This is a genomic window from Agrobacterium sp. NPDC090283, from assembly GCF_044769685.1.
In the GTDB taxonomy this organism is placed as follows: Bacteria; Pseudomonadota; Alphaproteobacteria; order Rhizobiales; family Rhizobiaceae; genus Agrobacterium.
The window spans coordinates 229,666-285,158 of the sequence record NZ_JBIVYG010000004.1 but is presented as its reverse complement, the minus strand read 5'-3'; the positions used below and the strand labels follow the sequence as shown (position 1 = coordinate 285,158).

At 58.9% G+C, this 55,493-nt stretch carries 55 protein-coding genes and 1 other RNA gene (2 of these 56 only partly in view); 29 read left to right on the top strand and 27 right to left on the bottom strand.

Features of this window, described 5'->3' with window-relative positions; all coding sequences use genetic code 11:
• The 7 genes from ACIQUH_RS08675 to ACIQUH_RS08645 form a co-directional block, all read right to left on the bottom strand.
• A protein-coding gene (locus tag ACIQUH_RS08675) for an MBL fold metallo-hydrolase (protein ID WP_400813738.1) crosses the window boundary here: on the bottom strand, window positions 1-731 show its 5' portion. The gene continues 112 nt to the left of window position 1, outside the view; 731 of the gene's 843 nt are visible here — the first part of the coding sequence; it begins with the start codon at window positions 729-731; the stop codon falls past the left edge of the window.
• Window positions 732-847: 116 nt separating this feature from the next.
• Entirely contained in the window at window positions 848-1,672 is an 825-nt protein-coding gene (locus tag ACIQUH_RS08670) for a TIGR00282 family metallophosphoesterase (RefSeq protein ID WP_400813736.1), read from the bottom strand.
• Between the two features lie 73 nt (window positions 1,673-1,745).
• Window positions 1,746-2,363: a 5-formyltetrahydrofolate cyclo-ligase gene (locus ACIQUH_RS08665; RefSeq protein ID WP_400813733.1), complete on the bottom strand. Its 618-nt coding sequence runs from the start codon at window positions 2,361-2,363 to the stop codon at window positions 1,746-1,748.
• Window positions 2,363-3,625: a hemolysin family protein gene (locus ACIQUH_RS08660; protein ID WP_400814023.1), complete on the bottom strand. Its 1,263-nt coding sequence runs from the start codon at window positions 3,623-3,625 to the stop codon at window positions 2,363-2,365. The genes ACIQUH_RS08665 and ACIQUH_RS08660 overlap by 1 nt, the downstream gene beginning before the upstream one ends.
• Window positions 3,626-3,855: 230 nt before the next feature.
• A non-coding RNA gene (gene ssrS, locus ACIQUH_RS08655) (6S RNA) lies at window positions 3,856-4,014 on the bottom strand.
• 79 nt (window positions 4,015-4,093) lie between these two features.
• Entirely contained in the window at window positions 4,094-4,471 is a 378-nt protein-coding gene (locus ACIQUH_RS08650; protein WP_400813731.1) for a cell division protein ZapA, read from the bottom strand.
• 10 nt (window positions 4,472-4,481) lie between these two features.
• A complete protein-coding gene (locus ACIQUH_RS08645) occupies window positions 4,482-4,754 on the bottom strand; it encodes a DUF4164 domain-containing protein (protein WP_003506205.1) in 273 nt (90 codons plus the stop codon).
• A 325-nt stretch (window positions 4,755-5,079) separates the two neighbouring features.
• On the opposite strand from ACIQUH_RS08645, the gene tkt reads away from it, so the two are divergent.
• Window positions 5,080-7,062, top strand: a complete 1,983-nt coding sequence (gene tkt / locus ACIQUH_RS08640) for a transketolase (protein ID WP_400813728.1) — start codon at window positions 5,080-5,082, stop codon at window positions 7,060-7,062.
• A gap of 62 nt (window positions 7,063-7,124) precedes the next feature.
• Window positions 7,125-8,135, top strand: a complete 1,011-nt coding sequence (gap, locus tag ACIQUH_RS08635; RefSeq protein WP_400813726.1) for a type I glyceraldehyde-3-phosphate dehydrogenase — start codon at window positions 7,125-7,127, stop codon at window positions 8,133-8,135.
• A gap of 186 nt (window positions 8,136-8,321) precedes the next feature.
• Here the strand turns inward: gap and ACIQUH_RS08630 are convergent, their stop codons facing one another.
• The gene (locus tag ACIQUH_RS08630; protein WP_400813724.1) at window positions 8,322-8,579 is read right to left on the bottom strand and encodes a hypothetical protein; all 258 of its coding nucleotides are present in this window, start codon (window positions 8,577-8,579) and stop codon (window positions 8,322-8,324) included.
• Between the two features lie 402 nt (window positions 8,580-8,981).
• On the opposite strand from ACIQUH_RS08630, the gene ACIQUH_RS08625 reads away from it, so the two are divergent.
• From ACIQUH_RS08625 to ACIQUH_RS08615, 3 genes are all read left to right on the top strand, one after another.
• Window positions 8,982-10,847, top strand: coding sequence for a potassium/proton antiporter (locus tag ACIQUH_RS08625; RefSeq protein ID WP_400813721.1), 1,866 nt, complete (start codon window positions 8,982-8,984; stop codon window positions 10,845-10,847).
• 68 nt (window positions 10,848-10,915) lie between these two features.
• The gene (locus tag ACIQUH_RS08620; RefSeq protein ID WP_400813719.1) at window positions 10,916-12,118 is read left to right on the top strand and encodes a phosphoglycerate kinase; all 1,203 of its coding nucleotides are present in this window, start codon (window positions 10,916-10,918) and stop codon (window positions 12,116-12,118) included.
• Between the two features lie 191 nt (window positions 12,119-12,309).
• A complete protein-coding gene (locus tag ACIQUH_RS08615) occupies window positions 12,310-13,335 on the top strand; it encodes a class I fructose-bisphosphate aldolase (RefSeq protein ID WP_400813717.1) in 1,026 nt (341 codons plus the stop codon).
• Between the two features lie 58 nt (window positions 13,336-13,393).
• Here the strand turns inward: ACIQUH_RS08615 and ACIQUH_RS08610 are convergent, their stop codons facing one another.
• Window positions 13,394-13,549, bottom strand: coding sequence for a hypothetical protein (locus ACIQUH_RS08610; RefSeq protein ID WP_003506189.1), 156 nt, complete (start codon window positions 13,547-13,549; stop codon window positions 13,394-13,396).
• Between the two features lie 137 nt (window positions 13,550-13,686).
• Between ACIQUH_RS08610 and ACIQUH_RS08605 the strand changes: the two genes are divergently transcribed.
• The 3 genes from ACIQUH_RS08605 (at window position 13,687) to ACIQUH_RS08595 (ending at window position 16,084) form a co-directional block, all read left to right on the top strand.
• On the top strand, window positions 13,687-14,976 hold the full coding sequence (locus ACIQUH_RS08605; protein WP_400813714.1) for an MFS transporter: 1,290 nt from the start codon (window positions 13,687-13,689) through the stop codon (window positions 14,974-14,976).
• Window positions 14,973-15,164 carry a DUF1192 domain-containing protein gene (locus tag ACIQUH_RS08600; protein ID WP_400813712.1) on the top strand — a complete coding sequence of 64 codons (192 nt, stop codon included), beginning with the start codon at window positions 14,973-14,975 and terminating at the stop codon, window positions 15,162-15,164. Before ACIQUH_RS08605 ends, ACIQUH_RS08600 begins: the two co-directional genes overlap by 4 nt.
• 404 nt (window positions 15,165-15,568) lie before the next feature.
• Window positions 15,569-16,084: a DUF1465 family protein gene (locus ACIQUH_RS08595; RefSeq protein ID WP_400813710.1), complete on the top strand. Its 516-nt coding sequence runs from the start codon at window positions 15,569-15,571 to the stop codon at window positions 16,082-16,084.
• A gap of 155 nt (window positions 16,085-16,239) precedes the next feature.
• On the opposite strand, the gene rpmE is transcribed toward ACIQUH_RS08595, so the two are convergent.
• The gene (gene rpmE / locus ACIQUH_RS08590; protein ID WP_003497640.1) at window positions 16,240-16,461 is read right to left on the bottom strand and encodes a 50S ribosomal protein L31; all 222 of its coding nucleotides are present in this window, start codon (window positions 16,459-16,461) and stop codon (window positions 16,240-16,242) included.
• A gap of 261 nt (window positions 16,462-16,722) precedes the next feature.
• Here rpmE and ACIQUH_RS08585 point away from each other — a divergent pair, with 261 nt between their 5' ends.
• On the top strand, window positions 16,723-18,522 hold the full coding sequence (locus ACIQUH_RS08585; protein WP_400813707.1) for an ABC transporter transmembrane domain-containing protein: 1,800 nt from the start codon (window positions 16,723-16,725) through the stop codon (window positions 18,520-18,522).
• Window positions 18,523-18,587: 65 nt separating this feature from the next.
• Here the strand turns inward: ACIQUH_RS08585 and ACIQUH_RS08580 are convergent, their stop codons facing one another.
• From ACIQUH_RS08580 to ACIQUH_RS08550, 7 genes are all read right to left on the bottom strand, one after another.
• A complete protein-coding gene (locus ACIQUH_RS08580; RefSeq protein ID WP_400813705.1) occupies window positions 18,588-20,060 on the bottom strand; it encodes a M48 family metalloprotease in 1,473 nt (490 codons plus the stop codon).
• 98 nt (window positions 20,061-20,158) lie between these two features.
• On the bottom strand, window positions 20,159-20,806 hold the full coding sequence (locus tag ACIQUH_RS08575; RefSeq protein ID WP_400813702.1) for a LemA family protein: 648 nt from the start codon (window positions 20,804-20,806) through the stop codon (window positions 20,159-20,161).
• A 250-nt stretch (window positions 20,807-21,056) separates the two neighbouring features.
• The gene (locus ACIQUH_RS08570; RefSeq protein WP_400813700.1) at window positions 21,057-22,088 is read right to left on the bottom strand and encodes a peptidoglycan -binding protein; all 1,032 of its coding nucleotides are present in this window, start codon (window positions 22,086-22,088) and stop codon (window positions 21,057-21,059) included.
• A gap of 2 nt (window positions 22,089-22,090) precedes the next feature.
• Complete coding sequence (locus tag ACIQUH_RS08565) at window positions 22,091-23,110, bottom strand: flagellar motor protein MotA (RefSeq protein ID WP_400813697.1); 1,020 nt, start codon at window positions 23,108-23,110, stop codon at window positions 22,091-22,093.
• Between the two features lie 201 nt (window positions 23,111-23,311).
• The gene (locus ACIQUH_RS08560; protein ID WP_035262908.1) at window positions 23,312-24,112 is read right to left on the bottom strand and encodes an inositol monophosphatase family protein; all 801 of its coding nucleotides are present in this window, start codon (window positions 24,110-24,112) and stop codon (window positions 23,312-23,314) included.
• Window positions 24,113-24,276: 164 nt separating this feature from the next.
• Window positions 24,277-25,377: a tetratricopeptide repeat protein gene (locus ACIQUH_RS08555; RefSeq protein WP_400813694.1), complete on the bottom strand. Its 1,101-nt coding sequence runs from the start codon at window positions 25,375-25,377 to the stop codon at window positions 24,277-24,279.
• 8 nt (window positions 25,378-25,385) lie between these two features.
• Window positions 25,386-26,039, bottom strand: a complete 654-nt coding sequence (locus ACIQUH_RS08550) for a thiamine phosphate synthase (protein WP_400813692.1) — start codon at window positions 26,037-26,039, stop codon at window positions 25,386-25,388.
• Window positions 26,040-26,143: 104 nt separating this feature from the next.
• On the opposite strand from ACIQUH_RS08550, the gene ACIQUH_RS08545 reads away from it, so the two are divergent.
• A complete protein-coding gene (locus tag ACIQUH_RS08545) occupies window positions 26,144-26,908 on the top strand; it encodes a sulfite exporter TauE/SafE family protein (protein ID WP_400813690.1) in 765 nt (254 codons plus the stop codon).
• Between the two features lie 103 nt (window positions 26,909-27,011).
• Here the strand turns inward: ACIQUH_RS08545 and ACIQUH_RS08540 are convergent, their stop codons facing one another.
• Window positions 27,012-27,188, bottom strand: a complete 177-nt coding sequence (locus tag ACIQUH_RS08540) for a YdcH family protein (protein WP_003506164.1) — start codon at window positions 27,186-27,188, stop codon at window positions 27,012-27,014.
• A gap of 234 nt (window positions 27,189-27,422) precedes the next feature.
• Here ACIQUH_RS08540 and ACIQUH_RS08535 point away from each other — a divergent pair, with 234 nt between their 5' ends.
• From ACIQUH_RS08535 to ACIQUH_RS08510, 6 genes are all read left to right on the top strand, one after another.
• Window positions 27,423-27,626: a YdcH family protein gene (locus ACIQUH_RS08535; RefSeq protein WP_003497661.1), complete on the top strand. Its 204-nt coding sequence runs from the start codon at window positions 27,423-27,425 to the stop codon at window positions 27,624-27,626.
• 47 nt (window positions 27,627-27,673) lie between these two features.
• Window positions 27,674-28,141, top strand: coding sequence for a 5-(carboxyamino)imidazole ribonucleotide mutase (gene purE / locus ACIQUH_RS08530; protein WP_400814021.1), 468 nt, complete (start codon window positions 27,674-27,676; stop codon window positions 28,139-28,141).
• Window positions 28,142-28,152: 11 nt separating this feature from the next.
• The gene (locus ACIQUH_RS08525) at window positions 28,153-29,229 is read left to right on the top strand and encodes a 5-(carboxyamino)imidazole ribonucleotide synthase (protein WP_400813686.1); all 1,077 of its coding nucleotides are present in this window, start codon (window positions 28,153-28,155) and stop codon (window positions 29,227-29,229) included.
• Window positions 29,230-29,376: 147 nt separating this feature from the next.
• Window positions 29,377-29,502 carry a type B 50S ribosomal protein L36 gene (gene ykgO / locus ACIQUH_RS08520; protein WP_003497670.1) on the top strand — a complete coding sequence of 42 codons (126 nt, stop codon included), beginning with the start codon at window positions 29,377-29,379 and terminating at the stop codon, window positions 29,500-29,502.
• A gap of 101 nt (window positions 29,503-29,603) precedes the next feature.
• Complete coding sequence (locus ACIQUH_RS08515; RefSeq protein ID WP_400813679.1) at window positions 29,604-30,224, top strand: tetratricopeptide repeat protein; 621 nt, start codon at window positions 29,604-29,606, stop codon at window positions 30,222-30,224.
• Window positions 30,225-30,271: 47 nt separating this feature from the next.
• Window positions 30,272-30,847: a hypothetical protein gene (locus ACIQUH_RS08510; RefSeq protein WP_400813677.1), complete on the top strand. Its 576-nt coding sequence runs from the start codon at window positions 30,272-30,274 to the stop codon at window positions 30,845-30,847.
• A gap of 34 nt (window positions 30,848-30,881) precedes the next feature.
• Here ACIQUH_RS08510 and ACIQUH_RS08505 read toward each other — a convergent pair whose 3' ends face one another.
• The 3 genes from ACIQUH_RS08505 to ACIQUH_RS08495 form a co-directional block, all read right to left on the bottom strand.
• The gene (locus ACIQUH_RS08505) at window positions 30,882-31,139 is read right to left on the bottom strand and encodes a DUF2312 domain-containing protein (RefSeq protein ID WP_080723112.1); all 258 of its coding nucleotides are present in this window, start codon (window positions 31,137-31,139) and stop codon (window positions 30,882-30,884) included.
• Between the two features lie 148 nt (window positions 31,140-31,287).
• Entirely contained in the window at window positions 31,288-31,593 is a 306-nt protein-coding gene (locus tag ACIQUH_RS08500) for a DUF1244 domain-containing protein (RefSeq protein ID WP_400813675.1), read from the bottom strand.
• 15 nt (window positions 31,594-31,608) lie between these two features.
• Window positions 31,609-32,397, bottom strand: a complete 789-nt coding sequence (locus ACIQUH_RS08495) for an N-formylglutamate amidohydrolase (protein WP_400813670.1) — start codon at window positions 32,395-32,397, stop codon at window positions 31,609-31,611.
• Window positions 32,398-32,688: 291 nt separating this feature from the next.
• Here ACIQUH_RS08495 and ACIQUH_RS08490 point away from each other — a divergent pair, with 291 nt between their 5' ends.
• Together ACIQUH_RS08490 and pyk are read left to right on the top strand one after the other, a co-directional pair.
• Window positions 32,689-33,075, top strand: a complete 387-nt coding sequence (locus tag ACIQUH_RS08490) for a DUF1036 domain-containing protein (RefSeq protein ID WP_400814018.1) — start codon at window positions 32,689-32,691, stop codon at window positions 33,073-33,075.
• Window positions 33,075-34,514, top strand: coding sequence for a pyruvate kinase (gene pyk / locus ACIQUH_RS08485; protein WP_400813668.1), 1,440 nt, complete (start codon window positions 33,075-33,077; stop codon window positions 34,512-34,514). The genes ACIQUH_RS08490 and pyk overlap by 1 nt, the downstream gene beginning before the upstream one ends.
• Window positions 34,515-34,594: 80 nt before the next feature.
• On the opposite strand, the gene ACIQUH_RS08480 is transcribed toward pyk, so the two are convergent.
• Window positions 34,595-36,502 (bottom strand): DUF882 domain-containing protein, encoded by a 1,908-nt coding sequence (locus tag ACIQUH_RS08480; RefSeq protein ID WP_400813665.1) that lies wholly within the window; start codon window positions 36,500-36,502, stop codon window positions 34,595-34,597.
• A 176-nt stretch (window positions 36,503-36,678) separates the two neighbouring features.
• Window positions 36,679-38,226 carry a sigma-54-dependent transcriptional regulator gene (locus tag ACIQUH_RS08475; protein WP_400813663.1) on the bottom strand — a complete coding sequence of 516 codons (1,548 nt, stop codon included), beginning with the start codon at window positions 38,224-38,226 and terminating at the stop codon, window positions 36,679-36,681.
• A gap of 169 nt (window positions 38,227-38,395) precedes the next feature.
• Between ACIQUH_RS08475 and ACIQUH_RS08470 the strand changes: the two genes are divergently transcribed.
• Window positions 38,396-40,246, top strand: a complete 1,851-nt coding sequence (locus tag ACIQUH_RS08470) for a M3 family oligoendopeptidase (protein ID WP_400813660.1) — start codon at window positions 38,396-38,398, stop codon at window positions 40,244-40,246.
• Window positions 40,247-40,346: 100 nt separating this feature from the next.
• Window positions 40,347-40,982 (top strand): aminotransferase class IV family protein, encoded by a 636-nt coding sequence (locus ACIQUH_RS08465; protein WP_400813657.1) that lies wholly within the window; start codon window positions 40,347-40,349, stop codon window positions 40,980-40,982.
• Here ACIQUH_RS08465 and ACIQUH_RS08460 read toward each other — a convergent pair.
• Window positions 40,979-41,887, bottom strand: a complete 909-nt coding sequence (locus ACIQUH_RS08460) for a diguanylate cyclase (RefSeq protein WP_400813655.1) — start codon at window positions 41,885-41,887, stop codon at window positions 40,979-40,981. The genes ACIQUH_RS08465 and ACIQUH_RS08460 overlap by 4 nt on opposite strands.
• Before the next feature lie 259 nt (window positions 41,888-42,146).
• Here ACIQUH_RS08460 and ACIQUH_RS08455 point away from each other — a divergent pair, with 259 nt between their 5' ends.
• The 6 genes from ACIQUH_RS08455 to ACIQUH_RS08430 all read left to right on the top strand — a co-directional run bounded on the left by ACIQUH_RS08455 (window position 42,147) and on the right by ACIQUH_RS08430 (window position 49,188).
• The gene (locus ACIQUH_RS08455) at window positions 42,147-43,592 is read left to right on the top strand and encodes a homospermidine synthase (RefSeq protein WP_400813653.1); all 1,446 of its coding nucleotides are present in this window, start codon (window positions 42,147-42,149) and stop codon (window positions 43,590-43,592) included.
• A gap of 149 nt (window positions 43,593-43,741) precedes the next feature.
• Window positions 43,742-44,116 (top strand): outer membrane lipoprotein Omp10, encoded by a 375-nt coding sequence (omp10, locus tag ACIQUH_RS08450; protein WP_003497694.1) that lies wholly within the window; start codon window positions 43,742-43,744, stop codon window positions 44,114-44,116.
• 216 nt (window positions 44,117-44,332) lie between these two features.
• Window positions 44,333-46,225, top strand: coding sequence for a 5'-nucleotidase C-terminal domain-containing protein (locus ACIQUH_RS08445; protein WP_400813649.1), 1,893 nt, complete (start codon window positions 44,333-44,335; stop codon window positions 46,223-46,225).
• 354 nt (window positions 46,226-46,579) lie between these two features.
• On the top strand, window positions 46,580-47,614 hold the full coding sequence (gene hemH / locus ACIQUH_RS08440; protein WP_400813647.1) for a ferrochelatase: 1,035 nt from the start codon (window positions 46,580-46,582) through the stop codon (window positions 47,612-47,614).
• A 57-nt stretch (window positions 47,615-47,671) separates the two neighbouring features.
• A complete protein-coding gene (locus ACIQUH_RS08435) occupies window positions 47,672-48,721 on the top strand; it encodes an SPFH domain-containing protein (RefSeq protein ID WP_400814015.1) in 1,050 nt (349 codons plus the stop codon).
• A 2-nt stretch (window positions 48,722-48,723) separates the two neighbouring features.
• Complete coding sequence (locus ACIQUH_RS08430) at window positions 48,724-49,188, top strand: NfeD family protein (protein ID WP_400814013.1); 465 nt, start codon at window positions 48,724-48,726, stop codon at window positions 49,186-49,188.
• Between the two features lie 32 nt (window positions 49,189-49,220).
• On the opposite strand, the gene ACIQUH_RS08425 is transcribed toward ACIQUH_RS08430, so the two are convergent.
• Window positions 49,221-50,216, bottom strand: a complete 996-nt coding sequence (locus ACIQUH_RS08425; RefSeq protein ID WP_174058066.1) for an SIS domain-containing protein — start codon at window positions 50,214-50,216, stop codon at window positions 49,221-49,223.
• A 112-nt stretch (window positions 50,217-50,328) separates the two neighbouring features.
• Complete coding sequence (locus tag ACIQUH_RS08420; RefSeq protein ID WP_400813645.1) at window positions 50,329-50,694, bottom strand: PAS domain-containing protein; 366 nt, start codon at window positions 50,692-50,694, stop codon at window positions 50,329-50,331.
• Between the two features lie 420 nt (window positions 50,695-51,114).
• On the opposite strand from ACIQUH_RS08420, the gene uppP reads away from it, so the two are divergent.
• Window positions 51,115-52,614 carry a polysaccharide biosynthesis protein UppP gene (gene uppP, locus ACIQUH_RS08415; RefSeq protein ID WP_400813642.1) on the top strand — a complete coding sequence of 500 codons (1,500 nt, stop codon included), beginning with the start codon at window positions 51,115-51,117 and terminating at the stop codon, window positions 52,612-52,614.
• A 70-nt stretch (window positions 52,615-52,684) separates the two neighbouring features.
• Here the strand turns inward: uppP and galU are convergent, their stop codons facing one another.
• A complete protein-coding gene (galU, locus tag ACIQUH_RS08410) occupies window positions 52,685-53,572 on the bottom strand; it encodes a UTP--glucose-1-phosphate uridylyltransferase GalU (protein WP_003519549.1) in 888 nt (295 codons plus the stop codon).
• 195 nt (window positions 53,573-53,767) lie between these two features.
• On the opposite strand from galU, the gene ACIQUH_RS08405 reads away from it, so the two are divergent.
• Complete coding sequence (locus ACIQUH_RS08405) at window positions 53,768-54,991, top strand: lytic murein transglycosylase (protein ID WP_003519550.1); 1,224 nt, start codon at window positions 53,768-53,770, stop codon at window positions 54,989-54,991.
• Between the two features lie 63 nt (window positions 54,992-55,054).
• Window positions 55,055-55,493 carry the 5' end (the start) of an SGNH family hydrolase gene (locus ACIQUH_RS08400; protein ID WP_400813640.1) on the top strand. It continues 797 nt past the right edge of the window, so 439 of the gene's 1,236 nt are visible here — the first part of the coding sequence; the start codon lies at window positions 55,055-55,057; its stop codon lies beyond the right edge, outside the window.

Genomic DNA, 55,493 nt, shown 5'->3' with positions numbered 1-55,493 from the left:
AGAAACTGTTCCAGCGGCGGGCCGGTTCGGTGCATCGGCAGGATCAATGCGGAGCGCAGGCGCTTGACCACCCGGCTCATGCTGTCGGCGCCCATGGTCAGACCGCCATCCACCGGCACCATCAGCACATCCAGACGGCCGATCTCGGCATAATGTGTATCCGTCAGTTCGTGATGCAGATGGCCGAGATGACCGATGCATAGTCCGGCAACCTCGAAGATGAAGATGGAATTGCCATTTTCCTGAAACGACTCGTAATCACCCCAGCGGTTGCGGATATCGGTTGCGACATTACGGATATAGACATCGCCCACCAGAACCTTGTGCTCGGCCTTTTCTCCTGGCGTATCGCTCCAGCCATGCAGCACATATTGAATGGCCGGGTCCGGGTTGAGGGTGAAATGCGTCGAATGCGCCCGGTTCATCGTCACGACAGTTGGCGTGACGGGAGGTCGATAGACGCCGTTATAGTCCGTGGCGATGGTCACACCGCCGGGGCTTTCGATCAGATAGGTGGAATGGCCGATGAAGCTGATCTTCACCTCTTCCTTTGCCGCGGCCTGGGCCAGCTGAACACCTGGCGGATTGAAGCTCGCGAACATGACGCCGGGAATGTTGCTGGCGATCGCCTGGCACTGGCTGACGGGAGGCCGGCTCGCCGTCTGGGAAAAGGCGGCTCCCGCACAGGCGATCAGCCCGGTCATTGCAAGCATTAGCACGCGCAGCATCATGCCACTCCCCTGAACTTGCGAAGGTGGAGAGGATGAGGCAGGTTTTGCGGGGCGTCCAGTTACAAGAACGGCGGAAAGCTTACACTCTCGTCATTGTGAACGCTTCCGGCAGAAGTTTAAGCCCAGAAGGAAGGCAGCGTTTCCGAAAGCCGCGGCCCGATGCGCAGCGGTGCGATTTTCTCGGCAAGCCCGGTACGGTCGGAGATTTCAACGCCGACGCCGCAGATCGTCGCCGGCCCGCTCGCCGCCTCGAAACGGCCTTTCGGCATTTTCGAAATGAAGCGGTTGATCGGCTCTTCCTTCTCCATGCCAAGCGAGCTGTCATAATCGCCGCACATGCCGGCGTCAGACATATAGGCCGTGCCGCCATTCAATATCTGCGCATCAGCCGTCGGAACATGGGTGTGGGTGCCGACGACGAAGCTTGCGCGCCCGTCGACAAAATGGCCGAAACACTGTTTTTCACTCGTCGCTTCCGCATGGAAATCGAAGATGATGGCGTCGGCCTGTTCCTTCAGCGGGCAGGCAGCAAGAATGTTTTCCGCCGACTTGAAGGGATCGTCCAGTTCCGGATGCATGAACACCCGGCCCATGATGTTTGCGACAAGCACGCGCGCGCCGTTGCGGGCATAAAAAATGCCCGAGCCCTTGCCCGGCGTACCGTCGGGATAATTGGCGGGCCGCAGGAACTGGTCGTGCCGCTCACAAAAGGAAACCGCTTCCTTCTGGTCCCAGACGTGGTTGCCGGTGGTGACGACATCGGCGCCCGCATTGATGGTCTCGAGATAGATATCTTCGGTGATACCGAAACCACCCGCGGCGTTTTCACCGTTGACGATAACGAAATCCAGCTTCAGATCGGAAATCAGCCCCGGCAATCGTTCCCAGACAGCCGTGCGTCCGGTCTTACCAACCATGTCTCCGAGAAAAAGAAGCCTCATTCACCCGCCCCGATCTTGCGCATGTTTTAAAAATTCCGTCCCCTCTAGCGGGTAATCCATCTTTTAAAAAGTGCTAAAGCGCCTTTTGCCCACTATCGGAGATCGACAGGGGGTCGGAAAACCAGCGCAGGCCGCTTTCCGTCAGAATGGCGTGAAGCGATACATCGTGCGGCTCCGCCGGCACATACGGCACTTCCTGACAATCGAATGCGACGCCAATGAGAACAGGTTGTTTTCCCCTGACGTGCAAACGTGCAATGGCGCGGTCATAATGGCCCGCGCCATAACCGACCCGTTGCCCATGCCCATCGAAGACGGAGAGAGGCACGAGCAGAATATCCGGATCGAGAACGTCCGCATCCTCACCCGGGCCAGTCGTGCCGAAGCCGGTCTTCACCAGCGGCGTATCCGTCTCAAAGGCCCGGAAGACAATGGTTTCACGATCCAGCACGACAGGAAGGACAAGGCGCCCGCCGCGTTCGCGCAACGCCTCCATCAGCGGCCGGGTATCGGCCTCGGAACGGATCGGCATGAAGCCGGAAATGACGGTTCCCGGCCCAAAGGGAATATCCGAGGCGCCATGAGCCGTTATGGACCGGCTTTTCTGCTCCCGCTCCGTCAGCGTCAAAGCATCGCGCGCGGCAAGCCTTTCGCCGCGCAGCCTCGCTTTTTCGGCAACGTCGCCCGGCATCAGGCAGCCCGGCTCACGAGAACCTTGTCGATACGGTGGCCATCGAGATCGATGACCTCGAAACGCCAGCCGTTGCGGGTAACGTGTTCGCCCAGCTCCGGCAGACGACGGAACTCGTCCAGAACCAGACCGGCAACGGTTTCGAATTCGGCATCCTCATCGATCTGGAAACCCATGCGATAAGCGAACTCATCGGCGGGCATCCAGCCGGCGACGAGGAACGAACCGTCCTCGCGTTCGACCATGGCCGGCTCTTCGTCATTGTCTTCCTGGAACGCGCCGGTAATGGCCTCCAGAACGTCGCCGGAGCTGACGATACCTTCGAAATGGCCGTATTCGTCATAGACCAGCACCATGTGCACGGTGGAGCGACGCAGCGACTGGATGACATCCACCGCGCTTGTCAGATCCGATACGACGGGAACCTCGCGCAGAAGCTCGCGAATGTTGAGTTCCTTGCCGGAGGCCAGCGCATCGAAGGCATCCTTGGCGAAAAGCACACCGAGAATTTCATCCGAGGCACCATTGCGCACCGGCAGGCGCGACCGCTGCGTCTGGCGGAGCTGCTCGCGGATTTCCTCAGCGCTGTCTTCGATATCGACCACTTCCACATCGCGACGCGGCGTCATCAGGCCGCGCGCATTGCGGTCGGCAAGGCGCATGACGCTGGTGATCATCGCCGATTCCTCGGTCTCGATCACGCCGGCGCTGTGGGCTTCGGCCAGAACCGTGCGGATTTCATCGTCAGTGACCGATGCGTTGGATTCACCGCTATGGCCGAGAAGGGCGAGAACGGCCTTACCCGATTTGTCGAGCAGCCATACCAGCGGCGCGCCGACCCGCGACAGCATCACCATGGTTGGCGCGACCCGGGCGGCAACCTTTTCGGGATCGCGCAGCGCGATCTGCTTGGGCACCAGCTCGCCGACGATCAGCGACAGATAGGTAATGGCGACCACCACCGAACCCACACCGATTGCATCGGCAGCACGGTCAGGAACGCCCTGCTCCAAAAGCCATGCGGTAAACCGGGCGCCGAGTGTGGCACCGGAAAACGCACCGGACAGAACGCCGACCAGCGTGATGCCGATCTGCACCGTGGAAAGGAAACGTCCGGGATTTTCGGAAAGGCCGAGCGCCATGGTGGCGCCTCTGCTGCCTTGCGCGGCAAGCACTTTGAGCCTCGCCGGTCTGGAGGAGACAACGGCAAGCTCGGACATGGCAAGCACACCGTTCAGTACGGTGAGCAGGACCACGATCATAATTTCAGTAAACAAGTTTAGCTCTTTGGGCTGTTGAACGGCACGTCGCGGTTTTGGCCGCAGCGCCCTTTTTTAAAGGGCATGACAGACATACCAATCCGGATAATAGGGAATTGTTCCGCCATTGCAATGACGGCAATATAAAAAAGCCGCGTCCGGCAGTTATGAAAAATGACTGTCGAATATATCCAGGGTACAGGGAAGCCCCGGGGGTTGACCCGAAACTTCAAGCGCGATCCACGGCGACCGATGGAGATTTACGATCCTGGGCGCCTACAAAAGTAGGTGGGCACCGTGTGTCCAGCCCCACGGGACTGGCCAGGGACAGCTCCCTTTGGATCGAGTATGGCCCCAGGGATTGTGGTTCCTGTCGGGAAGCGCAGAACGCATCCAAGATATAGGACGGATCGATGAAAATCGCCAGAGGGTGCGGCGCGAAATTTTGCCGCCTCAGAAACCTGCACCCGCTCAATGCGCGGCGGGCTTCGGCCGCGCCAGCAGTTTTTCGGTGATCCCGTTCAGGCGGTCGGCCAGATCGCCGATGGCAAGCGCCACTATCTCGTCCGATTTCGCCTTGTGCTCGGCCATGCCGTCACGATTACGGGACAGGGCCGCAACCTCCCCCTCCAGCTTGTCGATCTTGCGGTTGAGTTCGGAAAGCTCGTCCATCACCATAATACCGGCCATGACGGTGAGCCTCAGATCGCCGATCTCGCCGAACTGGCTCTTGAGGTGGCCGACATAGCGGTCGAAACGTGTGGCGAGATCGGTCAGGTGGTCTTCCTGTCCCGCCTCGCATGCCATGCGATAGGCCTTGCCGTCGATCATAACAGTGACTTGCGCCATGAAACCGCTCCTATCGATCCAGCACCGCGCGGATCGTCTCCATGGCCGTTACCAGCCGGCGGGAAACCTCGCGGTTGACTTCTTCAAGACGATTGGCGCGAAATTCGGCCTGGTCAAGCTCGTGAGCGAGCCTGGCGCGGTCCACATGGACCCGTTTGACCTCATTGTCGATCTCGCCCGTCTCCCTTTGCCGCTCGATACGCATATCGATGGCATTTTCGAGATTTGTGATGGCAGCATTCAGCTCCGTCAGCGCAGATTGTACGGTCTTCTCAGCCGACATCGTTTTTTCCAACTCGCACACCACCGGCCGAATCGTCCGGTTTCAGGCCTTCCCAACAATCACGAGGTTATTACCCGATTTACCATCCCGTCAATCAAACCAGTGCATTGAGCCCTTTTGCTCTGTGGATGAACGAAGAGACGCCAGTCCATATCGCACGAATTTTGTCAGGATGCCCGGTTTTCTAAACGATTTTTTCTCCCTGAGCGAACCGCAAACGCCCGTGGATTTATTGACTTGCCTGCCTCACCTGCTATGGATCAACCCGCTTTTTGGATAGTTGCGTAAAACTATCTCCTTTCACCCGGAAACAGACGGAAAAGCCATGATTTCTCGCGACAAACACAACCGGATGGCAAATGCGATCCGCTTTCTTGCCATGGATGCAGTGGAGAAGGCCAATTCAGGCCATCCCGGTCTGCCGATGGGCGCCGCCGATGTCGCCACCGTTCTCTTCACCCGTTACCTGAAATTCGACCCCAAGGCGCCGCTCTGGGCGGACCGTGACCGGTTCGTATTGTCGGCGGGCCATGGTTCGATGCTTCTTTACTCGCTGCTCTATTTGACGGGCTACGAGGACATGACGATCGACGAGATCAAGCGCTTCCGTCAGTTCGGCTCCAAGACGGCCGGCCATCCCGAATATGGTCATGCCACCGGCATCGAAACCACCACCGGTCCGCTCGGCCAGGGCATCGCCAACGCCGTCGGCATGGCGATCGCTGAGCGCAAGCTGGAAGAGGAATTCGGCTCCGACCTGCAGAGCCACTTCACCTACGTGCTGTGCGGCGACGGCTGCCTGATGGAAGGCATCAGCCACGAAGCCATCGCGCTTGCCGGCCACCTGAAGCTCAACAAGCTCGTTCTGTTCTGGGATGACAACAACATCACCATCGACGGCGAAGTCGGCCTTTCCGACAGCACCGACCAGATCGCCCGCTTCCAGGCCGTTCACTGGAACACCATCCGCGTCGACGGCCACGATCCGGACGCGATTGCCGCCGCCATCGAAGCCGCGCAGAAGTCCGACCGCCCGACCTTCATCGCCTGCAAGACCGTCATCGGTTTCGGCGCGCCGAACAAGCAGGGCACCCACAAGGTGCACGGCAACCCGCTCGGCGCCGAGGAAATCGCGGCCACCCGCAAGCACCTGAACTGGGAAGCCGAAGCCTTCGTGGTTCCGGAAGACGTGCTGGACGCCTGGCGTCTCGCCGGCCTGCGCTCCACCAAGACGCGCCAGGACTGGGAAGCCCGCCTCGAAGCCGCTGAGACGGCCAAGAAGGCCGAGTTCAAGCGTCGCTTTGCCGGCGACCTGCCCGGCAACTTCGACAGCTCCATCGATGCCTTCAAGAAGAAGATCATCGAAAACAACCCGACCGTCGCCACGCGTAAAGCCTCGGAAGATTCGCTTGAAGTCATCAACGGCATCCTGCCGGAAATGATTGGCGGTTCGGCTGACCTGACGCCGTCCAACAACACCAAGACCAGCCAGATGAAGTCCATCACGCCGACGGATTTCTCCGGCCGTTACCTGCATTACGGCATCCGCGAACACGGCATGGCCGCGGCCATGAACGGCATCGCATTGCATGGCGGTCTCATTCCGTATGCTGGCGGCTTCCTGATCTTCTCGGATTATTGCCGTCCGTCGATCCGCCTTGCTGCGCTGATGGGCATCCGCGTCGTCCACGTTCTGACGCATGATTCCATCGGCGTCGGCGAAGACGGCCCGACCCACCAGCCGGTCGAGCAGATCGCAGCTCTGCGCGCCATTCCGAACCTTCTCCTCTTCCGCCCGGCGGATGAAACCGAAACGGCGGAATGCTGGCAGCTGGCGCTGGAACAGAAGCACCGTCCCTCGGCGCTGGCGCTGACCCGCCAGAACCTGACGCCTTCGCGCAAGGAATATGAAGAGAAGAACCTCTCCGCTTACGGCGCTTACGAACTCGTCTCCGCAAGCGACGCCAAGGTTTCGATCTTCGCTTCCGGCTCGGAAGTGGAAGTGGCGCTGAAGGCCGCCGCAACGCTGAAGGACAAGGGCGTTTCCGCCCGCGTCGTCTCCGTTCCCTGCTTCGAGCTCTTCAAGGAACAGCCGGAAACCTACCGCAACGCCATCATCGGCAAGGCTCCGGTCAAGATCGCGGTGGAAGCCGCCATTCGCCAGGGCTGGGATTACTTCATCGGTAACGACGGCGCTTTCGTCGGCATGCACTCCTTTGGAGCCTCTGCGCCGGCGAAGGATCTCTTCAAGCACTTCGGTATCACGGCGGAAGCCGTCGTCGCCGCAGCCGAGGCAAAACTTGCGTGAGGGCTTTCCAGGCCCTCACCATTCAGCAAAGACCACGCCCATTCTTGTTCGGGAGACTGTAAATGACTGTAAAAGTTGCCATTAACGGCTTCGGCCGCATCGGCCGCAATGTTCTGCGTGCCATCGTCGAATCCGGCCGCACCGATATCGAAGTCGTTGCCATCAACGACCTCGGCCCGGTTGAAACCAACGCCCACCTGCTGCGTTACGACTCGATCCACGGCAGGTTCCCGGCCGATGTGAAGGTCGAAGGCGACACCATCATCGTTGGCGGTGGCAAGCCGATCAAGGTCACGGCCGTTCGCGATCCGGCAACCCTGCCGCACAAGGAACTCGGTGTCGACATCGCGCTCGAGTGCACCGGCATCTTCACCGCCCGCGACAAGGCCGCCGCACACCTGACGGCCGGCGCAAAGCGCGTCATCGTTTCGGCTCCGGCTGACGGCGCAGACCTCACGGTCGTCTTCGGCGTCAACCACGACCAGCTGACGAAGGACCATCTGGTCATTTCCAACGCGTCCTGCACCACCAACTGCCTCGTGCCGGTCGTGAAGGTTCTCGATGACGCCGTTGGCATCGATCATGGCTTCATGACCACGATCCACTCCTATACGGGCGACCAGCCGACGCTGGACACCATGCACAAGGATCTGTACCGCGCCCGCGCCGCAGCCCTTTCCATGATCCCGACCTCCACGGGCGCCGCCAAGGCTGTTGGTCTTGTTCTGCCGCACCTCAAGGGCAAGCTGGACGGCACGTCGATCCGCGTACCGACCCCGAACGTATCGGTCGTCGACTTCAAGTTCCTCGCCAAGCGCGACACGACGGTTGCGGAAATCAACGAAGCGATCAAGGCCGCAGCCGATGGCAAGCTGAAGGGCATTCTCGGCTACACCGACGAGCCGCTGGTTTCCCGCGACTTCAACCATGACAGCCATTCGTCGATCTTCGCGAACGACCAGACCAAGGTCATGGAAGGCAAGTTCGTGCGCATCCTGTCCTGGTACGACAACGAATGGGGCTTCTCCAACCGCATGTCGGATACGGCCGTCGCCTTCGCGAAGACCATCTAAGTAAGACCCCGCTTATCAAAAAGCCGGCAGGAGCAATCCTGCCGGCTTTTTATTTGTAAAAAATGCCGGCGGGAACGAGGAAACCCGCCGGCATCGATCCAGAAGCAAGGCGATGGGGCGCTTCGGATCGAAAACCATCACCGGCCGCAAGGCGTGCCTAGCCGGACGGATGACGCGTGCCATCCGTCACTTTTTATTGTTGATGATGATGTGATCCGAGCTGGCGCCTCGCCAGATCGTATCGAAAGTCTGCTGCCTCAGCTCGCTCTGCTGCATGGACAGTTTCATCATGCAGTCGGCAAAATCCCGTGAACCTTCGTAATAACCGAAGACCCGGCAGCGTTCGCGTTGCGCGGCCATATTCTCAGCTGTCTGCTCGGTGCTTGAGCAACCCGAAACAATCGAGGCCGCCGCCAATATTATGAAGGTAGATATTTGTTTCATCCGATTGCTCCGGTCGTGATGCAAGTAAATCCGGAAGCGACACCTAACCCGCCTGCATTGTCTCTATGTTACGTGTAGCCGGCATCGGCGAAATCTAATTTCGCCAAAGATATTTGCCGTCAGCTGTCCAGAATGTTTTCACCCGCAGGCCGAAAAAATTCCCCTTTCCTGCCTTTGTCTGGTCCATTTTGAGACGGACAAGAAACAGAGGGATAACGGTCGTGCGCAATGCACTTCGGCCCTGCCGTATCATTCGATACACCCCGCCTTGCGTCGCCTTTCAACGCCACCAGAAACAGCGCTGACAGACCGCAACCCGTGGCGCATTGACTGCAGACGCGCAGAGCATTCATTGCGCCACGGGTTGCGGTCCATCAACGCGGTTTGAATGAGGCGGTGGACGTGGAATCATTTTATCTTCTGTTGCTGGTGGCAACTGTTCTGGTTCTCGTCGCCGCTTTTTCCAGCCTCATCGCCTTCCGCTTCGGCGCGCCGCTGCTGCTGCTTTTCCTCGTTATCGGCCTTGTCGCGGGGGTGGACGGCCTCGGCATCGAATTCACCAATAACCCGCTTGCCTATATGCTCGGCTCGCTCGTCCTTGCCGTCATCCTTTTCGATTCCGGCTTCGGCACGTCCATACAATCCTTCCGGCTGTCTGCAGCGCCCGCGATGGCGCTCGCTACCGTGGGCGTCACTCTAACATCCGTCTTTTTCGCGGGCGCAGCCGCCCTGCTGCTCGGGCTCTCATGGCTGGAAGGCCTTCTGCTTGGCGCCATCGTCGCCTCCACCGATGCGGCGGCCGTGTTCTTTCTGCTGCGCATCGGCGGCATTCATATCCGCGATCAGGTGCGGTCGACACTGGAGGTTGAATCCGGCACCAATGATCCGATGGCGATCTTTCTTACCATCGCGCTTGTGGAAATCATCGCCAAGGGTCAGGGGCTGGCCGGCATAGACAGCGGTTTTCTGCTGCTTTTCATTGAGCAGATGGGCCTTGGCGTGATCTTCGGCCTGCTCGGCGGCCTCATGATCGCAACCGTCGTCAACCGGTTCGCCGCCGACCGCGGGCTTGCGCCGATCTTCGTGCTGGCCTTGGCCCTGCTCGTCTTCTCCTTCACTGGTACAATTGGCGGCAGCGGTTTTCTGGCGGTCTATGTGGCCGGCATCGTTGCCGGCAACCGCAGGATTTTCGCCAAGGAAACCATTCGCCGTTTCCATGAGGGGCTGACATGGCTTGCCCAGATCATCATGTTCCTCATGCTCGGTCTCCTCGCCACCCCGTCGCAATTTCCGGCGATCGCCATTCCGGCCGTGCTGCTGGCGCTTTTCCTGATCTTCGTCGCCCGCCCGCTCGCGGTCTGGCTCAGCCTCATGCCTTTCAATTATACCCAGCAGGAAACCTCCTTCGTCGCCTGGGTGGGCCTGCGCGGCGCGGTCTCCATCCTGCTCGCCATCATGCCCATTCTCGGCGGGCTCGATGATGCCCAGATATATTTCAACGCCGCCTTCATCATCGTGCTGGTGTCACTTCTGGTACAGGGCTGGACCATCAAGCCGGTGGCGACAAGGCTCGGGCTGATCGTGCCGCCACGCATGGGCGAGGTGGACAAGCTGGAAGTCGATCTGCCCGGCACCGCCAATCACGAACTGATTTCCTACCGGGTCGCCAAGGGCAGCGCCATCATGCAGGGCGAGCGCATTCCGCGCTGGGCCATGCCGTCGCTGGTGGTGCGCGACGGCAAATCGATCCGCTATCAATATGCCGGGCGACTGCGGGAGAACGATCTTGTCTATCTTTTCATCGCACCCGGCTATTCCCGCCTGATCGACCGGCTGTTTGCGAGCGCCCTGCCGGTCGCCGATGACGACGCCGATTTCTTTGGCACTTTCGCGATCTCGCCCGCCCGCCCGGCGAAGGAGCTGGATGCAGCCTATGGTCCCGGCCTGCTTTCGCCCGCCGAACAGGCAATGAGCGTTGCCGAACTCATCGAAGCGCGTCTTGCCGGGAAGGCCGATTATGCCGACCGCGTACGCCTCGGCTCCATCGTCCTGATCGTCCGCACGCTGGACGAACACGAGGCGATAACGGGTGTGGGCATCTCCCTCGAACCGGTGGAGCCGGCCACCAGCCTGCCGATCTTCATCAGCTTTTCGGAAATCCTCAACCGTGTGCGCAGCTATCTGGCAGAGAAGCGCCAGCCGAGCCTTCCCGGTGTGGAGGAAAGTGCCCCCGCGCCTGCGAATACAGTGAGAGAAAATGAGGCCTGACCGGCTTGCGTCGGCATTCAGGCATAGTATGGTCCGTGCCGAACTCGCAACAACATCAGGATCGACCTATGCCCGCTTTCAAGACCCTCGACGACCTTAACGACATTGCCGGAAAGCGCGTTCTCCTCCGCGTTGATCTCAACGTGCCGGTCGCGGATGGAAAAGTGACGGACAAGACCCGCATCGAACGCGTTGCGCCGACCATTCTGGAACTCTCCTCAAAGGGCGCGAAAGTCATTCTGCTTGCCCATTTCGGCCGTCCGAAGGGCGAACCGGTGGCCGACATGTCGCTTTCCCAGATCGTGCCTGCCGTCGAGGAAGTGCTGGATCACGCCGTTTCCTTCGCAACCGATTGCATCGGCGCACCGGCGGCGGATGCTATCGCGAAACTGAATGACGGCGATATCCTGCTTCTGGAAAACACCCGCTTCCACAAGGGCGAAGAAAAGAACGATCCGGCCTTCGTCGAGGTTCTGGCCGCCAATGGCGATATCTATGTGAACGACGCCTTCTCCGCCGCCCACCGCGCCCACGCCTCCACCGAAGGCCTTGCACGCCATCTGCCCGCCTATGCCGGCCGCACCATGCAGGCCGAGCTTGAGGCTCTGGAAAAGGGCCTCGGCCAGCCGGTTCGCCCGGTCGTCGCCATCGTCGGCGGCGCCAAGGTGTCGAGCAAGATCGATCTCCTGATGAACCTCGTCAAGAAGGTCGATGCGCTGGTCATCGGCGGCGGCATGGCCAACACCTTCCTCGCCGCCCGCGGCGCGCAGGTCGGCAAATCGCTTTGCGAGCATGATCTGGCCGAAACCGCTAAGCAGATCATGATCGAGGCTGCGACATCCGGCTGCGCCATCGTGCTGCCGGAAGACGGCGTCGTGGCCCGCGAATTCAAGGCCGGTGCGGCCAATGAAATCGTCGACATCAACGCCATTCCCGCCGACGCCATGGTTCTCGATGTCGGCCCGAAATCGGTTGAAAGCATCAAGGCCTGGATTTCCCGCGCGGAAACCCTGGTCTGGAACGGCCCGCTCGGCGCTTTCGAAATCGAACCCTTCGACGCGGCGACCGTCGCCGCTGCACAACACGCGGCGGAATGCACCAAGGCCGGCAAGCTCGTCTCCGTCGCCGGCGGCGGAGACACCGTTGCCGCACTCAACCATGCCGGCGTTTCCGACGATTTCTCCTATGTTTCGACAGCCGGCGGCGCCTTCCTCGAATGGATGGAAGGCAAGGAACTGCCGGGCGTTGCCATCCTGGCCGCCGCCAAGTAAACTTATCCTACTTGCCTGACACGAGGCCGGACAAGCCATGCTTGTCCGGCCTTGTTTTTTGGTAAGTGCACATGGGAGGAAAAGTTTCAAACGATTGAAATCATTTCAATCGTTTCAATGAGTTAGCGTGCCATTTCCCTGCCCTGGAACTTCTGTTATCGGGAATTTATTGTGCCTTGGGAGAATAGCAAATGACCGAACGTCTCGAAGACATTGCAATCAAAATGGTCGCCGACGGCAAGGGCCTGCTCGCCGCCGACGAATCCACAGGAACGATCAAGAAGCGTTTCGACAGCATCAATCTGGAATCCACCGAGACCGCCCGCCGCGACTATCGCGAGATGCTGTTCCGCTCCGACGACGCCATGAAGAAATATATCTCCGGCGTCATTCTTTATGAAGAAACCCTGTTCCAGAAGGCCGCCGACGGCACGCCTTTCGTGGATATCATCAGGGCGGCCGGCAGCCTGCCGGGCATCAAGGTGGATATCGGCGCCAAGCCGATGGCTTTCCACCCGCATGAATTCATCACCGAAGGCCTCGACGGTCTTTACGAGCGTCTGCGCAAATATCATGAAGCCGGTGCCCGTTTCGCCAAGTGGCGCGGCGTCATCACCATCGGTGATCAGCGTCCGAGCTGGGGTTCGATCAAGGCAAACTCCCAGTCGCTCGCCCGTTACGCCGCTCTCTGCCAGCAGGCGGATATCGTGCCGATCGTGGAGCCCGAGGTGCTGATGGACGGCGAGCCCGGCACGCACGACATCGACCGCTGTGCGGAAGTCACGCAATGGGTTCTGCAGACCGTTTTCGCCGATCTGTTCGACGCCCGCGTGAACCTTGAAGGCATGATCCTCAAGCCGAACATGATCATCGACGGCAAGAAGGCCCGCAAGGCTTCCGTCGAGGAAGTGGCGGAAAAGACCGTGAAGGTTCTGAAGGCGACCGTGCCTTCCGCCGTTCCGGGCATTGCCTTCCTTTCCGGCGGTCAGTCCTCCGAAGAAGCAACCGCCCATCTCTCCGCCATGAATGCCGGCTACGACCTGCCCTGGTCGCTGACCTATTCCTACGGCCGCGCCCTTCAGGATACGGCCCTCAAGACATGGGGCGGCAAGCAGGAAAACGTCGCCGCCGGCCAGCGCGCCTTCACACACCGCGCCGCGATGAACAGCCTTGCCGCCAAGGGCAACTGGAAACAGGAACTCGAAAAGGCAGCCTGAGGCCCCTCGTCACAGGCATCTGGTCAAACAAAAGCCGCCCTCTGGGGCGGCTTTTTCGTTATGGACGCAGAAGCAGCGTCGCCGACCAGATGACAAAGGCGGCAACCGCAATCTTCCAGCAATCGCCTCTTTTCTTAAGGCCCGGCAGACCGAGCGGCCGGATGATCTGGATCGCCATGGCCAGCAGTAAAAAAAGGCCAATTGCCTTCGTCATTTATTGAGCCTTTTCTTTATTTCTGCATCGTCACAGGCTGGACATTTTTACCGTTCACCAGAAGAGTGCAACTCATTCGGGTAACGCCCGTCCTATGGCCTGTCCGACCGTCCGTCCGAACGCATGAGAGTGTTTTCATGAGCAGAAATCTTCTACCCGTATTCGCTCTTTTATCCAGCACTCTGTTTCTTTTTCTCGGCAACGGCCTTCAAGGTCTCATTCTGCCGGTGCGTGGTTCGGCGGAAGGTTACTCCAATGAAATTCTGGGCTTTCTGGGCACCTCCTGGGCGGCGGGCTTCGTCGTCGGTTGCTTTGTCGCGCCTGCCATCGTGCGCCGCGCCGGCCATGTGCGGGCATTCGGCTCCTTCGTGGCACTGGTGTGCCTCACCGTGCTGATGACCGGACTCATCATCGATGATACCTCCTGGATCGCGCTGCGTGCGCTGACCGGTTTCTGCACTGCCGGCACCTCGATGATCATCGAAAGCTGGCTGAACGAGCGCGCCACCAATGAAAGCCGTGGCATGATCTTTTCGCTCTATATTGCCATCACGCTGCTCGGCGTCGTGGCGGGGCAGATGATCGTGCCGATGGGGGATATCAGCAATACCTCGCTGTTCATGATCTGTGGCATCATCTATTGCATCGCCATTCTGCCGGCCACACTTTCGAAAGCGGCCAGTCCGCAGCCTTTGCAGAAGGTGAAGCTGGATCTGCCGGCCCTTTACCGCAATTCACCGGTTTCCTTCATCGGCATTCTGATGATCGGCATTGCCAACGGCGCCTACGGCACGCTCGGCGCCGTCTTCGGCGCGCGGGCAGGTCTCGACCCGACCATGATCGCCATCATGGTTTCGGTTACGATTTTCGTCGGCGCTCTGGCGCAATTTCCGGCAGGCCGGCTGTCGGACCGGATAGACCGCCGCTACGTGCTGGCAGGTCTCGCCGGTCTTGGCGCGGTCGCGGGTCTGGCGGTCGCCGTGGTCCAGCCGCATGATGTCTATGTGCTGATTTTCATGATCGCCATTTATGGCGCCGCCGCCAACGCGCTTTATCCCATCGCCGTGGCCCATGCCAACGACTTTGCCGCCTCGGAAGACTTCGTCAAGGTCTCGGGTGGCCTGCTGCTGCTTTACGGCATCGGCACCATCATCGGTCCAACGCTCGGCGGCGCGATCATGACCCATTTCGGACCCTATGCGCTGTTTCTGGTGACGGCTGTAGCGCATCTGCTCATCACCGCTTATGCGATCATCAGAAGCCGTCAACGCGCTGCGCTCTCAACCGAGGAAAAAGACAATTTCTCGACCATGATGCCAACGACCCCCTCCCCGCTCGTCACACCGGAAAGTATTGCGCTCGACCCGCGCGCGCCGCAATATCCAGGCGACGATGGCGACTATGTGGAAAAAGGAGCAGGCATATGAGCCTCTTTGACGATGACCGCCCGAAAAAACCGGTGGCGCACGAGATCGGTGGCGATCTCAGCCTTCTTTCGGTGGACGAGTTGAGCAGCCGTATCGATCTTCTGCAAGCCGAAATCACGCGACTCGAAGAGGAGAGGACACGGAAATCCGCCGGCAGGCAGGCGGCCGAGAATCTCTTCCGATCCTGACAGGCGCTGCAGAATAGATACGGGGCAACACTTCTATTGCCACAAGCTGCGGCTCAGCCGGTGCCCGAAAATGAATATTCCGGGGCAGTCTTTCGTTTACCATTAACCAAAAATTAAGCTTTCTGAGAGATTACTATACATGTCCAGTTCTTCTGGACCTCAGGCATCTTCTCCATACGGCGAATTGGTCTGATTTTTCTCCCTGTTTTACCTTGAGAGCCGCTTTCGCGGCTCTTTTTTTGCCGCTTGCCGGATTCCGTAAAACTGTGGGTATTAACCCTTCTTTAATAATTGCCTTGCGCATTTCAGGTAAAGATACCATCCTGAAAACACTAAAGGCCGGAACAAAATATCCGGGTCGTCGTTGCCTGACAGTGTGGTGCGTGAGCAGGGATTTAAAGAAAATGTCGGAACAGGTTTTAAATACCATAAGCTTTGCGGGTCGCGCGGCTGCTTCCAACCAGTTCAAGTCCCTCTATACCGAAGGCATGACCTTGGTGGAGGAAACGGCAAGTTATCTCGACGGCGCCGGCCGCGCCGCATCCAAGGTGCTGCCGCGCATGGCCTCGGTGCTTTATGCGGCGGAATCGATGCGCCTCACCACCCGCCTGATGCAGATGGCCTCCTGGCTGCTTCTGCAGCGCGCCGTCAACAATGGCGAAATGACGCGTGATCAGGTTCTGAGCGAAAAGAACAAGGTGCGGCTCGACAGCTTCAACGTCGACCGCAACGCGCCCGGCTGGAACGACCTGCCGGAATCCTTCCGTGACCTCATCGAGCGCTCGCTGCGTCTCCAGAACCGCATCGCCCTGCTCGACCGCGAAATCTATCGCCCGTCCGAAGCCGCCAAGGTGCCGGACAATGAAAACAGCGTGCAGGCGCAGCTCAACCTCCTGCGCACGGCTTTCTCGATCAACTGAGAAAAGACCACCTTATCCGGACAATTTGAAAAGCAGGCTCATCGGCCTGCTTTTTTGTTGCCAGCGCTCCGCAAAACAAGAATCGGGCCCCAAACAGGGCAACAAAAAAGCCCGGTAAAACCGGGCTTTTTTTAAACGATCCGTCCGCAAGAGGATCAGAGGCCGAGGCCGCCGAAACGCTTGTTGAACTTGGAAACGCGACCACCGCGGTCCATAAGCTGCTGGTTGCCGCCCGTCCATGCCGGATGGGACTTGGGGTCGATTTCAAGGTTCATGACGGCGCCTTCCGAACCCCAGGTGGAGCGGGTTTCGTATTCGGTGCCATCGGTCATGACCACCTTGATCGTGTGATAATCGGGATGGATATCAGCCTTCATGACAATCTTCCTGGTTAAGTGACGTGCGGTCCATTTGCCGCAATTGCGTCAACTGAGCCATTTCAATAAATGAAGCCATAGACCAGATGGGCTATGGCTTCCCAATTCGATGCGGAGCCTATACATGAAGGTCGCCCAGATAACAAGAGCCTGCTATCCCCTTGTGAAAGGAGATGGCCAAAGGGGTGGGAATTTTACCGCGCGCCGGAAATTCACCCGCAAAAGGCCCCAAAACGGCAGGGAATGAGGAGCATAAAGGACGTGGCAGACATTGACGAGCAGAAAGCGGCGAAACAAAGAAGCCTGAAGCCGCTTCTTGGCCTGTTTCCCTATCTCCGGCGTTATCGCGGCCTGATGGCGGCCGCCCTTTTCGCGCTTGTGCTTTCTTCCGCCACGACACTTGCCCTGCCGCTTGCCGTTCGCCGCATCATCGATCACGGATTCCAGACGCCGGATGGCGGCATGATCAACAGCTATTTCGCCATGCTTCTGGCGATTGCCGTTGTCCTCGCGCTCGCCAGCGCCATGCGTTATTATTACGTCATGACTATTGGCGAAAGGGTTGTTGCCGATCTTCGCCGCGATGTCTTTGGTCACCTCACCACGCTGTCACAGCAGTTTTTCGACAGCAATCGCTCGGGCGAGCTAACCTCGCGGCTGACCGCCGACACCGTGCAGATTCGCTCGGCCTTTGGCTCATCGGCCTCGGTAGCGCTGCGCAATATCATCATGTGCTCCGGCGCGGTGGCGATGATGATCTATACCAGCCCCGGCCTTTCCGGCCTTGCTCTGCTTGCCATTCCCTTCATCGTTTTTCCGCTGATCGCCTTCGGGCGCTCGGTTCGCGCCCGCTCCCGCACCACGCAGGATACATTGGCCAATTCCGCCGCCTATGCTTCCGAGACGATTGCGGCGAGCCGCACCGTGCAGTCCTTTAATGCCGAGACACTGGCAAATGCCCGATATGGCGCCTCCGTGGAAGCCGCCTATCAGGGCGCTCGCGCCGCCATCGGCGCCCGCTCCATTCTCACCGCCGTCGCCATCGCCCTGGTCTTCGGCAGCGTCGTCGGCATTCTCTGGTATGGCGCGCAAAGCGTTTTGTCCGGCAGCATGACCGCGGGCACGCTCGGTCAGTTCGTGCTTTATTCGGTCATCGCCGCAAGCGGACTCGGCCAACTCTCGGAAGTCTGGGGGGAACTGGCGCAGGCAGGCGGCGCGGCCGAACGGCTGTCCGAATTGCTGAATGAGCGCTCGCCCGTGGCGGAACCCACATCGCCCGTCGCCATGCCTCAGCCACCGCGCGGCGAGGCGGAATTCGAGAATGTCGATTTTGTCTATCCGCTCGCGACGGGGCGGCCGATCGTTTCCGGTCTCTCCTTCAAGGTCAGTGCCGGCGAAACCGTCGCCATCGTCGGGCCTTCCGGTGCGGGCAAGAGCACGGTCTTTTCACTGCTGATGCGCTTTTACGATCCGCAGCAGGGTCGCATCACCGTCGATGGCACGGATATCCGTGACGTTACCCTTGCCGATCTGCGCGCCCGCCTGTCCATCGTTCCGCAGGATGTGGCGATATTTGCCGCCTCCATCCACGACAATATCGCCTTTGGCCGGCCTGACGCGACACGCGAGGAGGTGCGCGCCGCCGCCATCGCCGCGCAGGCCGACAGCTTCATCGAACGTCTCACCGATGGCTATGACACGCAGGTGGGTGAACGCGGCGTGACCCTTTCCGGCGGCCAGCGTCAGCGTATCGCCATCGCCCGCGCCATCCTTCGCAATGCGCCGATCCTGCTTCTCGATGAAGCCACCTCGGCGCTCGATGCGGAAAGCGAAACGCTGGTGCAGAAGGCGCTCGATGAGCTGATGAAAACCCGCACCACCATCGTCATCGCTCACCGCCTTGCCACCGTGCTGAAGGCCGACCGCATTCTGGTGATGGATGAGGGCCGCATCATCGAGGAAGGCACGCATCAGAGCCTCATTCGCCAGAACGGCCTTTATGCGCGTCTTGCCCGGCTGCAATTCCAGACCGGGCCGGACGAATTGCGCGCCCAGGCGTGAATAGGGTATGTGGACCGACAAACTTGGACTGCCGGGTTGGAAGGCGACGTTAAGGCCACGTTCGGCTACTGTCGCCAACCGTCAAAAAGGAAGCGACGCAAGCGCGGATTCAAAACCACAAAGAAGATCATTACGACACCAAAACTCAACACATTGATGATTGAGCCCGATACACTTTGCTGACTCTCAGAGGGCTTCGGAATTTCCGCCTCACTCGCGCCTCTCAGCTTGAAGTTACCCACCGAGTTCGACGAAGGAGAACCCAAGCCGTAAATACCTTCCCCCTGACCAGGGGAGGCGCCCATACGATACGACCCATCTGGGACGTCCATCGCTTCGATCACGAAATTGGGGTCGAAACGAAGGGCGAAATCATCCAAATCGCGCGACGTGTAAAGATGGAAAATAATGCTTACGGCCACAGCAGCAAGCAACATGAGGCTTGCCGCGGCTGTAAGCCCGAGGCCATTCCTTTCATTGCCTTCTTGCCACTCAAACACATCGATCCTGGCGCCCTGCCACTGCCAGAAGCGCTCCCTGTCAGTGAAAAACAGACAATACATGCGTAGGGAAGGCTCCTCGATAGTGGTTTTCTCCTTTTGCAATAAATTGGCACGCCACTGCTTCACTTCGGGACGTCGACCAAAAGTCGCGGCTCTAGCCGTCTTCAGGATAACGCGGGTATCGCGACGAACTCGGCCCGCCTGCATGAGATCGTTTCCCAGCGAGGATATTACGCTTATGCGGTCGTCGATAAGGGTATGACCGCTCATTCTTCCCTCGAACAGATGAGCGTCGAGCAGATCGCTATTTTGAAAAGCTCCTCGACCTCTGACCTTACGCAGGGCACTGATCAACGCTTCCGGAAAATGCGTGATACGTATCGCTTCACCGTCCGCTATATGATCGCGGCTAAGCTTGACATTGCGTCGTGCAAGCCACGCAAGCCGCATTGCCGTCATGACCACCACGCCGGCGATCAATACGAGGAAAAACGCCGGCGGCAAGACAATGACAAGGATGGCGTGTCGCCAGTTTTGGAAGCTGAACGGGTTGGAAACTTGAAGGATCGCGGCAGTGCGCATCAAGGCATGACTTATAGCGAGGAGTCCGGTGTCGCCGTTGCGAATATGAGCAGCCTCGTGAGCCACGACTGCCGCAAGTTCATCATCATCGAGATGATTAAGCATTCCTCTTGTCACGGCGATCAGGCCTGACTGAGAACCTTCACCCACCGATAGCGCATTCAATGCGTCTACCTCGATGACGCCGAATTTCGGAAGTCGGATGCCAAGGGCGATCGTCTGTTCTTCGGCGATGCGCCACAGGCGGGGTTCTTCCGCCCGAGTCGGCAATTGTATGTTCAGCAAACGGCTGACGACTTTTATATGACGCCGGTACAGGAACCAAATCTGGGAGCCCGCGAATACCGCCACCGGAACCGAATAACGAAGTAGGTACCCCGCCGGATCTATAAAAACGATCCTTTGCGGATCCCATACGAGAAGTGGCAAGATCAGTGCAACGGCTGCGATCATCTCAATAGCCGCAATGTAAAGCGCGACCAACCACCAGGTTAAATGTCGGCTGCGGCGCGCGTGATCAATATACCCTTTAGAGGACACACCTTCACCGCTTAGCTGAAGTTGATCTGAACTGGCTTTACGAAATCGCGTTTCCCGTCATCAAAAACGAGTTGGTCGTGCTTGTTAATTTTCGCAATCAGCGCAATGATATTGCCCGGAAATGCCCTGCGACTGGCGTTTAGCTCTTCCACGGAAATGTTATAGAAACGACGCGCAGCCGTAATTCGGTCCTCAATTCGAATTATTTCATCTCGTAAATCGCGAAAGTGGGTCGAACTCAGAAGATCGGGATAACTTTCCGACGCGGCAAACAGACCTGTCAAGGATTGCCCAATCTGCGTCTCCGCAGCCAGTCGCGCTTGCCCAATGCTTTCCATCGCACGACTGCGAGCATCAACAATCGCTTTGATCGTACTGTGCTCCTGCACGGCAAATCCCTTGACCGTTTCAACCAGATTACCGATCAAAGCATAACGTTCCGCCAATAGCGCATCGATGTCCGCTGCTGAGGCGCTGCAACGCTCATCCAGCCGGCCAAGCACGGCATGGTTACTGCGCAGCCAAAGCAAAAGTGACGCCATAATCGCGAGAGCAACCCAGAGCCACCAATTGTCGAGCATAAAGTTAGTGGCGCGAACGAAGCGTCCGAAAATGTCAGTTGCTTCAAGGAAACTTTGTTGATCCGAAGTGGTCGCCAAGGCACGATCTCCTGTTGACTATCCCACAGCGCCCGTTAATGCAGCCTTCAAATAACGACAACAAAAAAGTTAAACGGGGCATAAGAGATAGTAATATAAATTACATCATTTTCTACATCGAATATATTAAAATTCATCGCAGTATAAATGGTTAAGTCTACGCAAAAATATTCTTTGGAATTACCCAGAAATGCAATATGCGGTAGTTCGAAAATTCAATGGAGAGAAAGCCTAAAATACCTGCGGTTGCCTACCGTTCAGTCAGCTTGAGTTCGATACGGCGGTTCTGTTGCCGTGCTTCCGGTGAATCACCTTCGGCGATCGGCTGATATTCGCCGAAACCGGCGGCGACCAGCCGGTTTGCCGGCACACCCTTGGAGATCAGGAATTTCACCACCGAGGTGGCGCGGGCCGAGGAGAGTTCCCAATTGTCCCGGTAACGGCCGGAACCGGAAAGCTGGACATTATCCGTATGGCCATCCACACGCAGGACCCAGTTGATCTCTGCCGGAATTTCCTTGGCGAGATCGAGTAGCGCAACCGCCAGCTTCTCCATCTCCGCCTGACCTTCCGGATTGAGCTCATTGCCACCGGAAGGGAAGAGCACTTCGGACTGGAAGACGAACCGGTCGCCGACGATGCGAATATTTTCGCGGTCCGACAGAATTTCACGCAGCCGCCCGAAGAAATCGGACCGATAGCGGTTCAGCTCCTGCACCCGCTGCGCCAAAGCGACATTGAGGCGGCGGCCGAGATCGGCGATCTTGACCTGAGAGGAAGCATCCTTGGCTTCCGAGGCCTGAAGCGCGGCTTCCACGGAAGCGATCTGCGCTCTCAGCGCCGCGATCTGCTGGTTGAGCAATTCGATCTGCGCGGAGGCACGGGAATTGGCCTGCCGCTGCTCGTCCAGCTCGCCGGTCAGGCTGCCGATCCGCGCATTGGCGTTCGCATTGCTGCCCGATCCCGCATCGAGAAGCGCCTGCAGCCGGGAACGCTCGTTTTCGGATGCGGCAAGGGTGGATTGCAGGCTCGCAAGCGCGTCCTCAATATCCTGCTTGTTGCCTTTTTCCATGGCCAGAAGTTCGGTCAGTTCGGCAATCTGGCTGTTGAGACGTGTCAGCACCTCGTCCTTGCCGGTAATTTCGCGCGACAGAACGAATTGCGCCAGCACGAAGACCGTGAGCAGAAACATGATGGCCATGAGCAGCGTCGACAGCGCATCGACGAAACCCGGCCAATAATCCACACCCCTGTCGCGGCGGCGGTTGCGCGCAAGCGCCATGGCTACTCGCTCCCGTTATCGTGCCGGGTGCGTCCGGAGGACTTGGTCTCGCTGTCGATCCGCGTCGACAGCCGGTCGAGCGTGCGGCGAAGCGATTTCGATTCCTCCTGCTGTGCTTCGATCCAGTCACGCAACATCTGCTGTTCGCTGCGCATGTTCTTGACGAGGCCCTGAATGCCTTCGGCAAGGCTGGTCATGGCCGCAAGCGAACGTTCGGTGCTAACCATGGCGCCCGGCTCCGCGACCTTGAACTCCCTTGGACCTTCCGTCGTATCCGTCACCGATGACAGCCAGTTTTCGAGCTGGGTATAAAAACGGTTCTGCGCACGACCGGCCTGAAGATCGAGGAAACCGAGAATCAGCGAACCCGAAAGACCGAGCAGCGACGAGGAAAACGCCGTTCCCATGCCCGCCAGCGGCGCAGTCAAGCCGGCCTTGAGGGAGCCGAGAATATCGTTGCTGTCGCCGGCGCTCGGATCGAGCGACTGGATAACGTTGCTGATGGCGCCGATCGTGCCGATCAGGCCCCAGAAGGTGCCAAGCAGACCGAGGAACACCAGCAGGCCGACGAGATAACGCGATGTGTCACGCGTCTCGTCGAGGCGCGTCGCGATGGAATCGAGGATCGTCCGCTGCGTAACAGCGGAAAGCCGGACTTCGCCGCGCTTGCCGATCAGCGTGCTCATCGGTGCCAGCAGTTTTGGCGCGCGGCCGACCTTTTCGACGCTGCCGGCGGCACGAAAGGCATTGAACCAGCGGACTTCGGAACGCAGGCTCATCGTCTGGGTAAAGACCAGAATGATGCCGATGGCCAGCACGCCGAGAATGAAGCCGTTGAGCCCCGGATTGGTCATGAAGGCGGTATGTGCCTGCCGGTAAAGAATGGCCGCCAGAAAACCCACGAGGATCAGAAACAGAACCATCGTCCAGAGAAATGGTGTCGGGCTGGACAGCTTGTGGCTGTATTGCCGTGTGGTCACCGGTTTCTCGACGCCAAGATCGAGCAGCTCCGAATCCGCCATAACGTTCGCATTCCCTCTGGTCACGTATCCAGCGGAAGCTATTTGAAAATTGCGACGATTTGAAGCGAAAAGCCGGTCTTTCGTCACAGGCGTTTCACGAAAACAGCCCGAGACCCAACGACGGAAAACAAAAACACCCGGCGAATATTCGCCGGGCGTCTAAAACTTGCAGAAAACGGCAGGTTTTCCGCCAAAAACCAATCAGCGGCCCGGGATGGGACGGTTGGCGACCTCAACGAGCGCCTTGTGGATATATTCGTTACCGGCAGCAACGGAACTGCTGCCGAAGATATCCGTGCCGCCCTTGATGTCGGAGGCGAAACCGCCGGCTTCACGAATCAGCACCAGACCGGCCGCCATGTCCCAGGGCGAAAGATCGGCTTCCCAGAAACCATCGAGACGGCCAGCGGCAACATAGGCGAGATCGAGCGACGCAGCACCCATGCGGCGGATGCCGGCTGCCTCACCCATCACATGGCGAAGTTCGACGAGGAACTTGCCGTGATTGCCGCGGCCGAGATGCGGCACGCCGCAGCCGATGACACAATCGGTCAGCGCCTTGCGCGCAGCAACGCGGATGCGGCGATCGTTGAGGAACGCGCCGCCGCCGCGCTCGGCGGTGTAGAGTTCGTCGGTGGCCGGATTGAAGATCACGCCGGCGACGACTTCGCCGTTACGCTCGAGCGCGATGGAAACCGCGAAATGCGGAATGCCGTGAAGGAAATTGGTGGTGCCATCCAGCGGATCGACGATCCAGCGATGTGCGCCGTCCGTGCCTTTTTCCTCGCCACCTTCTTCACCCAGGAAGTCGTAGGTCGGGCGGGCCTTCATCAGTTCGTCGCGCACGATCTTTTCGGCTTTCAGGTCCGCCTGCGAGACGAAATCGCTCGGTCCCTTGACCGAGACCTGAAGGTTCTGCACTTCACCGAAGTCACGCGACAAAGACTTACCCGCCTTGATGGCGGCCTGAACCATGACATTGAGAAGGGCTGAACGGGCCATCGATGTTGTTTCCTGGAAAGCTTGCGAACCGCCCGGAAGCTCACCGGGCAGGCACGTCATTATTTTCTTGAATTGAAAGTTTGCGGTTCAAGACCACAAAACGCGCGGAAATTCAAGGCAAAAAGCCCATGGGTCAACGCCAGCGTGGCAAGGCCACCCTTCCATCACGTCGGGCGGAAACGATTTGCGGCCTCAATCGCCTTCTTCTGCTGCTCGTCGGTGATGCCGAGATAAAAGTCCTCGAGAGACGGATCCTTCAGCCCGGCACGGCGGGAAAGCACATACCATTTGGCCGCCTCGACCGGATCCGGCCGGGTGCCAAGCGCCTGAATGTAAAGATGCGCCACCTTGTTCTGCGCCACGACATTGCCGCGCTGTGCCGCACCGTAAAGCCAGCGGAAGCCCTCATCCAGATTGCGCTCACCGCCGAAACCATTCACCAGCCAGATGCCCAGATCGACCTGCGCGGTATCGTAACCCGCCTTCGCGGCCCGCGTCAGCCAGTCCCGCGCCTTTGCCTTCTTCTCGGCCGGCACATCCTTGAGCGACCAGTAAATCTGCGACACCGCATATTGCGCATCGGCAATGCCCTGTTCGGCGGATCTTTCATAGAACGGCAAAGCCATCAGCAGGCCCTTGGCGCCGGGATTTTCCGAAACCAGTATCTGGCCCCAGTTGAACTGGGCAGAGGCATTGCCGGCTTCCGCCGCGCGGCGCATGAAATCGTCGGCCTTGACCTTGTCGCGGGTGACGAATTTACCTTCCATCAGGATCAGGGCGAACTTGAACATGGCGACGGGATCGCCGCCCTCGGCCGCCTGCTGGTACCAGAAAGCGGAGGTCTTCTCGTCACGGGCAATGCCGAGGCCACGCGACATCATTTCCGCCACCAGCGTCTGGGCGGCTGCGTCACCGTTCTGCGCGCGGTTCAGCGCCTTGTCGAGCGCCTGCACATATTCGCCGCGCTGGAAATGCCCGTAAGCTTCGTCCACCCGGCCCTTGAATTCCTTTTCCGGCGGCAGGGCCGGCAGTTCCGCGCCCATACGCTGATAGACATTCACGCCCGCAGACGGCTGCAAATCCTTCTGCTCTTCGGATTGCACCCTGCCCTGACGGGTTGGCTGAGCCTCTTTTTCCAGCTGGCGGGAAAGCGCATTGCTTTCGCTCTGCGGCCCGGACTGGGCAAAAGCGACACCCGCCGGCGTGCCGAAAGCAAGCGCCAGCAGCGAAACGGAAAGGCAGAGGTGAACGGAGCGCATGATCATCGCCTGTATCAACCGTCAAACCGTGGCGCTTTTTCGTCAAGCAGGGCGTTGATTTCAGAAACGGCCTGGGCAGCGCCACTGGCATTGTCGAAAACGCCGCTGCGCATCGCCACGAACTCCACACCGGTCTCGGCCACGGCAACAACCGAGGAAATATCCGTGCCGCCCATGACGATGGCCGGGATTTCGATCATCGATGCCCACCATTCGCCGAGCGCGAGATTTTTGGGATGCGCTTCCGGCTTGATGTCGCCTTCGAGCTTTCCAAAAAACACATAATCGGGATTGGCCTCGCCCTGCTCCAGCGCCTTGTGACGGTCATCCGCATTGCCGCCGCCGACGATGAGCTTCGGCGTGAATTTTTCCACGGCCTCAGCGAGCGCCTCACCATTTCCGACCACATGCAGCCCATCCGCCTTCACGCGGCCGGCGACCCGGCTGTCACCGGCGATGAGCGCCGCCGCCCCCGCCTTCTGGATGATGGGCACGATCAGCTCGGCACGTTTCTGGAAAGCGGCATCATCCAGACCATATTGCGGAATGATGACGGAAGCGACATCGCCGCCCCGCAATGCGTCTTCCACCTCTGTCGCCTGCTTTTGCGCGTCATCCGATTGCGGAACGATCAGGACAAGGCGGCAACGGTCTTCAACTAGGGTCATCGGTTCGTCCATTTCAGACAGAAGACGCTTACCGCGCAATCTGCACTCGTTTTCATATGACAAATCCGATAAACCGGACCGGCGAAAGGATCAACCGTCCATCCATGCTCACCGATTTTCATTTTTATCTTGTCGCCATCCCCGCAGTCGTGCTCGTCGGCCTTTCCAAGGGCGGGCTGGGCGGCGCTCTGGCCCTGATGGGCGTGCCTTTGATGGCGCTTGCCGTCTCACCGGTACAGGCGGCGGCGATCTTCCTGCCGATCCTGATCGTCATGGATCTTGTGGCGCTGTGGGCGTGGCGGCACCATAATCACCGGGAAACGCTGCTCATCATGCTGCCCGGCGCCATCGCCGGTATCGCGCTCGGCTGGGCGACCTCGAGCCTCATATCTGCCGATGCCATGCGTCTCGTCGTCGCCTCGGTCACGATCCTGTTCGTGCTGCGTTATTTCCATGAGAGTTTCAAAAGCCGGAAGGGCCAGGAAATTCCGGCCAAACCGCAAAGACCGGCTGCCGCCACGCTTTGGTCGAGCCTTTCCGGTTATGCGAGCTTCGTGGCCCATGCCGGTGGACCGCCCTTTCAGATTTATGTCCTGCCGCTGAAGCTCGATCCCAAGACCTATACCGGCATGAGCGTGCGTTTCTTCGCCATCATGAATGCGATCAAGCTCATTCCCTATTTCGCGCTCGGCGCGCTCGATGCCACCAACCTCAAGACATCGGCGAGCCTGCTGCCGGTGGCGATGTTGGCGACGCTTGCCGGTGCAAGGGTGGTGAAATATCTGAAACCGGCCATCTTTTACCCGCTGATGTATACCATGGCGCTGATTGCGGCGCTGAAGCTCCTGTGGGACGGGCTGCCTTTCTAAAAATCGGCAATAAAAAGCTCTGGCAGCAGGTTTTCGCCGCCAGAGCTCGAAAGGCTCAGACCGCCCGGCCCTCATTCATCGAGGGTCGGCGGTCTGGCATAAATCAATGTCTTGTCGAGGCCTTGAGCCTCTGCAGTTCATCCTTCAGGCGCAGTTTTCGACGTTTAAGGTCCGCGATCTCTCTATCGTCAGACGACGGGGAAGCAAGAATACTTTCGAGCTCCTCCTCCAGAGCACCGTGTTTCTTTTCGAGCGATGCAATATGAGCCTGAATGGTCATGCGGCACGTCCTTCCTTTTTGAACCTACCTCCAGCTCTCCATCGCTGGAGTTTCAGGTTTACGACGGCAATGTGACACGGATCGCGCCGCTTGTCGAAGGCGAAATGAAGGCAATAAGTGGGCAATTTGGTCGCAAGGGATAACTTCCCGTTACCGCGATTTGATGATAGAGCCTCCAGAACGGATGACATACGCGCCGGAGCCGATCCGGCGGCATAAAATGGGGATGACGAGATGCCCGATCAGGACCAGGCGGACATCAGGCTCACGCTGGCGCGGCTGCGCCAGGAGCATGAGGATTATGACGCGGCGATCAACGCGATGATCCAGACCAGCTGCGATGCGCTGAGAATACAGCGCATGAAAAAGAAGAAGCTGGCCGTCAAGGACAAGATGACCCAGCTGGAAGACCAGGTCATTCCCGATATCATCGCCTGAGCCGGAGAGATTACGTGACAGCAGAAACGCCCCCCGTCGCCATCATCATGGGCAGCCAGTCCGACTGGGAGACCATGAAGAACGCCGCCGATACGCTGGATGCGCTCGACATCGAATACGAAGCCCGCATCATTTCCGCCCACCGCACCCCGGACAGGCTTTATGATTTCGCCAATGGCGCGAAGGACGAAGGCTTCAAGGTCGTTATCGCCGGCGCCGGCGGGGCCGCCCATCTGCCGGGCATGACGGCGGCCATGACGCCGCTTCCGGTCTTCGGCGTTCCGGTACAATCGAAGACCATGTCCGGTCAGGACAGCCTCTATTCCATCGTGCAGATGCCAGCCGGCATTCCCGTCGGCACGCTCGCCATCGGCAAGGCCGGCGCGATCAACGCAGCCCTTCTCGCTGCCGCGGTTCTGGCGCTGAGCGATGAGGACCTCGCCGACCGGCTGGATGCCTGGCGTGCGCGCCAGTCGGCGGCTGTCGCGGAATATCCCATGGACAGCGCCCAGTGACGACAAATGTGATGGCAAAGACGACCAACCTGACCATCGGCATCATCGGTGGCGGGCAGCTCGGGCGTATGCTGGCGATGGCCGCAGCCCGCCTCAACCACCGCACCATCGTGCTGGAACCGCAGGCCGATTGTCCGGCTGCGCAGGCCTGCAACGACCAGATCGTCGCGGAATATGACGACGAAAAGGCGCTTGCCGAACTTGCAAGCCGCTGCGATGTCGTCACCTACGAATTCGAAAACGTGCCCGTCGCAGCCGCCGAGAAACTCAGCGCTTCCGTGCCCGTTTACCCGCCGGCGCAGGCGCTCAGCGCCTCGCAGGATCGCTTGACGGAGAAACGCTTCCTTAACGGTTGCGGTATTCCCACCGCCGATTTTCGCGCCGTGGACAGCCAGGACGAACTGGAAGCCGCCGTGACCGCCTTCGGTGGCAAGGGCGTGCTGAAGACCCGCCGCATGGGTTATGACGGCAAGGGCCAGCGTCTCTTCCGGGGTGGTGAGGACCTCAGGGGCGCCTTTTCGGCGCTCGGCGGCGTGCCGCTGATCCTCGAGAGCTTCATCGCCTTCGAGCGGGAGATTTCGATCATCGCTGCCCGTTTCCAGGACGGTACGGTTACCTGCTATGATCCGGCCGAAAATGTCCATCTGAATGGCATTCTGCATACGTCGACGGTACCGGCGGCGCTTTCGCATGCCGCGCGGGCTGTTGCCGTGCAATCGGCGGAGAAGCTTCTCGCCGCGCTCGACTATGTCGGAGTCATCGGCATCGAGTTCTTTGTCCTGCCGGATGGTTCGCTGGTTGCCAATGAGATGGCACCGCGTGTCCACAATACCGGCCACTGGACGGAAGCGGCCTGCGTGATTTCACAGTTCGAACAGCATATCCGGGCCGTCTCGGACCTCGCACCCGGCAACACGGAGCGCCACTCCGATTGCGTCATGACCAACCTCATCGGCGACGACATCGACGATGTACCGGCATGGTTGTCGAAAAAAGACTGTCTCGTGCATCTCTATGGCAAGACGGAAGCACGGCCGGGCCGCAAGATGGGCCATGTGACCGAGCTTTTGCGCACAGGAAAAGCCTAGTCTTTTAAGGCAAAGACGCGGCCGAGTGTTGACAGGCAGGGCTCAAACGGGTATCTGCCTGCCAACCGAAAAGAGCGCGCCCCGTTGCGCGCTTTTGATTGTTTGAATAAGCACGGCAGAAACCGTGCAAAACTGCGGACCAGTAAAATGAAGATCAAGAATTCGCTTAAAGCGCTTAAGGCCCGTCATCGCGATAACCGCCTGGTTCGCCGCAAGGGCCGCGTCTACATCATCAACAAGCAGAACCCGCGCTTCAAGGCTCGTCAGGGCTGATTGACTGCGGCTGCGGTTCGCGATTGAACGCGCGGATCACTTTGTTGACAGTGCAGAAGTTTGCATTTGATATTGGGCGCAGTCGGGTTAAGCTTTAACCCATGCGCCCAAATCGTTTTTGCACGGCTATCTTCCTCGCTCAGGGTTTCCTGTCTGCCGGCCTCCTGATTCCGGGAATGGCCGCCATTGCTCATGCGGCGGACGGACAACAGCCTGCCGTGGCAGAGGCCGCGCCTTCCCCTGCCAAGACCATCGACACTCTTTTCGCATCGCTGAAAAAAGAGCGCAACGCGGTCAAGGCGCGCAGCATCGCCAACCAGATCGCCTCCGAATGGAATGATTCCGGCAGCGCGACGATCAATCTCCTGATGCAATGGGCGGGCGAAGCTGCGGATGAAAAGCGCAACGCCGCCGCCTATGATTTTCTCGATCAGGTCATTCTGCTCGACCCGAACTATGTGCAGGCGCCCTATCGCCGCGCCATGGTGCATTTCGCCGATGGCGATACCCGCAAGGCGATGGCGGACATCAATCTGACCCTCGAAAAAGAGCCGCGCTATTTTCCGGCGCTCGCAAGCCTTGCCAACATCCTCGAAGCCTCCGGCCGCGACGAGCTGGCACTGAAGGCCTGGGAACGCTATCTGGCGGTTTACCCCGCAGACAAGGACGCCCGCAAGGAAGCCGCCGATCTCTCGGAAAAGCTGGCGGGCACACGCGGCTAATATTGATCGTCGCTGATTTTATTTATTGGATTTAATAGGGCTGTGTTTTGAAAGAGCGGAATGAGTTCGAGGCGGCAGAGAGGCTTTTAAACTCTATCGGAGACAATCCGAGTTTCGACATCAGCGAATTCATTGAACGCATTTCCGTGGCGGAAGACTGGGGAAAACTCATAGTCGCCCACATCTATCTGGACCACATTATCACCGAAGTTTTGAATACCCACCTGGATCATCCAACCGCTTACTTCAATGGTCATCGATCGTTCGCTGAAAAACTCAGTTTATGTCAGGCCATGGGATATTTTCGCGATAAATTTGGCGACGTTCTAAAAGCCATAAACAATTCACGAAATAAGTTTGCACACAAATTGGTGTTTCATGTTTCGGATGAGGAGAAACGCAATTTGTTTCGTACCCTCACGACAGAGCGCCCCACATCCGAAGTGACACGGTCCGACGGTTTCGAGGAATTTCTCTTCACGATCGTTATATTTGCGGAAATCTCACGATCAGCAGAAGAACGACACGCTGAATTGTCAAAAGAGCAAGAGGCCGTGAGCAAAAAAATCCTCGAACTCCTTATCGCCAACAAAGACATGTTGGGCGATAAATTTTTGCCGTAGGGCGCAGCCGTGTGCGCCCTACGCAAAATCATGATCATTCCATGCCGAGCGCGGCCATATAGGTCTGGAGAATGGTTTCTTCCTCGATGCGCTCATTGGCATCCTTCTTACGCAAGCGGATGATCGTGCGGATCGCCTTGGTATCGTAACCGCGACCCTTCGCCTCACCAATTACATCTTTGATATCGCCCTGAATGGCGGCTTTCTCTTCTTCCAGACGCTCAATACGTTCAATAATCTGACGCAGTTCTGCGGCGGCTACGGTCTCTGTGGTGCTTGTTTCGTCCATCATATCATCCTTTATTGGCGGCCCGCATCTGAGCCTTGTTCATTACATCCGGGCGAAGCCCTCGCCGGTCGCTGCCAGCGGGCAGTAAAATTCCGGCCTGTGAACTGCCCACTGAAAGGCGTCCCGTCAAGTCGTTTCCGTCGATCGGCAGCTATTCCTTGGGGCGGTTCTGCTCAAAGGCGGCTTTCTGGGCATCACTTGCCTCCGCCTGATATTTCTCTTTCCAATCCTCATAGGGCATGCCGTAGACGATTTCCCGGGATTGATCCTTGCTGAGCGGAACGCCGGCCTCCTCGGCCGCCTCCCGATACCAGTTGGAAAGACAATTGCGGCAAAAGCCCGCGAGGTTCATCAGGTCGATGTTCTGCACATCGTGGCGCTCACGAAGATGCTGGACGAGGCGGCGGAAGGCGGCCGCCTCGAACTCGACCTGCCTGTTGTCGTTCTCATTCGTCATGGCAAAACTCCAGGCTCAATAGGGACCGGTGCGAGAAGCGAACTGCTGATATTCGTGCAGGACGGGATCGTCGTTCATTGCGGCAAAAATGGGGGCGAGCCGGTCCGACCATTCGGCGATCCCCTTCTCATCCGCGATCAGATCCTGCCGGACCTCCAGAAGCGCGTGCGGTATGCCCTTCATCATGCAATGGCGATACATGGTGTCGCCCTTGAGCGCGCCGTCATAGGGCTCGTTGTCGCCAACGAGAATGTCGCCCGTGGCGCGCAGATGCGCCAGAAGCGGATCGACCGCACGATGATCCGTGTCCCACAGGACCGCCGCATGCCATGGCCGCGGCGTTTGCTTCCAGAACGGCGTATAGGAATGCAGCGACAGGACAAGCGGCGCTTCTTCCGATGCTTCGGCAACGCCGGTCAGCACACGATCCACGGCATTGTGATAGGGCCGATGAAAAATCTCGATCCGCCTTTGCCATTCCTCATCCGAAATCGGATGATTGCCGGGGATGATCGCCCCGTCCGAAATCTTCATGATGAGGGTCGGATCGTCCTCGCCGCGATTCGGATCGATCAGCAGCCGTGAGAACCGCCCGAGCACGGCCGGCACGCCAAGGCGCGCGGCGAGCGAGCGCGTCAGCCCTTCTATGCCGATATCAAATGCGATGTGGCGATGAAAAGCGGTTTGCGGAAGGCCAAGATTGCCGTAGTGTGCCGGCAGGAGGTTCATGGCATGGTCCGCCAGAAGAACCATGCCTTTGTCATAATCGCCTTCTATGATTTCATAGGGTATGAAGTCGTTCATCGATAATTTTCTGGGGCAGGATTGAGGAGAGAAACTTGATGGCATGGCTTGAGGCCGGGCGCAAGTTCAGGCGGAAGAACAGCCATCTACCTTATCGCACTCACGATCCCACGAACAATATAATCGATTAAACTCGCGTTGACTTTCTGTGGCGGCCACGCCAAGAAGTGTGTTCATTATAACCATGGAATCCGGATGGAAGCCGTGACTCAGTCATCTCTCGCTCTTCCTCGCCACTTCAGGCATATCGCCCGTCTTTTTTCCGCAGCGGCATTGTTTCTGACCCCGTTCATGATGGCGGCGCCCGCACATGCGGATTTTCGCGTGTGCAACAGCACGCAAAATCTCGTCGGGGTCGCAATCGGCTACCGCGGACAGGAGGGCTGGGTCAGCGAAGGCTGGTGGCAGGTCCCCTCCTCGACCTGCGCAACGCTGATCGAGGGTGAGCTGCAGTCACGTTATTATTATCTCTATGCCGAAGATGCCGCCCATGGCGGCCGCTGGACCGGTGACGTCAACATGTGCGTGGCGGAGAACGAGTTCAAGATCAACGGCGTAGACGATTGTTTTGCCCGCAGCTTCCAGAGAATGGGTTTCAAGGAATATGACACGGGCAGACAGGGCAGCTGGATGGTCCAGCTTTCCGATACGCCAGGCACACAGGGAAATCAAAACTGATGAAGCGTAACCGCAAAGTCAAAATTCTTGCAACTCTCGGCCCGGCCTCTTCCGAAGAGGCCATGATCGAAAAGCTGCATCTTGCTGGCGCTGATCTTTTCCGGATCAACATGAGCCATGCGAGCCACGACGTGATGCGGACGCTCATTCAGCGCATCCGCTCCGTCGAGAGCCGTACCGGCCGTCCCATCGGCATTCTGGCCGACCTGCAGGGTCCCAAGCTGCGCGTCGGAAAATTCGCCGAGACCAAGGTCGATCTGGTTCCCGGCCAGACCTTCACCCTTGATAACAACGACACCCCCGGCGACAACACCCGCGTTTTCCTGCCGCATCCTGAAATTCTCGAGGCGGTCAAACCCGGCCACCGCCTGCTGATCGATGACGGCAAGCTGCACCTGCGCGCTGAGAAGAGCGACGGCAAGAGCATCGTCACCACGGTCGTTTCCGGCACCCGCATTTCCGACCGCAAGGGCATCAGCCTGCCCGATACCCTGCTCGGCGTCGGCGTTCTCACCGACAAGGACCGCGTCGACCTCGACGCCGTTCTGGAGACCAACGAAGTGGACTGGGTTGCCCTTTCCTTCGTTCAGCGCCCGGAAGACCTGGCGGAAGTGCGCAAGATCGCGCGCGGCCGCGTCGGCCTGATGTCCAAGATCGAAAAGCCGCAGGCTGTCGAGCGCATCGAAGAAATAATCGAGCTTTCCGACGCATTGATGGTTGCCCGTGGCGACCTGGGTGTGGAAATGCCGCTGGAAGCCGTTCCGGGCATCCAGAAGCAGCTGACCCGCGCCTGCCGCCGCGCCGGCAAGCCGGTCGTCGTCGCCACGCAGATGCTGGAATCGATGATAACAGCACCTGTACCGACGCGCGCCGAAGTGTCGGACGTCGCCACCGCCGTGTTCGAAGGCGCCGATGCCATCATGCTCTCGGCTGAATCCGCCTCCGGCGACTACCCGGTCGAAGCGGTTTCCACCATGGCCTCCATCGCCAGCACCGTGGAACAGGATCCCTATTATTCCAATATCATCTATGCGCAGCGCGCCCAGCCGGAACCGACAGGTGCCGACGCCATTTCGCTTGCTGCCCGCCAGATCGCCGAAACGCTGAAGCTTGCGGCGATCGTCACCTATACGTCCTCGGGCACGACCGGCCTGCGCGCCGCGCGCGAACGGCCGCAGGTGCCGATCATTGCGCTGTCGCCGATCATTCAGACCGCACGCCGCCTGTCGGTCGTCTGGGGCCTGCACTGCGTCGTCACCGGCGACGCCAGCGATCTGGACGACATGGTGAACCGCGCTTGTCGCATCGTTGTTTCAGAAGGTTTCGGCAAGCCGGGTGATCGCATCATCATCTCCGCCGGCGTGCCGCTCGGCACCCCCGGTGCCACGAACATGGTGCGCATTGCCTATATCGGCTCGGACGGCCAGAGCGGCGTCTGATAGACGACTACCAAGCAACAAAAAACCCGCCGTCGCCGGCGGGTTTTTTGTTGGCCTTTCGGCCGCCTGATAAAACTGGCTCAGTGCATCTTCACCGGCGTGCTGAAGCGGCTGGATTCGATGGCCACGGCACCGGGCTTGAAGCTCGCCGAGGTGGCGGAGGCCGACATGTCGTTGCTGAGCATGCGGTTGGCGACAACACGCGGCGCCTTTACCGAGCGTCCGGTGGTGCCCTTGTTCTGGTTGAGCGCCCAATCAGAAATAAGATCCTGCGTCAGGCGTCCACCGCCCACCATGGCCTGCTGGGAAACGGCGGCATCCTGCTTGCTCGGGCGCGAACCCTTGGTCGGCATACCGGCGCTGAGGCCGCCACTAATGGCAGGCTTGAGGTCGAAAGCATCACCGAAGCCAGCCTGCGGTTCGGCCTTGGCCGTTTCGGCGGGTGCGACGGTAACCTTGTGGTTGACGGCAGCCGGGAATGGCGCGGCTGTCGGCATGGCAGCCGACTGGACCTGCGACCGGGCGGCCTGGCCGCTCTGTTCAAGAGCCGCAACCACCGTCGGCGAAAGCGTATCCTGCTGCGCCTCGGCAAGATCGTCCTCACCTTCAGCATCGGCATTGGCCGCCGCCAGCAGGGCTTCCGCCACGGCCGGGCGATTGGCGGGAACCGGCACAGAGGCGAGTTCGCCGGTAGCAGCCGGTGTCGCACCATCTGCGGAAGCCGTCAGGATCGATCCTTCCGCATCACCTCTCATGCCACGCGGGCCGAGAAGCGTGGGCACGGGCACGGATACCTCAGCCAGATCGGCAAATTGCTGACGCTCGGCCGGCGCGGAAGCCGGCGTCGGCGTCGTCGCTGCCTGCAGGGCGTCCTGTGCGGCATTGCGGGCCGGCGAATAAAGCGCCGTCGCAAGACCGGTATTGGCCGGCGGCTGGTTGCCGAAGGCGGGACGAGCCGTCGGCAACGGCGCATCGTTCACGCCGGGAAGGGCCTGTGCCGAAGCAACTGCAATGGTGGGTTCAGGCTCGGGAGCTGCCTGCTGCGGAGCCGCCGGGCGGGCGACAGCCGGGCGCTCTGCCGGCTCCGGCGCTGCGATGCTATCGGGATCTTCATCCTCGTCGCCGCCGCCACCAAAGAGCGCCTGCAGCAACGTCTTGCGCTTGCCGCCACCGGAAGAGGCAGGGCCTGCACCGGCGCTTGAAGCAACCTGAATGGAGGAGGAGCTGACCCGCTTCTTGTAATCGGCGAGCGCCTGCTCATAACCGGGAAGCGGCTTGCCATCGGAAGGAAGATGCAGCGTATTGCCGTTCGGGAAGATGCGGACGAGTTCCTGGCGGCTCATGCGCGGCCAGGCGCGAACGCCGCCGACATCCATGTGCACGAAGGGAGAGCCAGACGTCGGATAAAAGCCGACGCCGCCAATCTGCATCTGCATGCCGATTTCACGCAGGCGGGCAAGCTTCACGCCGGGAATATAAAAGTCCATGGCCTTGCCGAGCATATGCTGGCTTTTTTCCGCGACACCCTTGGTGCGTGTGCGCAGAAGGCCATTGGTCTCCGGTGAACGGAAGGCCGAAACGACGTTGATGTAATCGGTGGCGCCACTGCGGCGATAGACTTCCCAGACAAGATCGAAAAGTCGCGGGTCCATCCGCGTCGGCTGGTTGCGACGCCAGTCGCGCAGGAAGCGGTTCAGCTCCTGCAGGCCCTTCTGGTCGTATTTGCCATTGCGCTTGAAGGTGATGACCGCCTTCTCGCGTGTATGGATATAATACAGTTTGAGGCTGCGCGTCTCGGCGGCGGCTTCCGTCGCCGAAACACCGACGAAAGGCATGGCGGCGAGCATCAGGCAGGCAAAGGTGACAGCGCGCGCCGACAGCTTCGTGCATATATCCTTGATCAAGCCGCGCGCGATCTTTGTCGAAAGCGCGTTATTCCGATGCAGATATGGCAATTCGATCCCCGCCTGGAAGACAATTTCTGTCACATTGCCTCAAATGAACGTCAAATACGGTGACACGATGGCAAAATTGCCACACACATACAACCTTCCTCTACATAGTGAATCAGCCACTAACAAGAGGTTTATAGACGGTAAGCGGATATCCTTGCTCAGAAGTTAACGGATTTCACGATCTGCCCTGGAATAAGCGGTTTGGGGCCTCAGGCGGCATCTCGAAGCGGATCATCCGGATCGATGCCATAATCCTTCAGCTTGCGATAAAGCGTCGAGCGTCCGATGCCGAGCTTTCTTGCGACCTGGCTCATCTGACCGCGATAAAAACGAAGGGCGAAACGGATGAGTTCCTCTTCGATCTCAGCCAGTTTCCGGATATTGCCCGAATCGTCCATGCTGGAGATCAGGTTTCCGCCACGATAAATGGTGGTGGAAATATCCGACGGCTCCTCGATGACGGCATGGTTTTCAGCCGCCGCCGGGGGTGGCGGCGAATAGGCCGCAAGCTTCAACGACGATCCGGATGGCGAGTGGATGATATCATCCCCATCATCGCCGTTCGCAAACTCCGGCAGCTGCAGCGCGATCTGCGGAAAATCGGAATCCGACAGCTCCTCACCCTGCGACAGAACCACGGCGCGGAAGACGGCGTTTTCCAGCTGGCGGATATTGCCGGGCCAGTCATAGGCCGTCAGCAGCGCCAGCGCACTGGCATCGAGACCGACGGCATTGGGCAGTTTCTGTTCCGCCGAAAAGCGTTCGGCGAAAACCCGTGCCAGATGGGGAATATCTTCCTTGCGGCGGCGCAGCGCCGGAATGGTGATCGGAAAGACGTTGAGGCGATAATAGAGGTCCTCGCGGAAGCGGCCTTCCTTCACCTCTTCGATGAGGTTCTTGTTGGTGGCGGAAATCAGCCGCACATTGACCTTCTGCACCCGCGCGGAACCGACCGTTTCGATTTCGCCCTGCTGGACGGCGCGGAGCAGCTTCACCTGTACATCCAGCGGCAGATCGCCGATTTCATCGAGGAACAGCGTGCCGCCATCCGCCTCCATGAACTTGCCGACATGTTTTTCCGTGGCACCCGTGAAGGCGCCCTTCTCGTGGCCGAAAAGGATGCTTTCCACCAGATTATGGGGGATGGCACCGCAATTGACGGTTATGAACGGCTTGTTCGCCCGGTCGCCGGCCGACTGAATGGCGCGGGCGACCATTTCCTTGCCAACACCGGATTCGCCTTCCAGCACTACGGGAATGCTGGACTGGGCGGCGCGCTGTGCGAGTTCAATGACCCTCAGCATGGCCGGGCTTGCGGAAACGATATCGGTAAAATTCACTGCATTGCTCCGTCCGCGCCTGCCCGTGCGGGCCTTTGCCTCTCTCCTGTCGAGCTTGAGCGCATTGGAGATGGCGGCGCCGATCCTTTCCGGCGAAACCGGCTTCACAACGAAATCGAAAGCGCCGGCGCGCATGGCCTGCACAACGGTGTCGATGCCACCCTGCCCGGTCTGTACGATGACGGGAACATCCGTGCCGAGTTCGCCGATGGCCTTCAGGAAGGCAAGCCCGTCCATTTCAGGCATCATCAGATCGAGGACGATGACGTTGATCTCGCCGCTATATTGCTTGAGCAGCTCCAGCCCCGCCTTGCCGTTTTCAGCAAGCAAGGCGAGATGCCCATAACGTTCCACCGCATTTTTGAGCAGGCGGCGCTGGACGGGATCATCGTCTATCACGAGAACATGCGCGGTCATTTTTAGCTCCGGTTTCCGGTTTCTGGACCTGCTTCATGCGGTCCCTTATTCCGCACTCTGGCATGGGAGACTTGAACATCCAGTTTTGAGAATTGCTTGCATTTTATCCATTGCCGCGGGAAACAAGGTCCCCATATGCTTCGCACGCATAATCAGAAGGACACGTTGGATGACCCTCAATCGCCCTACCCCGCACCCCGTATTCTCTCTTGCCGAAACCGCCGGTCCGGCGCTTGGCGATCTGCCCGGATGGAAGCTCTCGGATCTCTATCCGTCGGGGGATTCGCCGGAATACAAGGGCGATCTCGAGAAGGCGGCTTCGATGGCGGCGGCTTTCGAGGAGAAGTGGAAAGGCAGGCTCGAAGCCGCAGCGAAGGCCACGGGCGAAAAGGGCATCGGCGCCGCGCTGAAGGAATATGAAGCGCTGGACGATCTGATCGGCCGCATCGGCTCCTTTGCCGGGCTCACCTATTTTTCCGATACGTCGAACCCGGCAAATGGCAAGCTTTACGGCGATGCCCAGGCGAAACTGACGGATATTTCCGCGCATCTCCTGTTTTTTACGCTTGAACTCAACCGCATCGACGACGCCACGATGGACGCCTGCATGGCGAATGACGCGGCGGCGGGCCACTATCGCCCGTGGCTGGTGGATTTGCGCAAGGACAAGCCGCACCAGCTCGACGATCAGCTGGAGCAGCTATTCCTCGAGAAATCGATGACCAGCGCGGCAGCCTTCAACCGCCTGTTCGATGAGACGATGGCCGATCTGCGTTTTGACATTGATGGCGCAAGCCTTCCGCTTGAAGTAACGCTCAACATGCTGCAGGAGCCGGAACCGGAAACCCGGAAGAAGGCGGCAGAAGCGCTGAGCACCACCTTCAAGGACAATCTGCGGGTCTTCACCCTCATCACCAATACGCTTGCCAAGGACAAGGATATTTCCGACCGCTGGCGCAAGTTCGAGGATATTGCCGACAGCCGCCACCTCGCCAACCGCGTCGAGCGTGATGTGGTCGATGCGCTGGCCGCCGCCGTCAAAAAGGCCTATCCGCGCCTTTCGCATCGTTATTATGCCATGAAGGCGAAGTGGCTCGGCATGGAGCAGATGAATTATTGGGACCGCAACGCGCCGCTTCCCGATACATCGAACACGATCATTCCCTGGGACGAGGCAAAGGACACGGTGCTTTCCGCCTATGGCAATTTCGCCCCCGAGATGGCCGATATTGCCCGCCGTTTCTTCGATGAAGAGTGGATCGACGCACCCGCCCGACCCGGCAAGGCGCCCGGCGCATTCGCCCATCCAACCGTGCCCTCAGCCCATCCTTACGTGCTGGTCAACTATCTCGGCAAACCGCGCGACGTGATGACGCTCGCCCATGAGCTTGGCCATGGCGTGCACCAGGTGCTGGCCGGCCAGCAGGGCGCGCTGATGTGCGCCACCCCGCTGACGCTTGCCGAAACCGCTTCCGTCTTCGGGGAAATGCTGACGTTCCGCAAGTTGCTCGATGACACCAAGGATATCCGGGAACGCAAGGCCATGCTCGCCCGAAAGGTCGAGGACATGATCAACACGGTCGTGCGCCAGATCGCTTTTTACGAATTCGAGCGCAAGCTGCACACCGCTCGCAAGCAGGGTGAATTGACGTCGGAACAGATCGGCGAACTGTGGCTTTCCGTTCAGACCGAGAGCCTGGGTCCGGCAATCCGGATTTCCGAAGGCTATGAGACATGGTGGACCTACATCCCCCATTTCATCCATTCGCCCTTTTATGTTTATGCCTATGCCTTCGGCGATTGCCTGGTGAACTCGCTTTATGCGGTTTACCAGAAGGCCGAGACGGGCTTTCAGGAGAAATATTTCGAGCTTCTGAAAGCGGGCGGCACCAAGCACCATTCGGAGCTTCTGAAACCCTTCGGTCTCGATGCCACCGATCCCTCTTTCTGGGACAAGGGGCTTTCGATGATCGAGGGGCTGATCGACGAGCTGGAAGCGCTGGATAAAAAACAGGCTTAATCTCTTCCGCCGGCAGGACTATCCTATTTCGGACAGGTTTTGCCGGTTGATATTGCCGGCAGAAGACACCGGTAAACAATTCAGGCGACGAGCACAGGCCATGAAACGCAAACCCGCCGATCTGACCTTGAGGGAAACCCTGCGCTGGGAGCCGCAGACCGGCTTTCAGCGCATCGATCAGCATATGCGCCGATTGCTGCGCTCCGCCGACGCGCTCGGTTTTCGCGCGCCGGTCAATGCGGTTCAGGTGCTGGAAAAGAAGGTGAGCGGCGAAAAGCCGCTCTGCGTCAGGCTGGTCATGAACTACAAGGGCGAACTCGATATCGAAACCGCCGATTTCCAGCCCTTGGCCCAGGGGGCGGTCTGGCGGGTTCGCATCGCCCGGCAGACCACGCTCGATTCCACCGACACCTTCTATCGCCACAAGTCCTCACGCCGCGAACCCTATGATGCCGCCCGGGCCGAATTTTCAGCCGGGGAGGCCGACGAGGTGCTGCTGCTCAACGAGCGCGGTGAGTTGTGCGAGGGATCATCGACCAGCATTTTCGTCGAAATGCCGGATGGGCAATTGCTGACGCCGCCGCTCGACAGCGGCATCCTGCCGGGTGTGCTGCGTGCCGATCTGATCCGCGAACGCAGGGCGCGCGGACAGGCGCTGAAACCGGAAGACATCGCCGGCCGGAAGCTCTTCGTCGGCAATTCGCTACATGGGCTGATTGCCGCGGAATTGCTTTAAACGGTTACCGCCAGAAGCCGGTCGCGGCCTTTTTCCTTGGCCGCATAAAGCGCCTGATCCGCCCGCGAGAAAACATCATCGGCGCTTTCCGGCGGGCGATAGGCCGTCAGGCCAGCCGAGCAGCTATAGGAAAAATCCGGAAACTCAGAAAGCGGTCTGGAAAGGCGCACCTTCTGCAGCAGCCGCTCAACGATCTCCTGGCCTTCGGCAATTGAACTGCGCGGCAGGACGAGCATGAACTCTTCCCCGCCAATCCTGCCGAAACAATCCACCCGCCGGATGACGGAATGGGCGATGGCGACAAAATCGCGTAGCACCGCATCACCGCATTTGTGACCGAAACGATCATTGATCTGTTTGAAAAAGTCGATGTCGAGCGTGCAAAGGCAAAAGGGTGCTTCAAGCGCCTTGGCGACCTGTTCCACCTGCAAGGCGAGCTTGGCGAAGACGAAACGGCGGTTCGCCGTGCCCGTCAATTCATCCGTCTGCGAGGCGCGTACCGCCAGATCCCGGTCCTGCCGCAGGGTTCTGTAGCCCTGGCGCAATTCGGTAACGTCGCTTGCCACGCAGAGCATCCAGCCATCCTGCTGCACCGTCTCCGTCATCCAGAACCAGCGACCATCGTAAAGGTCCATCTCGAAGGCACGGTAGGGCAGCTTGCCACGCCGCGACTGCGCCGAGAGCAGCCATCCCTCGAAATCGTTGTTGCGGATGACGACACCGGTGCGTAGCCGGTGGTTCAGCCGCATGATATCCGCCCAGGTCGGAAATTCATCGGCGGCAAGCTGAAAGCTTTCCCGGAACGACGGATTGGCATGACGCAACCGGTCCTCGGAATCGTAAAGGGCAATAAGAACGGGGGTGGCACTCTGAAGCGCTGCGACGCGCTCTAAAAGATCATTCAACAGGCAACTCCCCTGTGATGGCGAAAAATTCCCCTGTCGTCGTCAGGCCAAAGCCCCCAAGCCTTTGGACATAGAGAGGAAAAGAAGAATTCAATTATAAACGCACTCTCTAAAATGCGAAGAGGCAGAATGCGGTGGAAAGGATGCACACGCCTGTCTCCCGGTTGGTATCGTCATATGTCCGTCATCCACCTGCCCTTTATTGTGGCACGCTTTTATGATCTAGCTTACTTATTGGCTGAAAAAGGAAAATTGACGAATGACGGACGCAAACCACCCGATCTACGGCGATATAAACGGCCCCATCATCATGATCGGCTTCGGCTCCATCGGGCGCGGCACTCTTCCGTTGATCGAACGTCATTTCAATTTCGACAGGACCCGTCTGGTCGTCATCGACCCGCGCGAGGATATCGCGGCCTTTCTGGCCGAGAGGAACATCCGTCATATCCAGACGCATCTGACCAAGGAAAATTACAGGGAGATTTTGAAGCCGCTTCTCAAGGGCGTTCAAGGCCAGGGCTTCTGCGTCAATCTTTCGGTCGATGCCGCCTCCGTCGATCTGATGCGGATCTGTCGCAAACATGGCGTGCTTTACATCGATACCGTTGTGGAACCCTGGCCAGGGTTTTATTTCGACGCCGATGCCGACAATAGCGCCAGAACCAATTATTCACTGCGCGAAACCATGCTGAAGGAAAAGGCGCGCAAGCCCGGCGGCACGACCGCGGTTTCCACCTGTGGTGCCAATCCCGGCATGGTGTCCTGGTTCGTGAAGCAGGCCCTCGTCAATCTTGCCAAGGATATCGGCCTCGACATCGAGGAGCCGCAGTCGCATGACCGGGAAGGCTGGGCAAAGCTGATGAAGCAGCTTGGCGTCAAGGGCGTTCATGTGGCCGAACGCGATACACAGCGGGCGAAGGAACCCAAGCCCTTCGGCGCTTTCTGGAACACATGGTCCGTCGAAGGTTTCATCGCGGAAGGTTTTCAGCCGGCCGAACTCGGCTGGGGAACGCATGAAAACTGGATGCCCAAAAACGCGAAAAAGCAGAAAAAGGGAAGCAAGGCGGCGATCTATCTCGATCAACCCGGCGCCAATACGCGGGTGCGGACATGGTGCCCGGGCCTCGGGCCGCAATATGGATTTCTCGTCACGCATAACGAAGCGATCTCGATTTCCGATTATTTCACGGTCCGCAACGATGATGGCGACGTGACCTATCGGCCGACCTGTCATTATGCCTACCATCCCTGCAACGACGCCATTCTTTCCCTGCATGAACTTTTCGGCAATGGCGGCACCCCGCAGCCGATCCAGCATGTGCTCGGCGAAGACGAGCTTGTCGACGGCGCCGATGAGCTGGGCGTTCTTCTTTATGGCCATGACAGGAATGCCTATTGGTATGGCTCGCGGTTGAGCCTGCAGGAAGCACGTTCGCTCGCCCCCAATCAGAATGCGACCGGACTGCAGGTCAGTTCCGCGGTGCTGGCCGGCATGGTCTGGGCGACTGAAAATCCACAGGCCGGCATCGTCGAGGCGGATGAAATGGATTACCGCCGTTGCCTCGAGGTACAGCGTCCCTATCTCGGACCCGTCGAGGGACATTATACCGACTGGAAGCCGACCGATGGCCGCCCCGGCCTGTTTCCCGACAATATCGATGCATCCGACCCGTGGCAGTTCCGCAATATCCTCGTGCGCTGATGGGACGGAGTCTCATATTTGTCACGCCGGGGCTTTCCTGAACGACGTCAGGAACCGGGGAGAGCAAACAACGTTGCCTTGAAATAAAGAACGCTTCACGGCATGGTCGAAGCACAGAAGGTTTCATCGAATCGCAGGAGAACAGGCTCATGAACTTCAAGACAAGCGCTGCTTTGCTTTCAGCCGCCATCGCGGTGTCTTCATGCGTCGCGCCGGGTCCCTCCCAGCAGACCTCGATGGCGCCTTCGCTTGCCCGCGGCCCGGCCGTCGACGGTCGCTGGATCGACCGCAACGGCATCGTATCGACGTTCCAGAACGGCGCCTTCTCCACCCGTTCGACCGATACCAACACGCTTTTGGCCTCCGGCACCTATGTCACGATTTCGCCGACGCTTTACGAAATCAACATGACCTCGCTGGTGCGCAACACGCAGTCGCGCGTCAACTGCGCCCTCGTCTCCCCGTCACAATTGAACTGCACGACGGACACGAACAGCCAGTTCTCGCTGACGCGCCAAGGCTGATAACATCAGCTTTTCAAGGAGATGATCTTCTGAAACGCACGCCTCAGGCGTGCGTTTTTGTTTATTGCGCGACTGTCATAATTTCGCTTGCGGCGATTGCCGCTAAATGGAAACATCGCGCTTTGAAAGACTGACATGTTTTCAGACTAGAAAATGAGCACGGCCGGAGGATGATCGACCGGCCCGGGCTTCCGCTTTGAACAGGAGAGAGGGACCATGAAGAAAATTTTGGGACTGGGCATGCTGAGCGTTTCGGCGATAACGCTTTCGGCCGGAGCGGCTCTGGCCGATTACGAGCTCAACATTCTTCACATCAACGATTTTCACTCCCGTATCGAATCGATCAACAAGTTCGACTCGACCTGCTCGGCGGAAGAAGAAGGCAAGAACGAATGCTTCGGCGGCGCCGCCCGTCTTCTGACCGCAATCAATCAGACCCGTGACGCCCTGAAGGCTCAAGGCAAGAATGTCCTCCTGCTCAATGCCGGCGACAATTTCCAGGGATCGCTGTTCTACACCACCTACAAGGGCACGGTGGAAGCGGAAGTGCTGAACGCCATGAAGTTCGACGCCATGACCGTCGGCAATCACGAGTTTGACGACAGCGAAGACGGTCTCGCCGGCTTCCTCGACAAGGTGCAGTTCCCCGTCGTGACCGCCAATGTGGTGGCCACCGCCGCCTCGAAAATCGGCGATCGCGTCAAGCCGTCCATCGTGCTCGAAGTCGGCGGACAGAAAATCGGTATCGTCGGTGCAGTCGCCAACGACACGGCGGAACTGGCAACGCCCGGTCCCAATATCACCATCGCCGAAGATGTCGCGAAAATCAGCGAGCAGGTGCAGAAGCTGAAGCAGGATGGCGTCGACAAGATCATCGCGCTCACCCATGTCGGCTATCCGCGCGATCTCGAATTCATCGCCAAAATCCCTGACGTCGACGTCGTGGTCGGCGGCCACACGCACACGCTGCTTTCCAACACCGACCAGAAGGCCGAAGGCCCCTATCCGACCCTCGTCGACAATCCCGGCGGCTACAAGGTTCCGGTCGTTCAGGCCGGGCAATACAGCAAATATCTGGGCGACCTCAAAGTGGTCTTCGACGACAGTGGCGTGGTCAAGGAAAGCAAGGGCGATCCCATCCTGATCGACTCCTCATTCAAGCCTGATGAAGCCACGCTGAAGCGCATCGATGAGCTGAAGGCGCCGATCGAAGCGCTGAAATCGAAGGTCGTCGGCACCTCGGAAGGCCCGATTGAGGGAGACCGCAAGGTTTGCCGCGTGAAGGAATGCTCCATGGGCAATCTGGTGGCCGATGCGACGCTGGCGCGTGTCAAGGATCAGGGTGTGACCATCGCTTTCGCCAATAGCGGAGGCCTGCGCTCCTCCATCGATGGCGGCGATGTCTCCATGGGCGAAGTGCTGACGGTTCTGCCGTTCCAGAACACCGTCGCGACCTTCCAGCTGAAGGGCGAGGATATTCGCGCCGCTCTCGAAAACGGCGTCAGCCAGATCGATGACGGCGCCGGTCGTTTCATGCAGGTCTCCGGCCTGAAATATTCCTTCGACCGTTCCAAGCCGGCCGGCAGCCGTGTCGTTTCGGTCGAGGTCAAGGAAGGCGACGCCTTCGTCCCTCTCGATCCCGCCAAGACCTATATCGTCGCGGCCAATAATTACGTGCGCACCGGCGGTGACGGCTTCAAGGTCTTTGCGACCAAGGCCATCAATGCCTATGACTTCGGCCCCAACCTCGAGGAAGCCGTTGCGGCCTATATCACCGCCAACAGCCCCTATAAGCCCTACACGGATGGCCGCATCAGCGAAGTGACACCTGCCGGTTACGTCGCTCCGGCAAAGCCTGCGGCACCCGCGCCGGCAGCGCCTGCCGCTACCGCACCGGCTGCCACAGCGCCGGCCGCTGTGGCTCCGGCCACGACGACGCCTGCTGCAGCCGCCAGCAAATATGTCGTTGAAAAGGGCGACTCGCTCTGGAAGATCGCTGCGGAAAAATATGGCGATGGCGCTCTCTGGAGCAGAATTGCCAAGGCAAATACGCTGAAGCATCCGAACCACATCGAGATCGGCGAGGAACTGGAACTGCCGGCTCAATAAACCGCACGGGAACAGACAGGGCAATTTGCCGCAGACACGAAGCCGGCCCCCGGACATCGGGGCCGGCTTCTTATTTTCCTTTTAAAAACAAACCGTTACAGATCTGATTTTGGCAAGGGATATCCTGCGGCTCCCCCCGCCCCGGAAATAGCCTGCGCGGATGGTTTAATCCTGAAAAATTTCGTCTAGAACACGTGAACAAATTGACGGCACGAGCGTATAGCTCGGGCGTTGCCGGCCCAACCCCGTCGCGGTTTGCGTTCGGCGCGCATAAACAGAAGATGGAGCGTTTCCGCCCTTGTCCGAAACGGAACCGCTCCTCACGCAACCAGTCCGAGTTTCAGGGTGTCATTCATGGCGACAGAACTATCCGCACTCCCCGCAAACCATCCCCGCACGGCATTTGGCAAGGTCGGCGTCCTGCTCGTCAACCTCGGCACGCCTGACGGTACGGACTATTGGCCGATGCGCCGTTATCTGGCGGAATTCCTGAGCGACAAGCGGGTGATCGAATGGTCGCGTCTCTACTGGTATCCGATCCTTTACGGCATTGTCCTCAACAAGCGCCCACAGAAAGTCGGCAAGGCCTATGAGGAAATCTGGAACCACGAGCGCAACGAAAGCTATCTGCGCACCTATACGCGCAGCCAGGGCGAGTTGCTGGCGGAAACGCTGAAGGATCTGCCGAATGTCGTTGTCGACTGGGGCATGCGTTACGGCCAGCCCTCCATCGCCTCGAAGATCGACGCTCTGAAGGAACAGGGCTGCGAAAAAATCCTGCTTTTCCCGCTTTATCCGCAATATGCCGCATCGACCACGGCAACCGTGAACGACAAGGCTTTCGAACATCTGATGAAGTTGCGCTGGCAGCCCGCCATCCGCACCGTACCGCCCTATCACGACGATCCGGCCTATATTGAGGCGCTCGCCACCTCCGTCAAAAACCATCTGGCGACGCTGGACTGGGAACCGGAAATGCTGATCACCTCTTTCCACGGCATTCCGCAATCCTATTTCAAAAAGGGCGATCCCTATTATTGTCACTGCCAGAAAACCGCCCGGCTGCTGCGCGAGGCGCTGGGGCGGACAGATAAAAATTTCATGATCACCTTCCAGTCGCGTTTCGGCCCGGAAGAATGGCTGCAGCCCTATACCGACAAGACGGTGGAAAAGCTGGCGTCGGAAGGCATCAAACGCATCGCCGTCATGAATCCCGGCTTCGTGTCGGATTGTCTTGAGACACTGGAGGAAATTGCCGGTGAAGCGGGCGAGATTTTCCTGCATAATGGCGGAGAGAAATTTACCCATATTCCCTGCCTGAACGACAGTGCCGAGGGCATGAATGTTCTCGAAAAGGTTGTGCGGCGGGAGTTGCAAGGATGGGTGTAATCTTGCCATAACGATACCGGGGTAAAACCCCGATGGTTCTGATCCGGAGGAAAAGTGATGATTGCATTGGGCGGTTTCGACATCGTCGTCATAGCGGCGGTTGTTTTGGTTATTCTGGTGCTGTTTGCCGGCATCAAGACCGTGCCGCAGGGGCATCGTTACACGGTTGAACGGTTCGGGCGCTACACCCGCACACTCGAACCCGGCCTGAACCTCATCGTGCCGTTCTTCGAAACCATCGGCTCGAAGATGAACGTGATGGAGCAGGTGCTCCACATCCCGACACAGGAAGTCATCACCCGCGACAATGCCAGCGTCTCCGCCGACGCGGTCACCTTCTATCAGGTGCTGAACGCCGCACAGGCGGCTTATCAGATCGCCAATCTGGAAATGGCGATCGAAAACCTCACCATGACCAATATCCGTTCGGTGATGGGCTCGATGGATCTCGACGAATTACTGTCGAATCGCGACGCCATCAACGATCGCCTGCTGCGCGTAGTGGACGAGGCGGTGGGACCCTGGGGCATCAAGGTCACCCGTATCGAGATCAAGGACATCGCACCGCCGAAGGATCTCGTCGATTCCATGGCGCGGCAGATGAAGGCCGAGCGCGAAAAACGCGCACAAGTGCTGGAAGCCGAAGGCGCCCGTAATGCCCAGATCCTGCGGGCGGAAGGCGCAAAACAATCCGCCATTCTGGAGGCGGAAGGTCAGCGCGAAGCGGCGTTCCGCGATGCTGAGGCGCGCGAACGTCTGGCCGAGGCCGAGGCCAACGCCACCCGCATGGTCTCGGAAGCCATCGCCGCCGGCAATGTGCACGCCATTAACTATTTCATCGCCCAGAAATATACCGAGGCTCTGGCGGAGATCGGCACGGCGAAGAATTCCAAGATCGTGCTGATGCCGATGGAGGCTTCGGCGCTGATCGGTTCTCTCGGTGGTATCGGCACGATTGCGAAAGAGGTCTTCGGCGACAGGGGCGATGCGCCGACTGCGCCTGCCGCCTCCACATCGTCCCGTTCCGTGCCGCCGACGCGGCCTTCCGGCCAGAGCATCAACGTCACGATCCCGGGTAATCCCTTCGGTTCCTCATCGGAGAAGTGATGATGCTGCAACGACTTGCCACTGAGCTGGGACCATGGAGCTGGTGGATCGTCGGCTTCGTGCTTCTGGCTGCAGAACTCATCGCGCCCGGCGTCTTTCTCATCTGGATCGGCCTTGCCGCATTGGTCATCGGTGCGTTTTCGCTGTTTTTCTGGGAAGCGGCATTCTGGGCCTGGCAATTGCAGCTGGTGCTGTTTGCCGCACTTTCCGTGGTCTTCGCCCTTCTCGGCCGGAAATATTTCGGCCGGAACCGTGCGGCAAGCGACGAGCCCTTCCTGAACCAGCGCGAAGCAAGCCTTGTCGGCCGCACCGCAACCCTGCAGGAACCAATCGTCGAGGGACGCGGAAGGATCAGGCTGGACGATACCTGGTGGCCGGTCAACGGCGAAGACCTGCCGGCCGGAACTCGGGTAAGAATCGCTTCCGCACGGGGACGAACGCTGACAATCGAGCCGCTAGACCGATAAGTCAGGATCAGCTTTTCAGGATCGGCGGAGCTTCAAGCCACGCCAATTCTCAAGAGATCATGGAAATGCACCAGCCCGATGGGCCGGTTGTCGTCATCGATGACGATCAGCGCGCCAATGTGGAATTTCTCCAGCGTCGCCAGCGCGCTGGTCGCCAGCACCGATTTTTTGACGGTCTTCGGCGTGCGGGTCATGATGTCGTCGACCGTCATCTCGGCAAGGTTGCGCGACAGGTTGCGCGCCATATCCCCCTCGGTGACGATGCCGCACAGGCGGCCATCCTCGTCCAGAATGCCGACGCAGCCGAAATGCTTGCGGGAGAGAACGCCGACCGCTTCCGGCATGGCCGTTCCCTTGTTGACCAGCGGCACACGATCACCGGTATGCATGATATCGCTGACCAGTGTCAGGCTCGCCCCCAGCTTGCCGCCGGGATGGAACACCTTGAAATCACCAGCGGTGAAATTGCGCGCCTCCAGCAGCGCAACGGCAAGGGCATCGCCCAGCGCAAGCTGCATCAACGTAGAGGTGGTTGGCGCAAGGCCGAGCGGACAGGCTTCCTGCTCATTGGGAACCAGCAACACAATGTCGGAAGCCTGTGCCAGCGATGAATTTTCCGAACAGGTGAGCGCGATCAGCGGAATGGAGAAACGGCGCGAATAGTTGATGATGCTGCGCAGTTCCGCGCTTTCGCCACCCTTGGAAATGGCGAGCACCACATCATCGCCGCCGATCATGCCCAGATCGCCGTGATTGGCCTCCGCCGCATGCACAAAAAAGGCGGGTGTTCCGGTGGAGGCAAAGGTGGCGGCAAGCTTGGCGCCTATATGGCCGCTTTTACCGACCCCGGTGATGATGAGGCGGCCATTCGACTGGCCGATGGTCTCGATCGCCTTGCAGAAGGGTTCGGAAAGACCGTTTCTGAGAGCATCCTCAAGGGCGGCAAGGCCAGCCCGCTCCATCGAAATCGTCCGCACGGCGGATTCGATGGCATTGTCTTCGACCAGTTTGACGGCGCGCGTAATCATGGCCGACTGTTACTCTTTCAGCCGGAATAAGTCCACTCTTCGGCCGGCTGACGCCGCGTTTTCGTCGATGTCGCCCGAAACTCTTCGACGATTGCCGTGTAACGGCATGTCATCAATGACGCCGGTCCGGCGGAGAAATCTCCTCCATCGTTCCAAGTCGCTTGAAAGGGATGTTCTCTTCATCGACCAGATATCGCCCGAGCGTCCTTACCCATGAGACCGAGCCGTCGCTACGGCGCACGGCATATTCCTGATCATAAAAACTCGCAGCCTTCAGGGTAATCAATGCCGTTTCGATCACACGGTTTCGATGATCCAGATCCACTTTTTCGAGCATCTGAAAAATGCTGATGCCCTGCATCGCCTGCCGCAGGGGAATCCCGAAAAGTTCAGCACATACTTCGTCTAGATAGAAACGGTCATTGGTAATATCCCAACAATAAAAACCGACCTGCTTGGTGTTCAAAACGGGATTCATGAAACGACGCTGTCACACAAAATAAAATTCAATACCACTTGCTGAGCAATAGAAGATCAGCCCCTGTAAACTATAGGGCGATTCCGTGCCAAATTGAAACGTTTTAATCTTATCATATTAGAAATATTTTGCATTTATGGCCATTTTCCTCCAGTCATCAGGATGAATGAAATCGGGCCTATCGGATCCGATGATGGGTGTCGCTGATTTCTCGCCCCCGCCATAACGCTGAAATCCCGGCGATCTTTATCAACTGTTAACCATAAAAAACCTATTGTTAAAGCGATGTTAAAACTTGCGTCGCCTGTCTGGTCCCTGGTTTCCTCATGTCATTTCATCGGCCCGTCACGCATCGGGTCTGAGGAGATGCCCTGGTGGGCCTTCGATCCGGCATCGGCCCAACTTGCCGGGTGAAAAGGAATGAATGTGAAGGGCACCGCCACACGTCTGCCGACGTCGCGGAAAGCAGCAACCCTGCTACTCGCCTGCACGATTTTTTACCCGCAGGGAAGCGCTTTTGCGCAGACCGTAACGACAGCCACACCGGCATTGCCAAGCGCCGCTTCTGCCGCAGATGGAACAGCTTCACCGACGGCGACAACGGAGAGCGGGCTGAGCACAGGTGCCGTTCCGGCCACAGCTGTGCCGGCGCCGGCACCGCAACTGTGGCGCCCATCCAACAATCCCGGCGATCCGATTTACGAACAGCAGGACGAGGCGGGCCAACCCTATGCCGAAGCCGAAAACCCCTATGAACCGACGGTGGATGGTGGCGAAAATCCACGGATAGCGACCGAACCCGGCCAAACGCCCGGCATCCGGCTCGGCACATTCCTGCTTCGCCCTTCGATCAGCCAGACGATCAATACGGAAAAGCAGACGAATACCGGCGGTCCTTCGAGACGCAACTATCTGACGACGGGCATACGCGGCACCCTCACCAGCGATTGGTCCCGTCACGCTTTGACGGTGACGGGCGACGGCGCCTGGGAAAGGAACTTCGGCAGCGACAAGGACGGCGAAGAACCCCGGGCAAGAATAGAGGCCGATCTGCGCCTTGATCTCGGTGAAGAAACGACGGCCAATCTCAAGGCCGGTTACGAATTCAGCCGCGAGGACACGACGGACCCCAATGCCCTGACCGGCGCTGCCGTGCAGGGCGGCGAACACCGCTTCACCACCGGCGCGTCGATAGAGCGGGATTTCGGCAAGCTGCGCGGCCTGGCGGCGCTCGATCTGTCGCGCACGGTCTATACGGATGCGAAAGGCGTCGACGGCCGGCCGATCAGCCTCAGCGACCGCGATCAGAACGGCGCGAACCTGCGTGGACGCATCGGTTATGAGTTGTCGCCGGCGCTTATCCCCTTCCTGGAACTGAATGCCGGGACGACCAAATATGACAGGCGCCTCGACAATTCCGGCTATGCCCGTTCCTCCAATGCCTATGGCGCGAAGGTCGGCGCGGAAGTCGATCTTGGCGAGAAGACCCGCGGCGAGGCCGCCATCGGTTATCTGCGCAAGCAATATGATGACGAACGTCTCGCCTCGATCGGTGCATTGACACTGGATGGCGAACTCAACTGGTCACCCCAGCGCGGCACGAATGTCAATCTCGGCCTGCGCACGACGATAGAGGATTTTGCCGGCGGACCGCAGGGCGGCTGGATTTCCTATCGGCTGGATGCAGGCCTGACCCACGAATTGCGCAGCAACCTCGTCGCCCGCCTGACGGGACAGATCGTGCATCGCACATTCCCCTCTTCCGACATAGAAAATGCCGTTGAATATACCGCAGGCGCCGGCCTGACCTGGGGTCTCAACCGCTATCTCGATCTGACGGCGGACGTCAGCTACCAGTGGACGCCGGTTTATGACAGCAGCGAACTGCGCGTCGGCGCAGGACTTGTCCTCAAACGATAGGCTTCCGATAGGCTTCGGCCAAAAAGAAATCCCGGCGCTAAGGCCGGGATCCCGTTTCTGTGCTGGTGGATTACTTCAACCCGTCGATCAGGGCCTTGATCGGCTCTTCGATCGCAGGGCGAATATCGCCACGCTCCAGCGCAAAGGCGACGTTGGCAAGGATGAAACCGTCCTTGGCGCCGCAGTCGAAGGTCTGGCCGCGGAAATGATAGCCGGAGAACTCCTGCGACTTGGCAAGCGTCAGCATGCCGTCCGTCAGCTGGATTTCGTTGCCGGCGCCACGCTCCTGATTTTCGAGGATGTCGAAAATCTCGGGCTGAAGAATATAACGGCCGTTGATGTAGAAATTCGACGGCGCCGTACCCTTGGCAGGCTTCTCGACCATTTCAGTGATCTTGAAACCTTCGCCCACGGCGTCGCCCACGCCGACGATGCCGTATTTATGCGTCTGGTCGGGAGCGCATTCCTGCACCGCGATGACATTGCCCTGGGTCTGATCGTAAAGTTCGACCATGCCCTTGAGGCAGCTTTTCTGCGAATGCATGATCATGTCGGGCAAGAGCACGGCGAAAGGCTCGTCGCCGACGATATCACGGGCGCACCAGACCGCATGGCCAAGACCAAGCGGCACCTGCTGGCGCGTGAAGCTTGCCGTGCCCGCCTTGGGCAGAAGGCCGGCCAGCAATGTCAGCTCGGCATTCTTGTTGCGCTCGCGCAGCATCTGTTCGAGTTCAAATTGAATATCAAAATAATCTTCGATCACCGCCTTGCCGCGGCCGGTGACAAATACAAAATGCTCAATGCCCGCTTCCGCCGCCTCATCGACGACGTATTGAATGACCGGCTTGTCGACGACGGTGAGCATCTCTTTCGGAACCGCCTTGGTTGCGGGCAGGAAACGCGTGCCGAGACCTGCGACCGGAAATACGGCCTTCCGAATTTTCTTCTGTTCTACCACATATCCCTCCTGAGAGATAAAACTTGATCACAATCCCCGCACGCTGTTGTTATTTCAAAAATAACAACGTTTTGTAAAGGGTGACGCTACCATCTATTAATGGTAAAGAATTTGTTGACGTTCTTTTGTTATCCATGATGACGCCCGATGCGTTTTCGCAATCGAAATGACATTCGAGAGAACGAAAGACAGACGATGACAAAGATGATCCTTTCAGATGTCCGCAAATTCGGCTGCATGGTTGTTGCAGGCCTGGCAATCTCGCTGGCGCCCGTTTCGGCCCGCGCCGATCAGGGATTCCGTCAGTGGATCAACCAGTTCTATGCAACAGCCGCGAAAGAAGGCATTAGCAAGGCGACCTATCAGAAGGCCTTTGCCGGTGTCAGCGAGCCGGATCCGGACGCGCTGCGCAAGGCCACCTTCCAGCCGGAATTCACCACGCAGATCTGGGATTATCTCGATTCCCGCGTCAATCCGTATACGGTGCGGATCGGCCGCGAGATGAAGATGAAGCACGCGACGACCCTCAACTGGATCGAGCGCAACTTCAACGTCGACAAACATATCATTCTCGCCATCTGGTCGATGGAATCGAACTACGGCGCGGTTCTCGAAAAGCCGGAACGTCTGCACAACATCCCGCAGGCGCTGGCAACGCTCGCCTATTCCGATCCCAAACGCGCCAAATTCGCGCGCACGCAATTGATCGCCGCGCTCAAGATTCTTCAGGCGGGCGATGTCACGCCGAAACAGCTGACAGGCTCCTGGGCGGGCGCGATGGGTCATACCCAGTTCATTCCCACCAGCTACCTGCTTTATGCGGTGGATGCGGATGGCAATGGCAAGCGTGACATCTGGCACTCCGTTCCGGACGCGCTGGCAACCGCCGCCAATCTTCTTTCCAAGAACGGCTGGGAGCCCGGCCGGACCTGGGGTTATGAAACCGCCGTTCCGCGTGGCGGCGCCCGTTATGAAGGGCAGACGAAAACCATTGCGGAATGGACGAAGCTCGGCTTCGCCCGCCCCAACGGCAAGAACTTCACCCGCGGCTCCGATCGCGCCATGCTGAAATTGCAGGGTGGGGCAAACGGCCCAGGTTTCCTGATGATGAAGAACTTCTTCACCATCAAGAAATACAACGCATCCGACAGCTATGCGCTGGCCGTCGGCCTGCTTGCGGATGAGATCGCCGGTTATGGCGGCATGCAGCAGAAGTGGCCGCGCCCCGATGGGACGCTGGACATTCGTGAAAAATTCGAGCTGCAGACCCGCATGAAGGAACTCGGCTATTATGATGGCGAGGTCGACGGGAACTTCGGCTCCGGGTCGAAAGCCGCCATCAGCGCCATCCAGTCGCGCATGGGTATGGAAACCGACGGCCAGCCGTCGCAGCGGTTGCTGAGAGCCTTGCGCAATTGATAATGTGCCGGTGAATTCGGCGGCGGCGTGAACGCCGCCGATGCATCCGGAAAGGTTGATGTCATGAGTAGGAAACCTGCGGAAAAAAACGGAAGAACCGGCTGGCGTTTCTGCGCCGTCCTTCTTTCCGCTGTGCTTGCCGTACCGCTCGTTCCTTCCGAAAGCTTCGCACAGGAGCAACGGCGCACCCTGTTTGAAATGCTGTTTGGCAGACCCGTGGGCCGCGATGGCGGATCCGGGCGCGAATACCAACCCCGCAACCGCCGGGATTTTCCCTCTGCCCCGCGTGAAAGATCGGTCACCCGCCCGCAACCCGCCAGAAAAGCGCCCTCGGTGGTGCAGATGCGAACCGCAAAACCGGAGCCGGCAGCCAAACTTGAAAATGCACGGCGCGTTCTGGTCATCGGCGATTTTCTCGCCGGCGGCATGGGGGAAGAACTGGTCAATGCCTTCGCCAGCTCACCGGCAATCGCCGTCGATGTGCGTGCCAATGGTTCTTCCG

What these genes read in the sequence shown, in the direction of transcription:
- ACIQUH_RS08670 (WP_400813736.1), bottom strand. Translation starts at nt 1,672, where the DNA reads ATGAGGCTTCTTTTTCTCGGAGACATGGTTGGTAAGACCGGACGCACG.
- ACIQUH_RS08665 (WP_400813733.1), bottom strand. Translation starts at nt 2,363, where the DNA reads ATGCCGGGCGACGTTGCCGAAAAAGCGAGGCTGCGCGGCGAAAGGCTT.
- ACIQUH_RS08660 (WP_400814023.1), bottom strand. Translation starts at nt 3,625, where the DNA reads ATGATCGTGGTCCTGCTCACCGTACTGAACGGTGTGCTTGCCATGTCC.
- ACIQUH_RS08650 (WP_400813731.1), bottom strand. Translation starts at nt 4,471, where the DNA reads ATGGCGCAAGTCACTGTTATGATCGACGGCAAGGCCTATCGCATGGCA.
- ACIQUH_RS08645 (WP_003506205.1), bottom strand. Translation starts at nt 4,754, where the DNA reads ATGTCGGCTGAGAAGACCGTACAATCTGCGCTGACGGAGCTGAATGCT.
- tkt (WP_400813728.1), top strand. Translation starts at nt 5,080, where the DNA reads ATGATTTCTCGCGACAAACACAACCGGATGGCAAATGCGATCCGCTTT.
- gap (WP_400813726.1), top strand. Translation starts at nt 7,125, where the DNA reads ATGACTGTAAAAGTTGCCATTAACGGCTTCGGCCGCATCGGCCGCAAT.
- ACIQUH_RS08630 (WP_400813724.1), bottom strand. Translation starts at nt 8,579, where the DNA reads ATGAAACAAATATCTACCTTCATAATATTGGCGGCGGCCTCGATTGTT.
- ACIQUH_RS08620 (WP_400813719.1), top strand. Translation starts at nt 10,916, where the DNA reads ATGCCCGCTTTCAAGACCCTCGACGACCTTAACGACATTGCCGGAAAG.
- ACIQUH_RS08615 (WP_400813717.1), top strand. Translation starts at nt 12,310, where the DNA reads ATGACCGAACGTCTCGAAGACATTGCAATCAAAATGGTCGCCGACGGC.
- ACIQUH_RS08610 (WP_003506189.1), bottom strand. Translation starts at nt 13,549, where the DNA reads ATGACGAAGGCAATTGGCCTTTTTTTACTGCTGGCCATGGCGATCCAG.
- ACIQUH_RS08605 (WP_400813714.1), top strand. Translation starts at nt 13,687, where the DNA reads ATGAGCAGAAATCTTCTACCCGTATTCGCTCTTTTATCCAGCACTCTG.
- ACIQUH_RS08600 (WP_400813712.1), top strand. Translation starts at nt 14,973, where the DNA reads ATGAGCCTCTTTGACGATGACCGCCCGAAAAAACCGGTGGCGCACGAG.
- ACIQUH_RS08595 (WP_400813710.1), top strand. Translation starts at nt 15,569, where the DNA reads ATGTCGGAACAGGTTTTAAATACCATAAGCTTTGCGGGTCGCGCGGCT.
- rpmE (WP_003497640.1), bottom strand. Translation starts at nt 16,461, where the DNA reads ATGAAGGCTGATATCCATCCCGATTATCACACGATCAAGGTGGTCATG.
- ACIQUH_RS08580 (WP_400813705.1), bottom strand. Translation starts at nt 20,060, where the DNA reads ATGATCGCAGCCGTTGCACTGATCTTGCCACTTCTCGTATGGGATCCG.
- ACIQUH_RS08570 (WP_400813700.1), bottom strand. Translation starts at nt 22,088, where the DNA reads ATGGCGCTTGCGCGCAACCGCCGCCGCGACAGGGGTGTGGATTATTGG.
- ACIQUH_RS08565 (WP_400813697.1), bottom strand. Translation starts at nt 23,110, where the DNA reads ATGGCGGATTCGGAGCTGCTCGATCTTGGCGTCGAGAAACCGGTGACC.
- ACIQUH_RS08560 (WP_035262908.1), bottom strand. Translation starts at nt 24,112, where the DNA reads ATGGCCCGTTCAGCCCTTCTCAATGTCATGGTTCAGGCCGCCATCAAG.
- ACIQUH_RS08555 (WP_400813694.1), bottom strand. Translation starts at nt 25,377, where the DNA reads ATGATCATGCGCTCCGTTCACCTCTGCCTTTCCGTTTCGCTGCTGGCG.
- ACIQUH_RS08550 (WP_400813692.1), bottom strand. Translation starts at nt 26,039, where the DNA reads ATGACCCTAGTTGAAGACCGTTGCCGCCTTGTCCTGATCGTTCCGCAA.
- ACIQUH_RS08545 (WP_400813690.1), top strand. Translation starts at nt 26,144, where the DNA reads ATGCTCACCGATTTTCATTTTTATCTTGTCGCCATCCCCGCAGTCGTG.
- ACIQUH_RS08540 (WP_003506164.1), bottom strand. Translation starts at nt 27,188, where the DNA reads ATGACCATTCAGGCTCATATTGCATCGCTCGAAAAGAAACACGGTGCT.
- ACIQUH_RS08535 (WP_003497661.1), top strand. Translation starts at nt 27,423, where the DNA reads ATGCCCGATCAGGACCAGGCGGACATCAGGCTCACGCTGGCGCGGCTG.
- purE (WP_400814021.1), top strand. Translation starts at nt 27,674, where the DNA reads ATGGGCAGCCAGTCCGACTGGGAGACCATGAAGAACGCCGCCGATACG.
- ACIQUH_RS08525 (WP_400813686.1), top strand. Translation starts at nt 28,153, where the DNA reads ATGGCAAAGACGACCAACCTGACCATCGGCATCATCGGTGGCGGGCAG.
- ykgO (WP_003497670.1), top strand. Translation starts at nt 29,377, where the DNA reads ATGAAGATCAAGAATTCGCTTAAAGCGCTTAAGGCCCGTCATCGCGAT.
- ACIQUH_RS08515 (WP_400813679.1), top strand. Translation starts at nt 29,604, where the DNA reads ATGCGCCCAAATCGTTTTTGCACGGCTATCTTCCTCGCTCAGGGTTTC.
- ACIQUH_RS08505 (WP_080723112.1), bottom strand. Translation starts at nt 31,139, where the DNA reads ATGATGGACGAAACAAGCACCACAGAGACCGTAGCCGCCGCAGAACTG.
- ACIQUH_RS08500 (WP_400813675.1), bottom strand. Translation starts at nt 31,593, where the DNA reads ATGACGAATGAGAACGACAACAGGCAGGTCGAGTTCGAGGCGGCCGCC.
- ACIQUH_RS08495 (WP_400813670.1), bottom strand. Translation starts at nt 32,397, where the DNA reads ATGAACGACTTCATACCCTATGAAATCATAGAAGGCGATTATGACAAA.
- ACIQUH_RS08490 (WP_400814018.1), top strand. Translation starts at nt 32,689, where the DNA reads ATGATGGCGGCGCCCGCACATGCGGATTTTCGCGTGTGCAACAGCACG.
- pyk (WP_400813668.1), top strand. Translation starts at nt 33,075, where the DNA reads ATGAAGCGTAACCGCAAAGTCAAAATTCTTGCAACTCTCGGCCCGGCC.
- ACIQUH_RS08475 (WP_400813663.1), bottom strand. Translation starts at nt 38,226, where the DNA reads ATGACCGCGCATGTTCTCGTGATAGACGATGATCCCGTCCAGCGCCGC.
- ACIQUH_RS08470 (WP_400813660.1), top strand. Translation starts at nt 38,396, where the DNA reads ATGACCCTCAATCGCCCTACCCCGCACCCCGTATTCTCTCTTGCCGAA.
- ACIQUH_RS08465 (WP_400813657.1), top strand. Translation starts at nt 40,347, where the DNA reads ATGAAACGCAAACCCGCCGATCTGACCTTGAGGGAAACCCTGCGCTGG.
- ACIQUH_RS08455 (WP_400813653.1), top strand. Translation starts at nt 42,147, where the DNA reads ATGACGGACGCAAACCACCCGATCTACGGCGATATAAACGGCCCCATC.
- omp10 (WP_003497694.1), top strand. Translation starts at nt 43,742, where the DNA reads ATGAACTTCAAGACAAGCGCTGCTTTGCTTTCAGCCGCCATCGCGGTG.
- ACIQUH_RS08445 (WP_400813649.1), top strand. Translation starts at nt 44,333, where the DNA reads ATGAAGAAAATTTTGGGACTGGGCATGCTGAGCGTTTCGGCGATAACG.
- hemH (WP_400813647.1), top strand. Translation starts at nt 46,580, where the DNA reads ATGGCGACAGAACTATCCGCACTCCCCGCAAACCATCCCCGCACGGCA.
- ACIQUH_RS08435 (WP_400814015.1), top strand. Translation starts at nt 47,672, where the DNA reads ATGATTGCATTGGGCGGTTTCGACATCGTCGTCATAGCGGCGGTTGTT.
- ACIQUH_RS08430 (WP_400814013.1), top strand. Translation starts at nt 48,724, where the DNA reads ATGCTGCAACGACTTGCCACTGAGCTGGGACCATGGAGCTGGTGGATC.
- ACIQUH_RS08425 (WP_174058066.1), bottom strand. Translation starts at nt 50,216, where the DNA reads ATGATTACGCGCGCCGTCAAACTGGTCGAAGACAATGCCATCGAATCC.
- ACIQUH_RS08420 (WP_400813645.1), bottom strand. Translation starts at nt 50,694, where the DNA reads ATGAATCCCGTTTTGAACACCAAGCAGGTCGGTTTTTATTGTTGGGAT.
- uppP (WP_400813642.1), top strand. Translation starts at nt 51,115, where the DNA reads ATGAATGTGAAGGGCACCGCCACACGTCTGCCGACGTCGCGGAAAGCA.
- ACIQUH_RS08405 (WP_003519550.1), top strand. Translation starts at nt 53,768, where the DNA reads ATGACAAAGATGATCCTTTCAGATGTCCGCAAATTCGGCTGCATGGTT.